Annotated in this window: 44 protein-coding genes, 1 tRNA gene and 11 pseudogenes (1 of these 56 running past the window's edge); 34 read left to right on the forward strand and 22 right to left on the reverse strand. The window is 67.8% G+C overall.

The annotated features are described in order from the left end of the window. Window positions 1-736 carry the 5' portion of a zinc-dependent alcohol dehydrogenase family protein gene (locus tag ACWCXB_RS28140; protein ID WP_450726564.1) on the reverse strand. It extends 239 nt beyond the left edge of the window, so 736 of the gene's 975 nt are visible here — the first part of the coding sequence; the start codon lies at window positions 734-736; its stop codon lies off the left edge, out of view. A 1,612-nt stretch (window positions 737-2,348) separates the two neighbouring features. Between ACWCXB_RS28140 and ACWCXB_RS28145 the strand changes: the two genes are divergently transcribed. Beyond that, the gene (locus ACWCXB_RS28145) at window positions 2,349-4,022 is read left to right on the forward strand and encodes an FAD-dependent oxidoreductase (RefSeq protein WP_450726565.1); all 1,674 of its coding nucleotides are present in this window, start codon (window positions 2,349-2,351) and stop codon (window positions 4,020-4,022) included. A 498-nt stretch (window positions 4,023-4,520) separates the two neighbouring features. On the opposite strand, the gene ACWCXB_RS28150 is transcribed toward ACWCXB_RS28145, so the two are convergent. Further along, complete coding sequence (locus tag ACWCXB_RS28150) at window positions 4,521-4,727, reverse strand: hypothetical protein (RefSeq protein WP_450726566.1); 207 nt, start codon at window positions 4,725-4,727, stop codon at window positions 4,521-4,523. Window positions 4,728-4,961: 234 nt separating this feature from the next. On the opposite strand from ACWCXB_RS28150, the gene ACWCXB_RS28155 reads away from it, so the two are divergent. Further along, complete coding sequence (locus tag ACWCXB_RS28155) at window positions 4,962-6,065, forward strand: polyprenyl synthetase family protein (protein WP_450726567.1); 1,104 nt, start codon at window positions 4,962-4,964, stop codon at window positions 6,063-6,065. 376 nt (window positions 6,066-6,441) lie between these two features. Here the strand turns inward: ACWCXB_RS28155 and ACWCXB_RS28160 are convergent, their stop codons facing one another. From ACWCXB_RS28160 to ACWCXB_RS28170, 3 genes and pseudogenes are all read right to left on the reverse strand, one after another. Next, the gene (locus ACWCXB_RS28160; RefSeq protein ID WP_450726568.1) at window positions 6,442-6,981 is read right to left on the reverse strand and encodes a DUF4240 domain-containing protein; all 540 of its coding nucleotides are present in this window, start codon (window positions 6,979-6,981) and stop codon (window positions 6,442-6,444) included. 5 nt (window positions 6,982-6,986) lie between these two features. Further along, a complete protein-coding gene (locus tag ACWCXB_RS28165) occupies window positions 6,987-7,313 on the reverse strand; it encodes a hypothetical protein (RefSeq protein WP_450726569.1) in 327 nt (108 codons plus the stop codon). Between the two features lie 83 nt (window positions 7,314-7,396). Continuing rightward, window positions 7,397-7,525 (reverse strand): annotated as a pseudogene (locus tag ACWCXB_RS28170) (IS5/IS1182 family transposase); the annotation flags it as partial. 429 nt (window positions 7,526-7,954) lie between these two features. On the opposite strand from ACWCXB_RS28170, the gene ACWCXB_RS28175 reads away from it, so the two are divergent. Beyond that, complete coding sequence (locus ACWCXB_RS28175) at window positions 7,955-8,827, forward strand: hypothetical protein (protein ID WP_450726570.1); 873 nt, start codon at window positions 7,955-7,957, stop codon at window positions 8,825-8,827. Window positions 8,828-9,014: 187 nt separating this feature from the next. Continuing rightward, window positions 9,015-9,774 (forward strand): annotated as a pseudogene (locus tag ACWCXB_RS28180) (transposase). 78 nt (window positions 9,775-9,852) lie between these two features. Here the strand turns inward: ACWCXB_RS28180 and ACWCXB_RS28185 are convergent. After that, complete coding sequence (locus ACWCXB_RS28185) at window positions 9,853-11,052, reverse strand: RNA-guided endonuclease InsQ/TnpB family protein (RefSeq protein ID WP_450726571.1); 1,200 nt, start codon at window positions 11,050-11,052, stop codon at window positions 9,853-9,855. Between the two features lie 392 nt (window positions 11,053-11,444). Here ACWCXB_RS28185 and ACWCXB_RS28190 point away from each other — a divergent pair, with 392 nt between their 5' ends. The 4 genes from ACWCXB_RS28190 (at window position 11,445) to ACWCXB_RS28205 (ending at window position 16,078) form a co-directional block, all read left to right on the forward strand. Further along, entirely contained in the window at window positions 11,445-12,257 is an 813-nt protein-coding gene (locus ACWCXB_RS28190) for a class I SAM-dependent methyltransferase (protein ID WP_450726572.1), read from the forward strand. Window positions 12,258-12,369: 112 nt separating this feature from the next. Beyond that, complete coding sequence (locus tag ACWCXB_RS28195) at window positions 12,370-13,179, forward strand: transposase family protein (protein ID WP_450726573.1); 810 nt, start codon at window positions 12,370-12,372, stop codon at window positions 13,177-13,179. An 819-nt stretch (window positions 13,180-13,998) separates the two neighbouring features. After that, window positions 13,999-14,382 (forward strand): hypothetical protein, encoded by a 384-nt coding sequence (locus tag ACWCXB_RS28200; RefSeq protein WP_450726574.1) that lies wholly within the window; start codon window positions 13,999-14,001, stop codon window positions 14,380-14,382. A 457-nt stretch (window positions 14,383-14,839) separates the two neighbouring features. Beyond that, the gene (locus tag ACWCXB_RS28205) at window positions 14,840-16,078 is read left to right on the forward strand and encodes an IS701 family transposase (protein ID WP_450726575.1); all 1,239 of its coding nucleotides are present in this window, start codon (window positions 14,840-14,842) and stop codon (window positions 16,076-16,078) included. 106 nt (window positions 16,079-16,184) lie between these two features. Here ACWCXB_RS28205 and ACWCXB_RS28210 read toward each other — a convergent pair whose 3' ends face one another. Beyond that, window positions 16,185-16,688, reverse strand: a complete 504-nt coding sequence (locus ACWCXB_RS28210; protein WP_450726576.1) for a GNAT family N-acetyltransferase — start codon at window positions 16,686-16,688, stop codon at window positions 16,185-16,187. Window positions 16,689-17,334: 646 nt separating this feature from the next. On the opposite strand from ACWCXB_RS28210, the gene ACWCXB_RS28215 reads away from it, so the two are divergent. The 8 genes and pseudogenes from ACWCXB_RS28215 to ACWCXB_RS28250 all read left to right on the forward strand — a co-directional run bounded on the left by ACWCXB_RS28215 (window position 17,335) and on the right by ACWCXB_RS28250 (window position 27,032). Continuing rightward, window positions 17,335-17,712, forward strand: coding sequence for a DUF5958 family protein (locus ACWCXB_RS28215; RefSeq protein WP_450726577.1), 378 nt, complete (start codon window positions 17,335-17,337; stop codon window positions 17,710-17,712). A 209-nt stretch (window positions 17,713-17,921) separates the two neighbouring features. Beyond that, window positions 17,922-18,434, forward strand: coding sequence for a barstar family protein (locus ACWCXB_RS28220; protein WP_450726578.1), 513 nt, complete (start codon window positions 17,922-17,924; stop codon window positions 18,432-18,434). Between the two features lie 312 nt (window positions 18,435-18,746). Then, window positions 18,747-19,070 (forward strand): hypothetical protein, encoded by a 324-nt coding sequence (locus ACWCXB_RS28225; RefSeq protein WP_450726579.1) that lies wholly within the window; start codon window positions 18,747-18,749, stop codon window positions 19,068-19,070. Window positions 19,071-19,092: 22 nt separating this feature from the next. After that, a pseudogene (locus tag ACWCXB_RS28230) lies at window positions 19,093-19,708 on the forward strand (transposase). A gap of 131 nt (window positions 19,709-19,839) precedes the next feature. After that, window positions 19,840-21,333 carry a hypothetical protein gene (locus tag ACWCXB_RS28235; protein ID WP_450726580.1) on the forward strand — a complete coding sequence of 498 codons (1,494 nt, stop codon included), beginning with the start codon at window positions 19,840-19,842 and terminating at the stop codon, window positions 21,331-21,333. 210 nt (window positions 21,334-21,543) lie between these two features. Then, a complete protein-coding gene (locus ACWCXB_RS28240) occupies window positions 21,544-22,851 on the forward strand; it encodes an AAA family ATPase (protein WP_450726581.1) in 1,308 nt (435 codons plus the stop codon). Between the two features lie 143 nt (window positions 22,852-22,994). Next, on the forward strand, window positions 22,995-24,200 hold the full coding sequence (locus tag ACWCXB_RS28245; protein WP_450726606.1) for a vWA domain-containing protein: 1,206 nt from the start codon (window positions 22,995-22,997) through the stop codon (window positions 24,198-24,200). A gap of 555 nt (window positions 24,201-24,755) precedes the next feature. Further along, window positions 24,756-27,032, forward strand: a complete 2,277-nt coding sequence (locus ACWCXB_RS28250; RefSeq protein WP_450726582.1) for a FlgD immunoglobulin-like domain containing protein — start codon at window positions 24,756-24,758, stop codon at window positions 27,030-27,032. Window positions 27,033-27,104: 72 nt separating this feature from the next. On the opposite strand, the gene ACWCXB_RS28255 is transcribed toward ACWCXB_RS28250, so the two are convergent. Continuing rightward, window positions 27,105-27,236 carry a hypothetical protein gene (locus ACWCXB_RS28255; protein ID WP_450726583.1) on the reverse strand — a complete coding sequence of 44 codons (132 nt, stop codon included), beginning with the start codon at window positions 27,234-27,236 and terminating at the stop codon, window positions 27,105-27,107. Window positions 27,237-27,409: 173 nt separating this feature from the next. Between ACWCXB_RS28255 and ACWCXB_RS28260 the strand changes: the two genes are divergently transcribed. Continuing rightward, the gene (locus tag ACWCXB_RS28260; RefSeq protein WP_450726584.1) at window positions 27,410-27,556 is read left to right on the forward strand and encodes a hypothetical protein; all 147 of its coding nucleotides are present in this window, start codon (window positions 27,410-27,412) and stop codon (window positions 27,554-27,556) included. Window positions 27,557-27,645: 89 nt separating this feature from the next. On the opposite strand, the gene ACWCXB_RS28265 is transcribed toward ACWCXB_RS28260, so the two are convergent. Then, on the reverse strand, window positions 27,646-27,861 hold the full coding sequence (locus tag ACWCXB_RS28265; protein WP_450726585.1) for a hypothetical protein: 216 nt from the start codon (window positions 27,859-27,861) through the stop codon (window positions 27,646-27,648). Here ACWCXB_RS28265 and ACWCXB_RS28270 point away from each other — a divergent pair. Continuing rightward, window positions 27,812-28,026, forward strand: a pseudogene (locus ACWCXB_RS28270) (helix-turn-helix domain-containing protein); the annotation flags it as partial. The gene ACWCXB_RS28265 and the pseudogene ACWCXB_RS28270 sit on opposite strands and share 50 nt — an antisense overlap. Next, window positions 28,022-28,224 (forward strand): annotated as a pseudogene (locus tag ACWCXB_RS28275) (IS5/IS1182 family transposase); the annotation flags it as partial. The pseudogenes ACWCXB_RS28270 and ACWCXB_RS28275, both read left to right, overlap by 5 nt. On the opposite strand, the gene ACWCXB_RS28280 reads toward ACWCXB_RS28275, so the two are convergent. After that, complete coding sequence (locus ACWCXB_RS28280) at window positions 28,225-28,569, reverse strand: hypothetical protein (protein ID WP_450726586.1); 345 nt, start codon at window positions 28,567-28,569, stop codon at window positions 28,225-28,227. It abuts the pseudogene before it with no gap. Window positions 28,570-28,680: 111 nt separating this feature from the next. After that, the gene (locus ACWCXB_RS28285; RefSeq protein ID WP_450726587.1) at window positions 28,681-29,133 is read right to left on the reverse strand and encodes a VOC family protein; all 453 of its coding nucleotides are present in this window, start codon (window positions 29,131-29,133) and stop codon (window positions 28,681-28,683) included. 21 nt (window positions 29,134-29,154) lie between these two features. On the opposite strand from ACWCXB_RS28285, the gene ACWCXB_RS28290 reads away from it, so the two are divergent. The 3 genes from ACWCXB_RS28290 to ACWCXB_RS28300 all read left to right on the forward strand — a co-directional run bounded on the left by ACWCXB_RS28290 (window position 29,155) and on the right by ACWCXB_RS28300 (window position 31,111). Continuing rightward, window positions 29,155-29,757, forward strand: coding sequence for a CGNR zinc finger domain-containing protein (locus ACWCXB_RS28290; protein WP_450726588.1), 603 nt, complete (start codon window positions 29,155-29,157; stop codon window positions 29,755-29,757). A gap of 5 nt (window positions 29,758-29,762) precedes the next feature. Further along, entirely contained in the window at window positions 29,763-30,158 is a 396-nt protein-coding gene (locus ACWCXB_RS28295; RefSeq protein WP_450726589.1) for an SRPBCC family protein, read from the forward strand. 194 nt (window positions 30,159-30,352) lie between these two features. Next, window positions 30,353-31,111, forward strand: coding sequence for a hypothetical protein (locus tag ACWCXB_RS28300; protein ID WP_450726590.1), 759 nt, complete (start codon window positions 30,353-30,355; stop codon window positions 31,109-31,111). Window positions 31,112-31,449: 338 nt separating this feature from the next. On the opposite strand, the gene ACWCXB_RS28305 is transcribed toward ACWCXB_RS28300, so the two are convergent. Then, window positions 31,450-31,770, reverse strand: coding sequence for a (2Fe-2S)-binding protein (locus ACWCXB_RS28305; RefSeq protein ID WP_450726591.1), 321 nt, complete (start codon window positions 31,768-31,770; stop codon window positions 31,450-31,452). A gap of 519 nt (window positions 31,771-32,289) precedes the next feature. Then, window positions 32,290-33,342, reverse strand: coding sequence for a polysaccharide lyase family 7 protein (locus tag ACWCXB_RS28310; RefSeq protein ID WP_450726592.1), 1,053 nt, complete (start codon window positions 33,340-33,342; stop codon window positions 32,290-32,292). A gap of 6 nt (window positions 33,343-33,348) precedes the next feature. Here ACWCXB_RS28310 and ACWCXB_RS28315 point away from each other — a divergent pair, with 6 nt between their 5' ends. From ACWCXB_RS28315 to ACWCXB_RS28340, 6 genes and pseudogenes are all read left to right on the forward strand, one after another. Continuing rightward, window positions 33,349-33,576, forward strand: a complete 228-nt coding sequence (locus ACWCXB_RS28315; RefSeq protein ID WP_450726593.1) for a hypothetical protein — start codon at window positions 33,349-33,351, stop codon at window positions 33,574-33,576. Between the two features lie 211 nt (window positions 33,577-33,787). Beyond that, window positions 33,788-33,904, forward strand: a pseudogene (locus ACWCXB_RS28320) (transposase family protein); the annotation flags it as partial. 74 nt (window positions 33,905-33,978) lie between these two features. Then, a pseudogene (locus ACWCXB_RS28325) lies at window positions 33,979-34,158 on the forward strand (ISL3 family transposase); the annotation flags it as partial. A 285-nt stretch (window positions 34,159-34,443) separates the two neighbouring features. Further along, window positions 34,444-34,854: a hypothetical protein gene (locus tag ACWCXB_RS28330; protein ID WP_450726594.1), complete on the forward strand. Its 411-nt coding sequence runs from the start codon at window positions 34,444-34,446 to the stop codon at window positions 34,852-34,854. Between the two features lie 90 nt (window positions 34,855-34,944). Continuing rightward, window positions 34,945-35,370 carry a Tn3 family transposase gene (locus tag ACWCXB_RS28335; RefSeq protein ID WP_450726595.1) on the forward strand — a complete coding sequence of 142 codons (426 nt, stop codon included), beginning with the start codon at window positions 34,945-34,947 and terminating at the stop codon, window positions 35,368-35,370. A gap of 128 nt (window positions 35,371-35,498) precedes the next feature. After that, window positions 35,499-36,620: a hypothetical protein gene (locus ACWCXB_RS28340; protein WP_450726596.1), complete on the forward strand. Its 1,122-nt coding sequence runs from the start codon at window positions 35,499-35,501 to the stop codon at window positions 36,618-36,620. Between the two features lie 206 nt (window positions 36,621-36,826). Here the strand turns inward: ACWCXB_RS28340 and ACWCXB_RS28345 are convergent, their stop codons facing one another. Together ACWCXB_RS28345 and ACWCXB_RS28350 are read right to left on the reverse strand one after the other, a co-directional pair. Beyond that, a complete protein-coding gene (locus ACWCXB_RS28345; RefSeq protein WP_450726607.1) occupies window positions 36,827-37,357 on the reverse strand; it encodes a GNAT family N-acetyltransferase in 531 nt (176 codons plus the stop codon). Between the two features lie 472 nt (window positions 37,358-37,829). Further along, window positions 37,830-38,399 (reverse strand): hypothetical protein, encoded by a 570-nt coding sequence (locus ACWCXB_RS28350; protein WP_450726597.1) that lies wholly within the window; start codon window positions 38,397-38,399, stop codon window positions 37,830-37,832. A 303-nt stretch (window positions 38,400-38,702) separates the two neighbouring features. On the opposite strand from ACWCXB_RS28350, the gene ACWCXB_RS28355 reads away from it, so the two are divergent. Together ACWCXB_RS28355 and ACWCXB_RS28360 are read left to right on the forward strand one after the other, a co-directional pair. Continuing rightward, a complete protein-coding gene (locus ACWCXB_RS28355; RefSeq protein WP_450726598.1) occupies window positions 38,703-39,065 on the forward strand; it encodes a hypothetical protein in 363 nt (120 codons plus the stop codon). A 49-nt stretch (window positions 39,066-39,114) separates the two neighbouring features. Then, window positions 39,115-39,189, forward strand: a tRNA-Trp gene (locus ACWCXB_RS28360). A gap of 470 nt (window positions 39,190-39,659) precedes the next feature. Here the strand turns inward: ACWCXB_RS28360 and ACWCXB_RS28365 are convergent. Together ACWCXB_RS28365 and ACWCXB_RS28370 are read right to left on the reverse strand one after the other, a co-directional pair. Further along, window positions 39,660-40,406 (reverse strand): thioredoxin domain-containing protein, encoded by a 747-nt coding sequence (locus tag ACWCXB_RS28365; protein WP_450726599.1) that lies wholly within the window; start codon window positions 40,404-40,406, stop codon window positions 39,660-39,662. A gap of 112 nt (window positions 40,407-40,518) precedes the next feature. Then, window positions 40,519-40,824: a hypothetical protein gene (locus tag ACWCXB_RS28370; protein ID WP_450726600.1), complete on the reverse strand. Its 306-nt coding sequence runs from the start codon at window positions 40,822-40,824 to the stop codon at window positions 40,519-40,521. A 219-nt stretch (window positions 40,825-41,043) separates the two neighbouring features. On the opposite strand from ACWCXB_RS28370, the gene ACWCXB_RS28375 reads away from it, so the two are divergent. Continuing rightward, the gene (locus tag ACWCXB_RS28375) at window positions 41,044-41,658 is read left to right on the forward strand and encodes a DUF3995 domain-containing protein (protein ID WP_450726601.1); all 615 of its coding nucleotides are present in this window, start codon (window positions 41,044-41,046) and stop codon (window positions 41,656-41,658) included. Between the two features lie 43 nt (window positions 41,659-41,701). Next, window positions 41,702-42,124 (forward strand): annotated as a pseudogene (locus ACWCXB_RS28380) (transposase family protein); the annotation flags it as partial. A gap of 909 nt (window positions 42,125-43,033) precedes the next feature. On the opposite strand, the pseudogene ACWCXB_RS28385 reads toward ACWCXB_RS28380, so the two are convergent. From ACWCXB_RS28385 to ACWCXB_RS28395, 3 pseudogenes are all read right to left on the reverse strand, one after another. Continuing rightward, window positions 43,034-43,126: pseudogene (locus ACWCXB_RS28385) on the reverse strand (HNH endonuclease); the annotation flags it as partial. 360 nt (window positions 43,127-43,486) lie between these two features. Then, a pseudogene (locus ACWCXB_RS28390) lies at window positions 43,487-44,173 on the reverse strand (alpha/beta fold hydrolase); the annotation flags it as partial. A gap of 32 nt (window positions 44,174-44,205) precedes the next feature. After that, window positions 44,206-45,426, reverse strand: a pseudogene (locus ACWCXB_RS28395) (RNA-guided endonuclease InsQ/TnpB family protein). A 25-nt stretch (window positions 45,427-45,451) separates the two neighbouring features. Here ACWCXB_RS28395 and tnpA point away from each other — a divergent pair. Next, entirely contained in the window at window positions 45,452-45,883 is a 432-nt protein-coding gene (gene tnpA, locus ACWCXB_RS28400; RefSeq protein ID WP_450726602.1) for an IS200/IS605 family transposase, read from the forward strand. 367 nt (window positions 45,884-46,250) lie between these two features. Here the strand turns inward: tnpA and ACWCXB_RS28405 are convergent, their stop codons facing one another. Further along, complete coding sequence (locus ACWCXB_RS28405; RefSeq protein WP_450726603.1) at window positions 46,251-46,916, reverse strand: DUF4097 family beta strand repeat-containing protein; 666 nt, start codon at window positions 46,914-46,916, stop codon at window positions 46,251-46,253. A gap of 236 nt (window positions 46,917-47,152) precedes the next feature. Here ACWCXB_RS28405 and ACWCXB_RS28410 point away from each other — a divergent pair, with 236 nt between their 5' ends. Then, window positions 47,153-47,908 carry a helix-turn-helix domain-containing protein gene (locus ACWCXB_RS28410; RefSeq protein ID WP_450726604.1) on the forward strand — a complete coding sequence of 252 codons (756 nt, stop codon included), beginning with the start codon at window positions 47,153-47,155 and terminating at the stop codon, window positions 47,906-47,908. Between the two features lie 242 nt (window positions 47,909-48,150). Here the strand turns inward: ACWCXB_RS28410 and ACWCXB_RS28415 are convergent, their stop codons facing one another. Beyond that, complete coding sequence (locus ACWCXB_RS28415) at window positions 48,151-48,891, reverse strand: hypothetical protein (protein WP_450726605.1); 741 nt, start codon at window positions 48,889-48,891, stop codon at window positions 48,151-48,153. Window positions 48,892-49,327: the final 436 nt, after the last annotated feature.

The following is a 49,327-nucleotide window of genomic DNA, read 5'->3' on the forward strand; positions in this document are numbered from 1 at the left end:
TGAAGGGCTCGCCGCTCATGTAGCCGTAGATCACCAGCAGGGCGCCTTCGGTCAGCACGTCCAGCAGGAGCGAGGTGGCCTTTCCGCTGACGCCGTCCAGCGCCAGCAGCACGGGATCGTTGCCGATGGTCGCACGCACGCGCGTGGCCACGTCCGGGGAGTCGAGCAGCACGATGTCGGCGCCAAGGTCCTCGAGTTCGGTGACGAGTTCCTCGCGGCGGACGATGTTGATCGTGCGAAGCCCGCGCTCCTTGGCGAAGGCGATGACGGACCGGCCGACCCCGCTGTTCGCCGCGTTCTGCACCACCCAAGAGCCGGCCGGAAGGTCACGCGACTCCACCAGCAGACCTGCGGTGGTGGGGTTGATGCTGAGCATCGCCGCCTGGTCGAGGCCGATGGATTTGTTCACGGCGGTCAGCTTCGCGGCCTCCGCCAGGACCTGTTCGGACCAGGCGAAGGTGCCGAAGGGAAGCAGGACCCTGTCGCCGGGGCGGATGTGGGTGACGTCCGGTCCGACGGCCAGGACCGTGCCGGCTCCCTCGTTGCCGATGACGCTGGGCAGTTCTGGCCGGAGCGGATAGGTGCCCTGCGCCAGGAGCAGGTCGTGGTGGTCGAGCGGGGCGTACTCGACCTGAATCAGTGCATGCCCGGCGGCAGGAGCCGGCGGCTCGGGAACGTCCACGACCTTCAGGCTCTGCGCCGGCTCCCCGAACTGCGTGAGGTGAATGGCGAGCATGGAACTCGTCTCCGAGTAGTGAGTGCGGATCAAGAACGGGGTGAGCAGGCGAGGGCTTCGAGGGTCTTGGGGCCCCGACTGTTGCCCATGAGCACCTCATGACCGTGGCGGATGGCCTGGTCGATTGCGCGGGCTGCCCGGCATCGGCGTGAGCAACCGACCCGGCGGTGCGTTCGGTCTGCTGAGAACCGTAGGAGCACCGTGCGGCTCCGCTCGTCAAGTGACCCACGGCCACTTGACGACGCCCTCGGCGTCTGCGGAGGTCTTCGCATTCAAATGTTGAGTTTAGGGGATTCTGTACCTATTTGTCAATAACTCTGCCCGGGGCGGCGCACCGCCGGGAGTGCGCACCTGCCGTGCACCCCGCTCGAAGGCCCTGTTCCCGTATAGCCACGGCCCGGCGGTGAATAGCTCTCTGGGCAGCGGCTGATGCCGGGGCCGTCCCCCGAGCAGGTACGCGTGCGGGGGAACAGCATCTGCTCGTGCGCGGGGCTCAGATGCCTGGGAGGCTTGGCTCAAACAGCGGATCCCCGTGTGCGTTCGCCCGTGTGCGCATGGCGGGGGCGGCACGGCAATCCCCGAAAGACGCTCGAGTGCGACGCAACCGCGTGGATACACGAGCGATCCCCCAGCGGCGAACGGTCTGCCGCAGCCCGCCTGGGCCAGGCTCGACAAAGGTAAATGCGCTTTGCCGCTGTCAACGACAAACGCGGAGCAGGTACTGCCGCCCACGAGTTGAAGAGCAGGGAGATGCCTGATCACCAACCCGTCACGTTCCTCGCCCACGGCGCCTTCGCGCAGTCCGCGAGCTGGTACCGGGTGGTCGACAGCTCGTGGGCGCCTCCTACGGGGCGATCGGACTTGCGAACCCGCTTTGCAGTCTGCGGACCGACCCCTGCTACCTGGCTGGTGTCACCGCGGCTGCGGGGGGAGCGGCCGCGCTGGTCGGCCATTCTTACGGCAGCATGGTGATCACTGAGGCCGCGGTTGGCAACGAGGCAGTCAAGGAACTCGTCTGCATCATCCCAGCCTTCGCGCCGTCCACAGGTAAGAGCGCCATGGCGCCGTCCATCCGATTTCCCGGCAGCACGCTCGCAGACACCCTGATCGCGTTCCCGATCACCTCGCGCGGGAACGAGTTCCGCATTGACCCTGCGAAGTACCGGGCACAACAGGAATCCCAAGGTTGTCGGCGTCACCGGTATGCCCAGTGCCCGGAAAACCGCCTCGGAGACGCCGTGGTGATCCCTCAACCGGTCCGGTCAAGGAATGAACCTGACACTGACGGGGCGGGGCCGGGTACGCGGCCGGGGTGTCCACCCACCTCGGCGTCCCACGTGGCCCTGCACCGCGAGTCGGCAAGGAGCCCCAGAAGTCCGGTCACCATCGACGCCGAGTCCTCCCCCTTCGACTTGTCCAGGATGACGTTCAGGCCGTCCTGGGCGAAGGCGCCCCTCATGAATCCACGTACTGAGCCACGAAACCGCAGAAGGTTGGTGGAACCCGGGGCGACTACTTCGGGTGTCGGGGCAAGAGTCGCAGACATTGCCTTGGGCAGGCCTGCAGGGCGCTTCCGGCGGATATCGACGGTCAACCGGAGGAAGAAGCAGAAATGACCAACCCGCACGCCGACCACGGAGATCGAGAAAGAAAGGCGTATGCGATCCTCGACGACAGGCAATTGAATCGCATTTCCGAATTTGGTGTGACCGAGGGTATATCCGCAGGTCAGATGATCTACCGCCTCGGAGATGAGGCGTACGACCTGGTCGTGATCGAGTCCGGAGCCATAGAAATTGTGCGGGAGGCATCGTCGAGTTCTCCGGAAGAAGTGATCGCAACTTTCGGCCCCGGCGGATTCCTGGGCGAACTCGGAATACTCACCGGGCAGTCCGTCAATCTGTCCGCGCGCGCCGTGGAGAACGGCCGCATCCACCGACTGTCTCCCGAGAAGTTCCGCTCTCTTATGGCGGCAGACCCCCAAATATCGGATCTGCTCCTCGCCGCTTTCGAGGCGAGGCGCGACATCCTCATGGGAGCGGCCGCAGAGACCATAGAGATCATCGGAAGCGCCTTCTCGGCCGAGTCGATGTCACTGCGGACCTATGTAGCGCGAATGGAACTTCCGCACCGCTGGCTGGATGTGGACACGCCGGCCGCCGCTTCCCGCCCGGACATCTCCTCCCTGAGCGTCGACGACCTCCCCGCTGTGTTCCTGCCCGGAGCCTGGATCCGGAAGGCCACCCCCGAGCAGCTGGCGCAAAGCCTCGGACTGTCCTACAGGCAGTCCAGGGACGAAGACGTGGATCTGGTGGTCATCGGCGGCGGGCCGGCCGGCCTCGCAGCGACGGTGTACGGATCCTCCGAGGGCCTGAGCACCGTCATGCTGGACGCCGTCGGCCCCGGCGGCCAGGCTGCGGCGAGTTCACGTATCGAAAACTACCTTGGATTCCCGCACGGCGTGAGCGGCGCAGAACTGACAAAGCTTGCCTCGATTCAGGCTCTCAAATTTGGCGCACGCATGTACTTCCCCAGCAGGGTGACAGCCCTCGACATAAGCGGCGAACAGTTGAGAGTTTCCCTGTTCGACGGGACGAAAATTTTCACTCGAGCTGTCATCATCGCAACCGGCGCCCATTACCGATCCCTTCCGATCGCGAGATGGAGCGAGTTCGAGCATGCAGGAATATATTACGCGTGCACGGAGCTGGAAGTCCGTTCCTGCGCGGGCAGAGAAGTAGTCGTCGCCGGAGGGGCAAATTCCGCCGGTCAGGCCGCGCTCTTCCTGTCCAGCAGGGGCTGCACCGTTGATCTCGTAGTCCGCGGGGAGGATATCGGGGCTCGCATGTCATCCTATCTCGTCAATCGGATCGCTTCGGACCCCATGATTTCAGTCCGCACCTCCACCGAGATCACTGCCCTTGAAGGCGCTTCGTCGCTGGAGGCGGTCCGGCTGACCAATTCGGTGACCGGAGAAGAAGCCGTGAAGCCGTGCAGAGGACTGTTCTGCTTCATCGGAGCGGATCCCGCTTCCGGCTGGCTGTACGGCGACTGCTCCGTGGACGAGAACGGATTCATCCACACCGATGCGCACATCCCGCCGGAAGATCTCGGCCAACGCTGGCAAATCCTCGGGCGTGGGCCGCTGCCGTTCGAAACCAGCATCCCCGGGGTCTTCGCAGCAGGCGATGTGCGCCACGGATCGATCAAGCGCGTCGCCGCCGCTGTAGGTGAAGGGGCAAGCGCAGTGTCCTCAGTGCACCAAGTGGTCGGCGTGCGGCTTTAGAAGCCGCATCTCAACCGATCTTGGAACATGCGGGTCGACCAGAGTTCTGGTCGGGCGATCTTCCGGCTGTGCGCGCATGAAAGCAGGGCCTCTCGGTAGCTCGGGGATGCGAATCAAACCGAGCACTACCGGGAGGCCCTGGTGTCGTTGTCGTACGCGCCCGCGCCCGTCCAGTTCAACTCGGCCGCTCGGTCGTGTGATTGCCTCGCGCACGTGTACGGCAACGCGGCCGACCATCCCGGTCGGGTGCGCCGGTATCCGTCGCACATGACGGACGCGGAGTGGGTGGCCATCCGGCCGTTGCTGCCGGTGCCGGCCAAAGGCCGTGAGGCCGAGCCCACGGCGGGGATCGGGACGCCGCGGCGGGACTTTGATGTGGTGGGCCATCGGCTGGTTCGTCATGCTCGTCAGCGCCGTCTGCACGATCGGGACCCTGGTCCGGGTGGAACGGCTACTCCGGTCGCAGGAAGGGAGCACATCCAGCGGCACACCTCGGAGTTAGCCAGTCATGGCACGAAAAGCAAAAGTCTCCGCCGAACGGCGCCGCGCCGCCGTTTCCAAGGGCAACTCATCGGCTTCCGCGTCGCTCTGCGCATTGCACGCGGCTTGGCGGCCGATGCGGCAGGTGATGCGCTCCAACGCCGCCACCGCCTCCAAGGCGGCTACAGGTGAGTCCTCGGCAAGGGCCATCAGTTGCTGCTCCACGCGCTCCCCCAGGTCCTCCACGCCCGTAGGAAGAGGCACCGACCGAGCTTCGACATCGCTGATGTGCCGTGCCCAGGCCTCCCCCGTCCGGCCCCGGCGCGGGCCGTCAACCAGCGGCACTATGCCTCCACCCCTGGGGCGATCGCTGTGGGCCGAACCGGTGATGCGGACCTCCCCTGACAGCGGCTGCCCCTCATCGTGAAGGGACAGATCAGCGAGGCGAAGGCAGGCAGCGTGACTCCACCCACGACTAAAGTCGCGGGCTTCCTGCGTCGGTGGCTATGCCGGCGCCAGCGTGCCGTCCACCGCCCCGGACAGACCGGCGACCAACCACCACCCGGACCCTCGAACGACCCACGCCTCCAAGGCATCCTCGAAGCCGAGTTCGCCCGCCGGTGGCCCGAAGGCTCGTCCGGCCTGGACGCGGTTCACCGCTACGCGCTGCTTCCGCCCGGCAAGCTGCTGCGGCCCTCCCTGGTGGTGTACTCGGCTCTGTCGGTCGGTGGTGAACTGGCGGCCGTGCTGCCCGCTGCTGCCGGCATAGAGGGCGCGCACGTCGGCAGCCTGATGCACGACGACATCATCGACCGCGACGCCCGTCGACGCGGACGCGCGGCTGTGCACGCCGCGTTCGGCCCGGCGCAGGCCATCGTCGCCGGGAACGCCTTGTATTTCTCCTGGTTCGCCTCGCTCGCCGATTGCGTCGACCGTGGAGTGCCCGTCGAGCGGGTCACACACGCCATGCGCGTGCAGGCGGCCGCCGGGGTCGCGGTCTGTCAGGGTGCCTACTCCGAACTGGCCATGCGCGGCGACCTGGACCTCAGTGTCGAGGACTACCTGGCGATGGCGCGGGGCAAGACCGCCGCCCTGCTGGAGGCCGCCTGCCGCGTCGGCGCCATCCTCGGCGGCGGCGACACAACCGCCACGGACCAGCTGGGTGCGTTCGGCGACCACCTTGGCATCTGCTTCCAGATCCGCGACGACCTCCTGCCCTACGACACGGCCACCGCAGACGCGATGGGCAAGCCCGCCGACAGCGACCTGCGCAACCACTGCCCAACCCTGCCCGTCCTGATCGCCCACCAACGCACCGCCGCCGCGGACCGCGCGGTCCTGCGCCGCGCGGTGCTCGACGAAGCCGACCCGCAGACGGCCCTGCGCCGCACGCGAGCCCTCCTGAAGCAGACCGGCGCCCTGGACGCCGCGCACGCGCTGGCCGACCACCACGCCCAGAAGGCCCGCGACGCTCTCACCGGACTACCCGTCACCGCCCACGCCACCGCCCTGGCACGCCTGACACGGCCCCCGACCCGGGCACCCCGGCAAACATCCGCCTGAACACGGGCCACCCGCTTCGCGGCACCGCAGGTTCGCCGCCGCGGCCGTGGCCCACGCGCCGCTCGCACCACAAGGAGAGATCCCGATGCCTGCGCCCGACCTGACCCGAACGGTTCATTACTGCCCTATCGCCCCGACCCCAGCCATCCACCCCGACGCCAAGTACGCCGAGACCGGCGCCCGGTGAGCGGCCGGGATCATCTGCCCCTTGTGCGGCGCGGCCAATCGGTTCGCGCCACCAATGGCAGACGAAATGAAGCCTCACCCGGCACCCCTGGGGGTATAACCACACGAGGTGTTCGCCAAAGACCGCAAAGGACAACTCACGCTCATCCAGTTGCCACTTGATGTGCAACGCCGAGAAACATGGGGTGCTTCAGCTGCGGAGCTCGGGCCAGCCGTCTTCGTTCGAGCACGACTCGTAGCTGTAGCGAGTGAGGCGATCCCACTGTGTCCCGGTCACCTGCTCGAATGCCTCCTCGTGCACGTAGAGCAGCAGCTCGCACTGTCGCGCCGTGAACGGCACGAAGCGTTCCGGATGGCCGAAGACGCTCTCGTATGCCCGACGGCCAGCGGCCACCACAGCAGCGCGCGAGTACAGAAAGCTGTCGTCCGACTGGGGAAACGGCGAGCCGTCCGACAGCTCCATCCCAAAGACGGGCAGAGTGCCGAAGACCTCCTGGTCCAGCCGGTAGAGGGCCTCCGCAAGACGCTCACCAAAGCCGATGATCTGGCCCACCGGCTCCCGCGCGAGGACCTCGGTCAGGCGGGCGCATGCCTCGTCCAAGTCCTGGCACGTCTCACCGCGGGCCTCGCCGCCAAGAACCTCGATCAGCTGCCAGAACCGCTCCCAGGACATCACCGGAAGATCGGAGCCGCTTCCACCGCCCTCGGACGGACTCGACCTACCTGCCACCGCGATCATCCTGCCCCCCCGTCGAACGGCTCGTCGCTCCACCGAAACCAGGCTCTGTCGTCCTGGATGTGCAACAGGAACTCGGCCACCGGCCCCGAAGGCGAGACCAGCGACACGGCCCTTGTGATCTCCTCGTACGCGTCGTCGAACGCCTCCCACTCCTCCGCCTCGGCCAGTGCGAGCGACCGACTGAAGAGCGGCTCAACCACGGAATATGCCGTACCTGGCTCGAATCGGCCGTGCAGCCACGGGAAGTCGGCCTCCTCGATCACGATCTCGCCCACCACCTCGTCCTGGCGGACCAGACTCCAGACCTCACCCACGAACCCCACCCCGACCTGCTCCTCACTTGCGGTTACCCGTTGAACGGCAGCTTCCCAGACACCTCTGACAGTCCACGGGATACGAAATTGGCGAGAGCGACCAGCGCGCGTTGGTGCGGCGGACGCTTGCACCGCCTGTCATCCTCACGGGTGACGATGAGCATCGTTACCCACTCGACCACGGCGTGCGAGAGGTCGAGTGCGGCAGGATAGGGAACCAACAGGGCGCCTGCGTCGGTGGGTTGAGACTTCGAACCCCTCCCTCAACGGCACTGGGGGCCTTGTGTGTTGCTGGCCTCTGCCTCATCGCGCCTCCGTCACCCGATCAGTGGCCTGCTGAAAACGCTCCGTGACAACGGGTCAACATCCGTGAGCCGTGACAGCCTGCTGTGGCCCCGACGTGCCGGCTTGTAAATGGCCCTACCTCCGCACCGCGATTCCACGGTGTTATTTGCGTCGCGTGGGCGAGCGTGCGAAGCGCGTGCCGCGCCTCAGCGTTACCGGCGGCCGGATCCTTGAACGTGAGCATCGCCTCCCCCGTGGCCGCTCATGGGAGACGTACGCACACAAGCCACGTGGAAGCGTCAGCGGTCGCAAGTACAGTTGGAGCACGGCTCTGGAGGAGCTCGCCGCGTTCGCCGGATGGCAGCGTGTTGCATGCCCTGGACGAGTCGGAAGGCCAACTGTGGTCGGGGGCGCATCTGCCGTGCATGCCTTTAGGGGGAGAGTGGCAAATGGCTAGCGTTAGTGGCCGTTTTGAGTATTCTGATGGACTGACTCCTGGTCAGTCAAAAGATGGTGGCCTCCACCATAATCTGTACGATAGCCAAGGGCGCCTCGTCGGCCATGGCAGGTTCATTCCTGACGACGAGAACGAGGAAGATTCACCAACGGAATCACCGTCGCTCTTTTTCGATACGAACGAGTGTGAGTGTGAGTCGGATTCCCGAGCACGGGAGCGCTTGGAACCCGAGGAGATACTCGAGGCCCTGGTTATTCTCATCAAAGCTGCGGAGAGGGCTGCACCACACCTCAAGAGATGGTGGAACGATCAGGCCCTCCCGTTCATGAAGTCGACGCGTAACAGACTTGCCCGGACTCGCAAGGACGACAGCCCAGACGCACCTACCGAGTCGGCCACCTTGATTGAATCTGTACCTTCAGAGCCCTCGCAAGAAGCGATTGCTGAACTCGAAGAAGATCGAGTAAGCATGAGCAACGAAGAAGCATCGGCCCGCTTTGCCGCAGCCCTGGTGGCTAGGCTATTCAGCGATGAGCAGATGAGAATTCTGCGTAATGCTCGGATCGAGAACGACAATGACTCTTTGGAGTTGAGCACAGTTGAAAAGTTCACGCCTCAGCAAATCGGGGACAGTATCAGATTGATACTCGAGACGAATCCTTCGTTGCTCGCCGAAGAGTCCTTGGCTGAACTCGGGAAGATTCTCGCGAGAATTCAAGCCGATGGCGGGGTGCGTTCCATTGAGAAACGAATAGATCAAAGAGACGATGCGTCTGACTAACCTCGATCTTTCTCGACGGGCTGCCGACTGAGTCGGCGGGCCGTTGCGCATTCCGTGACTGAGCCTTTTCAGCGTGGCCACCGATCGGGTGACGAAAGCGGCGTGAGGGCGGGGTCCGCAACAGACAGGGCTCCCGTGCCGTTGAGGGAGGTGTTCGACGTCTCAACCCACCGGCGCAGGAGCTCTGTTGGTCCCGTATCCTGCCGCACTCGACCTCCCGCACGGGCTGGTGGAGTGGGTCACGATGCTCGTTGTCACCCGTGAGGGTGACCGGCGGTGCAAACTCCCGCCGCACCAGCGCGCGCTCGTTGCTCTGGTGTACCTGCGCCGCCATGACACCCTCCCCCGCATCGCGGCCGGCTTCGGCATATCCGTCGGCACCGCGCACGCCTACGTCACCGCCGTCACCGCCGTCACCAGCCTGCTCGCCGACCGGGCCCCGGGCCTGCTCAAGACCCTGCGCGAGAACGACCCCGCTTTCGTCCTCCTCGACGGAACCCTCGCCGAGTGCGACCGCGTCGGCGACAGCCGCGCCGACTACTCGGCCAAGCACCGCCGACACGGCGTGAACGTCCAGGTCCTCACCGATCCGACCGGCGAGTTGCTGTGGATCTCGCCCGCCCTGCCGGGCCGCACCCACGACCTGACCGCAGCCTGCACCCACCGCATCATCCGGATCTGCGAACGCCAGGGCGTCCCCGTCTTCGCCGACCGCGCCTACACCGACGCCAACCCCTGGGTCACCACCGGCCTCAGACGGCCACCCCGCGGAGAGCTCACCCCGACCCAGCGCACCGTCAACCGGGCACTCGCCCAGGCAAAGGGCCCCGGTCGAGCGCGCCATGGCACGGCTGAAGTCCTGGCAGATCTTCCGCAGATCCCGCATCAGCCCCAACCGCATGACCGTCATCGCCAAAGCCGTCCTCACCCTGGAGAGGCAACGCTGAAACGGCTCAGTGAGAGGAGACGAAGCCCTCTGACTGGTCGAGGTGACTCCTCCCCCAGCTAAAGCCGGGGGCTTCTCGCTAAGCCTGGTAGGCGTCGCGACGGACCAGCCCGGCCCGTAGAACGTTCAGGGCGCCCACCGTGTCAGCGTGCGCCTGGTGGCCGCACGAGAGGCAGTGGAACTTCTCCTGAGTGGGCCGGTTCTCCTTGGCGGTGTGCCCGCATTCGGGGCACCGCCGGGAGGTGTTGCGGGGTTCCACGGCCATCACTTCACGTCCGGCACTCTCAGCCTTGGCGTTCAGGATCGCGAGGAACACCCCCCATCCGGCATCAGCGATCGAACGGTTCAACCCTGCTTTGGCGGCGGCCCCGTTGGGCAGGAACGTGCCTGGCTGGTCGGGGTCGGGCTTGGGTGCGGGGGTGGCGCTCATGTTGCGGATCTTGAGGTCTTCGTGCGCGATGAAGTCGTGTTCGCGTACGAGGTCAAGAGCGGTCTTGTGCGCGTGGTCCAGGCGCTGGCGGCGGACCTTGCGGTGCAGGGTGGCAACCTTCTGCACGGCCTTGCGGCGGCGCTTCGAACCGCGCTTGCACCGGGAGAGGGCTTGTTGTGCGGCTTCGAGTTTCGCGGCTGCCTTACGGGCGTGGCGCGGGTTGGCGACGTGCTCACCGTTGGATGTGGTGAGGAACGAGGCTATGCCCATGTCGATGCCGACCACGCTGCCGGTCGGGGGCAGCGGCTCGGGCTCGGCCTGCTCGGCGGTCAGCACCACGTACCACCGCTTGCCCTCACGCTTGGCCGAGACGGTCTTGACCTTGCCGACCACGGCACGATGCTGGTGCACCCGGACGTGCCCGACGCCCTGGAAGCGGACGCGGGTGACGGGGCCGTTGGGGGTGGAGTCCCACCGGCAGCCGTCGCCGTCCTTGGGGAACTCCACCGTGTCGAACCGGCCCACCCCACGAAACCGGGGATGGCCAGGCTTCTCTCCGGCCTTGATCCGGCGGAAGAACGCGGCGAACGCCTTGTCCAGCCGGCGAAGCGTCGCCTGCTGGGACGAGAACGACCACCGGCCCTGCCGCTGCGGGTCGAACGCCCGGATGTCCTTGAGCTGCGCGGACTGCTGCCCGTACCGGACCGTCGTCCTGGAGACATGCCGGTAGGCATCCCGGCGCTCCTGCAACGCCCCGTTGTAGAGGGAGCAGTGATCGCGCAGCATCTCGCCGAGAGCGATCTGCTGGCCAACGGTGGGCCGCAGGAGGAACTTGTACGCACGCATCACCCGACCCACCCCCCTTCGGCCCATGTGTGATCAACCTAGCGGAGGCCACTTAGGTTTTCTCAGCGATGATCACTTTCAGATTCCGTTGAGAACGTGCAGTGCGGGCGAGGCCGCGCCGATGCGGCTGGAGCCGAGCGGGACGGGCGAGGTGGGGCATTGTCAGTGGCACACCGGCAGGTCATCGCTGCTTGAGCTCGGCGGCAGTCGCTCGCCGAGAGCCCGCACGTGCCGCGCAGCGGGCGCGAAGGATCAACCGTGGGTTGGCGGAGCTGTCCCCGCACGTGCATCCGAAGTCGGATTTCGAGAGCCGTTCGAGCTGCTGGTGGCCACCGAATGGTTGGCGAGTCCGGCAGCGTAGTGCGCCCGTCCGCCTCCGTGTATCGTCCGGATTCATGGCTGACCTGGCAGGGCGCTGGCGGGAGTTGAACAAGGCGTACTGGGACGAGCGGGTGCCCATTCATCTGAGCGCGGCCTTCTACGACGTGGAGGGGTTCCGCGCCGGGCCCGATTCGCTGAAGGACTTCGAGACGGCCGAGGTGGGAGATGTCAGGGGCAAGCGCCTGATCCATCTGCAGTGCCACTTCGGCCGGGACACGCTGTCGTGGGCGGCACGAGGAGCACAGGTCACCGGGCTGGACTTCTCTCCACCCGCGATCACAGCGGCATCACAACTCGCGGCCGAACTCGGCATCGACGCACGCTTCCTGACCGCGGACGTCTACGACGCGGTCTCGGCGGTCGAGGGGGAGACCTTCGACATTGTCTACGCCAGCTTCGGGGCGCTGAACTGGCTTCCCGACATCAGCCGCTGGGCGTCGGTGGTCGCTGAACTGCTCGCTCCCGCTGGGTGCCTGTACCTTGCGGAGTTCCATCCCTTCAGCTTCGTCCTCGACGACGAGACCGGAAGCACGGTCACGCACGACTACTTCGAAGAGGGTCCCGAAGCCTCGGGAGGCCCGGGCACCTACGCCGACGAGACGGCCAGGACCGAGCACGACGAGACCGTCGAGTGGCGGCACAGTCTGTCGACCGTTGTCTCGGCGATCGCCGGAGCTGGGCTACGGATCCGGTTCCTCCACGAGCACGACCACACCTTCTACCTCCAACGCCAGTCGCTTGAGCGCCACGACGGCAACATCTACCGGCATCCTGAGGGCGCTCCGCGCATCCCCCTCACCTATTCGATCCGCGCCGAGAAGGCTTGAACCACTCGATCCAGCGCGGATCGGATATGCGGGCCCGTGCTCGGACAGACGTGAAGCCCCTGGTAGGACAGGCCTCTCTCACAAGATTGTCTGCCGAGCCAGAGGCCTCACCTTGGTCACTTATGCTGCCACGCTCGACGTCCCGCGCCACGTCGTTCAGTACCTGTCCCGTCTGCTGGCCGCACACCGACGGCGCATCGGCACCCGGCGCGGCAGCCGCGCGCTCGGCCCGTTCCGCCAGGCCGTGCTGGTCCTGCGCTGGTTCCGCGAGCGCGGCTGCGTACACTGCCTGGCCCGAGACGCCGGCGTCTCCCAGGCCACCGGCTACCGCTACCTCCACGAAGGCATCGACGTCCTCGCCGACCAGGCTCCGGACCTGCACCAGGTCCTGGACCGCTGCCGACGCGAGGGCATGACGCACGTGATACTCGACGGCACGCTGATCGAGTCCGACCGCCTCGCCGGGGTCCGCGACAACGGCAACGACCTGTGGTTCAGCCAGAGACACAAGACCTTCAGCGGCAACGTGCAGTTCCTGTCCGCCCCGGACGGCACCCCACTGTGGGTCTCCCACGTCGAGCCCGGCTCCACCCCCGACATCACCGCCGCACGCATCCACGCACTGCCCGCGCTGTACAAGGCAGCCGCCGACGGCCTGCCCACCCTCGCCGACAAGGGCTACATCGGCGCGGGGATCGGCATCCTCGTCCCGGTCCGGCGCCTGAAAGGCCGGTCCGAGCAGACCCTGCACGCGGACACGCGCACCACCAACAACCTGATCAGAGGCGTCCGCGCCCTCGGCGAACGCGCCGCAGCCGAGCTCAAACAACGGTGGCGAACCCTGCAACACGTCACCCTCAGCCCCAGCCGGATCGGCGACATCGCCCGAGCCGCCCTCGTCCTCAACTGCGTCTGGAAATAATCACCGCTGAGAAAACGTCACTGACAACGAAGAGAACTCCGGCGCTTCGCACCTCCGCGCCATGGATGCGTTTCCCTCCCCGGCTGAGGCCGGGGATACCCACGCAAGATCAAGGATGGAACGGAGAACCGGGGCTCTCGGGTGCCCATCCGTTGGCGCGAGCAGTGCGAATGCTGTCGGCAACGTCGGAGGGCAGGATGGGGTTGGCCTGTGCGTCGAGCCAGTTGCTTGGGTGCGTCTGGTTAGTAGTGATCACCAGCGTGCTGCCGGGAGCCTCGGCGTGCTCGACTGCCTAGGTAAGGGGCGACGAGACCAGTCCCTGGTCGTAGGTGGGCCTTCCGCGAAGTCTCCATCGGTAGGTAGTGCCGTCGACGGTTATGCGCCGCGACCCCTTCTTCACCAGTGCCATGCCCACGTCCTTTCTCAGGGCGACGATATTGAACGGCCACTGGTCATGTCGCGCGGGTTTCCCTGGAGCGAGTTCAGCCTCTGCGCATGGGAATCACGTCCGGGCTTGTTGCGGGAATGGTGGGATGGGCGGTTTCCGGGGTGGCCAGCAGAGCGACAATGGTGACTGGTCTGTTGCAGTGGGGCAGTTGCGGGTTGCGGTCGGTGTCAGCGCGGTGGGCTCGGGCAATGGCCGCCTGGTCGGCTCTGTCTCGACGGTGTCGTTGACGTCGTCGCGCTCGCGTCGTCGGCGGCGGGCTGCTTCAGCTTTGCATCGGGGCGAGCAGTAGGTATGGCGGGTGGCAACCTGGGGGTTGACCTGGCGCCTCCCCGTCCTGCCGTCCCTGATCGGCGCCGTCGACCGGAACCGCAATGCCGCCGCCGCCCGCCTGGAGGCCGCCGGACGGGCCCGCCCCCCGCGAGCTGTTCACCGCTGGCGGCCAGACGCTGCGACGCGCGATCCTCAAGCGGCATTCGCCTCACCTTTGGGCTGAAGAACCCGCCACCGGCCGGCGCTGGAACCTGGCGCGGGAGGAGAGCAACGCCTTCTGGGGCTGGGCCGCGATCGAGATCCCGCGCATGACCGGCATCCGGATCGAGGAGCTGAGCGAGATCTCGCACCACAGCCTGGTCCAATACCGGCTGCCGAGCACCGGCGAGCTCGTTCCGCTGCTGCAGATCACCCCGTCCAAGACCGACGAGGAACGGCTGCTCGGGCCGGCAATAGAAGCTCTCAATGCCGAACATGCGACTTGAAGGCAATCCACCGGTCGGCCTCCACCCTCGCCCGGCTCAGTCCCAGCACCCGGGCGACGGCGGCCTTGAGGTTGTCGTAACGCACTTTGCTCGTGCTTGCACGCTGAGCTGCGATGACACTGACCTGCCGCGGAGTTGCTGCGTCGCCCTGATTCCCCGTGGTTCCCGGCTCGTCTCCCTCTCATCGGGCACGCAGGGGGCACGCCTCGGTTGGGCGGCCATTGGCCAACGTTGCGCGCAGAAGCTGACCTCGGACGGCCCAGAGACGGCCCGGCGCGGTAACGTTCAGCCACTGGCCTAGTACTCCAGCTGTAGATCGTGATCTTGCTGGTCGGGCCGGTGCGAATACGAGTGCGGCCACCGTTGATCATCGTGAGTTGTGTGGACTGACGATGAGACGGTGGCCGCAGGTCACAGCATAGATCCAGGCCGTTGGCGGGATGCGTTCGAGGTGACCATGGGCCGCATCGCGGGCCGCTTCGCCCGGGTCGAACCCCGCCTGCGGGCTGGGCGTTTGATGCTGGGGCTGCCGTCGAACCTGCCCCGCAAGAACTGCTGGACGATCGCGGAGTGGGCGGGGGAGAAGTCCCCGCACGGCATGCAGCATCTGCTGTGCAGGGCGTCCTGGGACGCCGATGCGGTGCGTGACGATGTACGCGAGTACGTCGTGGAGCATCTCCACGACGAGGAGGCGGTCCTGGTCGTGGACGAGACCGGCGACGTGAAGAAGGGCACCCGCACCGTAGGGGTCCAGCGCCAGTACACCGGAACCGCCGGCCGGATCGAGAACTCCCAGGTCGCCGTCTATCTCGTCTACGCCGGGGCACGGGGACACGCGGCCGTGGACCGGGAGCTGTACGTCCCACGCTCATGGACCTCGGACCCGGACCGCTGTCGGGCGGCCGGGCTGGCCGAGGGCACCATCTTCGCGACCAAGCCGGAGCTGGCCCGCACGATGATCGAACGGTTCCTGGACGCCGGGCACCATATCGACTGGGTGGCGGGCGATGAGGTCTACGGCGGCAACCCGATACTGCGGGCGGCCCTGGAAGAACGCGGTCTGGGCTATGTCCTCGCGGTTGCCTGCTCGGCCGAAGTGGCCACCGGTGCGGGAAGGTTCCGCGCCGACGTGCTGGCCAGCAAGCTCCCGAAGCGGGCCTGGCAGAAGCTGTCCGCCGGCCCCGGTGCGAAGGGGCACCGTTACTACGACTGGGCCATCATCGACCTCACCGACCCGACGCCGGGCCACCGTCAGCTACTAATCCGGCGCAACCGCACGACCGGCGAACTCATCCACTACCGCTGCCATTCCACCGGGCCGGCTCCGTTGCGCACCCTGGTCAGGACGGCAGGATCCAGGTGGCGGGTGGAGGAGACCTTCCAGACCGGGAAGGCGCTGGCCGGACTCGAGGAACACCAGGTCCGCCGCTACCCATCCTGGAGCCGCTGGATCACCCTCGCCATGCTCGCTCACGCCTTCCTCGCCGTCGTCCGCGCAGACGAGCACGCACGGCGCACTGGTCCGGACGACCTGGCCCCGCTGACCTGCAACGAGATCCAGCACCTGTTCCTCACCATCGCCGTCCGCCCACTGAACGACCTCGCTCACCGGATCAGCTGGTCCGACTGGCGACGCCGCCATCAGGCACGATCACAGGCCAGCCATTACCGTCGACAAGCCGCAGCCCAGACATGAAGATCACGATCTACACCTGGAGTACCAACCGCTTTCGGCATGCCCGGCGCTCCGCCGGAGCGCACTCGATCATGTGAGCATGCAATTCCAGGGGTGCGACCCCGCGTCATGGCAACGAGCGTGTGAGCCAGACCACTTCACCGTTGTCTTCCGTGGAAACGTGATCCCGCTCGAACCCGAGCTTCTCAAGGACACGGAGCGACGGTGTGTTCCACGCGCCGACGGTCGACCAGAGCCGTTTCCGCCCGGTCGCGATAGCAGCATCGAGCACCGCGCCGGCCGCCTCGGTGGCGTAGCCACGCCCATGCGCGCGCTGGAACAGCTCATACGCGATTTCAGGCTCCTCTACGGTGGCTCGGCCGATGATCAGCCCGCAGTAGCCGATGAAGTCGCCTTCGTCACGGCGCTGGATGGGCAACAGGGCGATCCCCGTAGTCGCCGTCGCGGTGAGCAGCTCCGCGATGGACGTCCGGATGTGCTCAACCGTGGGGGTCCCCTTGCCGCGTTCGGAGAGGAGGGCGCAAAACTCAGCGGCGTCCGACTCGGCCCACGGCCGCAGTATCAGCCGCTCGGTCTCAAGGTGGAACGGCATCGTCTCGTACGTAGTCATGCCCCCACTTTGCCCCACGGATCATCACGAACTACAGCTGGAGTACTAGGGGGTTGTGTTGTTCGGGTTCCAGCGGAGATCCAGGGAAGAAAGAACGCGGCGGGATGGTCTGCCGCCGTGGATGCGCCCCCTGCCAGAACGTGTTCGCAAACTGGCCGTCCCTGCCGAAGCACAGCGTGAGGCGCGGCGACTCATGCAGGCTCATCAGGAACGTGAGGCAGTCAAGGTGATTAGGTCAGCGACGAACTTCCGTCTGCACGACGCAGTGGACGTCGCCGTCGCCTTGCTGGACGGCATCGAAGTCCCACGCCCATAGGCAGCGACGAAGGCCGCTTGCAGTAGGTCGGTGGAGCCTCAATGACCGATTCAAGCCGGCATCGACCTTGAAAACCGTCGTGGCGCGAGTCACCGAGCATTCAAATCCCACACCCACCGCCATGTGAAATGGCCCCTGCCAGGATCGATGGTCAGGGGGCCGTCGGCCTGTCCGGTCGCTGTGAGCGCCCGGTGGTCCCCGTTGTTCCCTGTCCGATCGGGCACGTGAGGGGCACGTAGAACACGCAAAACTGTGATGCTGGCGGGCGGTCGTGGGCGTACCGTCGGCCTGATGGCATGGGGGTGGGCGGCTGTGTTGTACGCACACGAGGTGATCCTGAACGAACTCGCACAAGGGCTCAGGCCGGCGGCTGAGGGTGTCGAGTGGTTCGAGGGCCTCTCGGAGCATGGCCAGCGCAGGGTCCTGCACACGCTGGTGCTGTTCTGCGGTCAGGCCCGCGCGCGCAAGGACGATGTGTCTGAGAGCATCGCGCGCTCAGGCATTCGGCCCACCCACACGCCTGCGGTGATGCTCACGAAGTGGCGCTTCGGGATGGAACACCTTCCGGCTTACGAACTCACGAAGTCATTTCGCCTGCTCGTCGCCCTCTTCGGCATCGCCGACACCCGCAGGCGCGCGCTGTACTGCGCCGACGGATGCGGTCACGAGTGGCACAACTTGTCGGCTCAGTCGCAGGATCCAACCTAGGGCTACTTCTTGCTCTGGGTCTTGCTACGGATCTTCGCGATGTGGGTTTTGGCAGCTCGGGGGGCTTGTCGGGGGCGTTGGATTACTCGTCATTGGTCATTGTTGGCTGTCGTCGGGCAACATCGGACGGCCCGGGGACGGCCCTGGTGCCCAACGCGGCGAGACTCTGGCGCAGACCACGTCACTCCGCGTCTGTAAGGATCGCGAGCATGCTCGCTATCGACGTCAGTGCAGCAGCCGATGAGCGCGGCCTGCATGTAGTGCTCGCTGAGGCATTGCACTTCCCCGGCTTCTACGGCATGCACTGGGCCGCCTTCTGGGATGCGATCACCGGACTGGTCCGGATCCCAGATCATCTGCGCTTCGTTGGCTGGGCCCAACTCAGCGACCGTGTGCCCAGTGGGGCCGCCGTGCTCCGACAGGCGCTGGACCGCTACCGGCAGCAGCGTCGGCCCCAGTCCTCGCCGAGTACAGCTAGCGCGGTGTCAGCCCCTCGATGCGGATTACGGGTGGGAGGGTCGCTGAGGTCTCCTCGGCTGGTCATCCGTGGCTCTTGTGCCGTTGCTGGTCGGCTGCGGTCGCGACGGTTGCTGTACGCCACTGCTGTTAAGATGCGGGCTGATCACCGACTTCGGAGTTCGATCAACGGTCCTCGCGAGTCTCGGATGCATGGGAGGCGAAGTCGTCGCGGGCTCGGGGCTGCTGCTGTCTGCTGTCGTTGAGGTCAGGTGTGGATGTCAGTCCGAGACGATCGACAGCACGTCCGACAGCTCGAGGTCACTTAAGCGTCTCTGAGCAGCGGCGCACCATGACTGCCACTGCCGTTGTAGACAGTGGTCAGACAGCGGGCGACCTTGTCGATATACCCGCGGATCGGTCGACCTGCTGATTGCATTGAGCTCATGTCAACCTCTCCAACATCGAGCGATGAGCAAGCATTCCTCCAGTACCAAGTGGTGGCTACCCGGAGAGCCGGGTTCGACGCAATGATGTGGCAAGCCCCTGGTCTGGGGCTGACCGCTCAGGCGTTCCTCATGACGATCGCGCTTAGTCCAGATACGGGGCAACTGGCGCAGGTCACTTCCGGGTTGCTGTCGATGGTTGTCTCCTTCATGTCCGTGCAGCTCTTGGCGAAGCACCGCCGTCACGAACTGGCTGACAGCATCTGGCTGCAGGAGTTTGAAAGGGCGAGAGGACTCCCTGAGGTCCATGCCCCGGCCGAACAGCGCTGCCGGGCTGCAGAAGTACCGTCCAAGGGCTTGGTCAAGCTCCGTTCCCATCGAGTATGGACCGCAGGGCTGGTCGCCTTCGGGCTCGTCGGCCTTGGTATAGCCGTGGCTGGCATGGTGCGGCCCTAGGCCGTTTCGTTTCGATCATCTGATCGTTGGTCCGGGTGTGCCGTTGGCTGATGCGCAGTGGGCGCGGATCGAGCCGTTGCTTCCGGACCGGACGCCGAAGCGGGGTGTCCGGTGACGGGACCACCGTGAGGTGATCGATGCGATCGCCTGGAAGTTCCAGACATCGCAGTGGGTCCACCTGCCCGAGAAGTACGGCAACTGGAGGGGCGTCTACAACCGGCTGCGCATGTGGGCCGTCGACGGCACCTGGGAGCGGGTGTTCACCGCCCGCCTTCACGCACGTGGTGGCCCGCTTACGCGTTCCCCGCCGCCGTGGAGGGCCCCGCACCAGGCCGGATGTAGTGCTGGCCAACAAGGCCTACTCCTCACGCGCCATCCGCGAGCACCTGCGCAAGCGCGGTATCGGGGCGGTGATCCCCGGTCCGGCGGACCAGTGGGACCACCGGCTACGCCGAGGCAGCCGTGGCGGCAGGCAACCAGCCTTCGACCGCGAGGCCTACAAGCAACGCAACACCTTCGAGCGGTGCATCAACCGCTTGAAGCAGTGGCGCGGCATCGCCACCCGCTACGAGAAAACGGCCACCATCTACCTGGCCGGACTGCACATCGCGGACATCTTCCTCTGGTCCGCCCGGTGATCCAAACGAAACTGCCTAGGCGGTTCTGCCTATGGGAGTGACAGATCGTCATCGGGGTGGGTTACGATGCTGGAGATGAAGAACTTCTCCTCGTACGGATTGGGGGAATCGTTCGCACAAGGTGAGTGCTGATGGCACATCACTTCGCGAACGAGATTCCGGCCCGCCTGTTGATGTGGCAGCGCGTGCGCGAGTACGCCGTGCCACCGTCCATGATCGAGACCGCGACCGCACGGCGTGCGGTCGGCGACTGGGCGGGGGCCTGCGCCGCCGCCCGGATCGACGTTGATCTCGATCTGCGCGCCGTGCGCGACCGCCACGGCACCGATCTCGTCACCTACCTCCGTGCAGATCTGCGTCGGCTGGCGCCGGATCTGCTCCGCTGGCACATGCCCCGGATCGCCCCCGACGGGCGACTCCGGTCCGGCCTCACCATCTCTCTGGCCCGCTACCGGAGTTTCGGCGCCACGCCGCTGCAGCTGGTGGTGCGGACACCGCCGGACTGGGCGGACGCCGGACAGCGGATGTCCCTGACCCTGTGGGAGGGGTCCGGGGACGGCGCCGCCGGGCACCACCCGCACCCGCATCCCGACCGGCGTTTCCGGCTCGACCTGCACCGGCATCTCTGGGACTCCGGGTGGAGCGGCGAACTGGCGCGGCGGTGCGGTGCGGGCGGGGCGTCGTCCATGGCGCCTCCCAACCGATCCCACGCACCCAGCCGGCCAGTCCTGCCGGATCGGGCCGATCGGCCCACCGTCCACGATTCCCCGTGGGCGGAGGCAAGTTGGGCCGCCGAGGCGGAGTTGCTGTTGCGGGCCGAGGGGCGCCCTCGCGGGGCCTTCACCGTGCGGCTCAGTACGCGGAGCCGCGCCGTGCTCGAACTCGTCGCCCCCGACGACAGCCATGCCCCGACGTTTCGGCCGCTGCGGGAGGCGCTGCCGCCGCAGGGGGTCGCGGCGCTTCCGGTGCTACCGGAGGCGGCGGCACGGGTCCTTCCGGATCTGGAGCTGCTGCGGGCCGGGCTGGTCGCGGCCGAGCGGCTGCATCCGCTCGTCGCCGTAGCACTGGCGGCGTCCAGCTCGGCACCGGTGGCCGGCCCCGCCCCCGAGCCCGGCGATCCGCACCGGGTGGAGTGCCGGGGCGAGGTCCACCGGATCGTGCTGCGGGACGGGGTGCTGACAGCGATCGATCACGACCCGGACCAACTGCGCCGGGAGGACCTGCTGGTGGCACTCGGCGGACCCGCGCTGCCCTGCCTGCGGGCCATCGACGCGGTGCACCGCAACCCAAAGGCACTGCCCGCGGTCCGGGAGCGGCTCGGCCACGGTGACGTCGCCGGGGCACTGGCCGTGGTCGAGGGGCTGCTGGGTCCCGGTGCGGTCCTGCGTGACGGGCCGCTCCGCGAGGAACTGGAGTCGGCCGCGGCCCGCCGCATCGACCACGGGCTCTTCCGCTCGGGGCTGGTCGCCGTGCACCCCGCTGCCGGCGCGGCGACGGGCGGGGACGCCTCGGGAGTGGGGCACGCGGACGCGGGCCACCGTCCCCGGCTCGACCGCCGTGCGCCCCACGCCATGCGCAGCAAGCGGAGCAGCCGGGCCCGGCCCCGTACCGGCTTGGCCGGCTGACCCGCCGCCCTTGCTGCGATCCCTTTCTCCTCAGCACATCCCTCACGGCTTTCCTCACGGCTTTCCTCACCGCTTCTCTCACCGCGTCGCTCGCGGCTTCCCCCACCGCTTCCCCTTTCCCTCATCCCTCACCGCGCCTTCCGGGCCGCAAGCACCCACGACATCCGGGACGGGCCGTCCCGTTCCCTCGACCCACCCCAGGTGATGCCCATGACCTCCAGCACCCTCATGCCCGCCGCGATCCCGACCGCCGGCACGCCCGCACCCACACCCGCCGACGCATCCCGGACCGGCGCCCAACTCGGCCTCGCCGACGACCTCCTGGCCCTCCTGCGCACGACCACCACCGAGCCGCGTCCCGACGAGCAGCTCGAAGCGCTCACCCTGGCCGTCGCGGCTGACCTGCCCGTGCTGCTCTGGGGCGAGCCGGGCATCGGCAAGACCGCGGCCCTGACGCAGCTCGCCGACTCCCTCGACCTACCGCTGACCACCGTGATCGCCAGCGTCCACGAGCCGTCCGACTTCTCCGGGCTGCCCATCGTGGGTGACGACCCGGCGGCGCAGGGGGTGCCGATGGCACCGCCGCAATGGGCCGTGGAGCTCGTACGGGCCGGGCGAGGGCTGCTCTTCCTGGACGAGCTCTCCACCGCCACCCCGGCCGTCCAGGCCGCACTGCTCCGGGTCGTCCTGGAGCGACGGGTCGGCACGCTGCAACTCCCGCCGGGGGTAAGGATCGTGGCCGCCGCCAATCCGCGCGCGTCGGCGGCGGACGGGTGGGAGCTGAGCCCGCCGCTGGCCAACCGGTTCGTGCACCTGTACTGGGTGCACGGCCGGGAGGTGGTGGTGCGCGGGCTGGGCGGGGTGTGGCCCCGGGCGGAGCTGCCCCGGCTGGTGGCGGAGCGACTGCCAGAGGCGGTGGCATTCGCCCGGCGGGCCGTCTGCGGCTTCCTGGAAGCCCGGCCGACGCTGATCCACCGGCTGCCGAGCACCGAGACGCGGCGCGGCGGCGCCTGGCCCTCGCCGCGGAGCTGGGAGGCCGCGTTGACCCTGCTGGCCTTCGGCACGGCGGCCTCCGTCTCGCGGGAGGTGCTGGCGCTGCTGGTGCGGGGCGCGGTGGGTGACGGGCCGGGGCTCGAACTCCTCGCCCATCTGGACCGGATGGACCTGCCGGACCCGGAGTCACTGCTGGCCGACCCGGCCTCCGCCGAGCTCCCGGTACGGGGCGATCTGCGGCAGGCGACGCTGGAGGCGGTGGTGGCTGCCGTCGGAGCTCGACCGGAGCGGAGCCGGTGGGACGCGGGCTGGGCCGTACTGGTCCGGGCGCTGGAGACCGGCGCCCCGGACCTGCTGGTCGCCCCGGCGACGACGCTGGCCGCGTTGCGGCGCGACGACTGGGAGGTGCCGGACGCGGTGCAGCGGCTGGTTGAGGTGGTCGGTCTCGCCCGGCGCGCGGACCGGTCGGTGAAGCGGGTCGCGGCGGCGGCCGACGCCGGGCGTGTGACGGGGGCGCGCCGATGACGGGGGCCGCCAAGCGCCCGGGTCCGCGCCCGCTGCCGCGCCCGATGTCCCGGCCCTCGCCGCCGCGCCCGGTGCGGGCGACCCTGCCGAAGCCGCCGGCCGGCTCCGGCGGGGCGGCCGACCGGCCCGGCCTCCCGCTGGACATGGAGAAGTTGCTGGCCGCCCGGCTGCACGCGGTGAAGGTACGTCCGTACCTGGCCTCCGCACTCTTCGCGCTGCACGTGGTGGAGGACCGGTCGGTGCCGACAATGGCGGTGGACGCGCACTGGCGCTGCTACGTCTCCCCCGGCTTCGTGGCGCGCACCCCGGTGGAGGAGCTGGCGGGCGTCTGGGTGCACGAGGTCTCTCATCTGCTCCGGGACCACCACGGGCGAGGCGAGCGGTATGCGCGGGAACACGAGGAGCACGGGCCGGGCGAGCGGCTGCGGCGGAACATCGCCGCCGACTTCGAGATCAACGACGACATCTACGGTGACGGTCTGCCCCGGCCTGCCGGGGCGGTGCTGCCGTCGCTGTTGCGGCTGCCCGACGGACTGCTGATGGAGGAGTACCTGCGGACGGCGTCGATGTCCGGGCTCGCCGCGGACCTGGCCTGGCTGGACTGCGGCAGCGGCGCCGACGGGCAGGACCGGCCCTGGGAGCTGGGGCCCGACGGGGCACACGGGCTGAGCAGGCAGCAGCGGGACGCGGTCCGCTTCCGGGTCGCAGAGGGGATCAAGGGCCGACCGGGCGACGCGCCGGAGGGGTGGCGCCGGTGGGCGGAAGAGGCGTTCCATCCGCCGCAGCCGTGGCGGCAGTTGCTGGGGGCGGCGATCCGCTCGGCCGCGGGTGCGCCGGGGGTGGGCGAGGACCACAGCTACCGACGGCCGTCCCGGCGCTCGGCCGGTGTCCCCGGGGTGCTGCTGCCGAGCCTGCGCCGTACGCCGCCCCGGGTCTGTGTCGTGATCGACACCTCCGGGTCGGTGAGCGACGCCGAGCTGGGCAGCGCGCTGCTGGAGGTGGCGGCGATTTCGCGGGCGGTGGGCGGGCGGCGCGACCTGGTGTCGGTGATCTCGTGCGACGCGGCGGCCGGGGTCGCCGTCCCGCTCTGCCGCGCCGAGAACATGGAGCTGGTCGGCGGCGGGGGAACGGATCTGCGTTCCGGTTTTGCCCGGTCGCTCCGCTCCCGGCCACGCCCGGACGTGATCGTCGCCCTGACGGACGGTCAGACTCCGTGGCCGTCCGCGCAGCCGCCCTGCCGCACCGTCGTCGGTCTCTTCCCCCGTCCCGCCCGCGCCGTGGTCGAGGAGAACCCCGACTACGTCCCGGACACCCCGCCGCCCTGGGCGCGTGTCGTCACCATCAGCTGAGAAAGCACAGTGGCGCGGCATCGCCACCCGTAACCAGCGGCCCGCGACCATCTACCTGGCCGGTCTCCACATCGCAGGCATCTTCCTCTGGTCCGCCCGCTGATCCAAACGAAACCGCCTAAGGCCGACGTCAGCACCGGAGACGAGTTGGAAGGCCTCACCCAGGCAGCCCTGACCGCAGGACGGGGGCGCTTCGGAACCCGATCCCTCACCAACTTGGGAACCGCCAGCCTCGCTGAAGGGAACATCAACGGCCTCCCCCAGCTGCTCCTGGAGCGCCTCGCGCACACCGTCCGCGAACGCTGCCGCTCCAGCCTCCGGGGTGATGTCGTGAGCGACGAACCAGCACATGGCCCCGGCCAGCTCGACGACGGCGGGAACAGCGTCCGGCCGGACATCGCGAGCCACGACGGTGACCGGTGCCCGGAACGCCCGGGGCGGCCAGAGGCCCGACGAGCGCTGCGACACTCCTGTGACACGAGCGCACACCGCGTATCGTTAACCGCGTTCACACCGCAATGCCTAAGTGCCAACGGTTAACAAGAGGGGGGTCAGGTGTCCCATCACCTGCGCACAACCAGCCGCACCCGGCGTACCCGCCGTACCGCCACCGCTGCAGCCATCGCCGCCGTCCTCGCCGCGGGGCCGGCCACCGTACTGCCGGCCTCGGCTCACGCGGCCGAAGCGACCGAGGTCCTCATACCCGCGCCCGATGCCTACGGCGACGGGACCGAGACGGTGCTGGCGACCGGCAGCCAGGGCGTGTTGCACCGCGAGGGCGGCAGCTACCTCTGGACCACGACGTACAACCGCACCACCAAGCCCGTCCCGGCCCTCGACGGCGTACCGCAGGACGCCATCGTGCGCACACACGACGAGGTCAACCGCGTCATCTACACCAAGCCGCGCGAGGACGGCGGCACGGACGTCGTGCGCGTCGGCATCGAGGATCCCCGCTTCACCAGCACCATTAGCGTGCCCGCCGGATACCTCAACCCGCGCGTCGCCAACGGCTGGGTGCTGGCCACCGTCGACCAGGGCGACGGTACGTATCAGCTGCGCGTGGCGCGCGGCGGGGACCCGGCGAACGACCCCGTCGTGCAACTGCCCGCCGGAGCCACCACCGGCGCCGAGCCCGTGCTGCTCGGGGCATACTCCAACCAGCTCGTCATCGGCTACCGCACCGCCGACGGCACCCCGGGCTACGGCATCCTCACCGCATACAACGGCAGGATCGCCCCGCTGCCCGTGACCGGCGAGGCGAGCAGTTTCCGGATCACGCAGAACACCGTCAGCTGGTTCACCCGCAGCGGGGAGCCGGGCTTGCGGGTCATGCCGCTGGGCAGCACAGCCGCCCCGCGTATCGTGCCGCTCGCCACACAGTCCCCCGACAGCGAGGTCACCTCCTTCGTGGTGGGCGACAACGTGCTCTGGTACGAGGGCGACGGCGGCCGGCTGCGCCTCACCCCCTTCGCCGGGGCGGAGACCGAGCGGACGCCGCTGAGCAACGTCGAGCAGGCGTTCCTGCGCTCCGAGGGCTCCGGTTCGCTTGTCGTGCTCGGCAAGGACGCCGACGGCAAGCGCGCCGTGCACCTGTTCAGCGTGGACGGCCTGGGGCTCGTCGCCGATCTGCCCCTGCGGGAGGTGCCGCGGGTCAAGACGGCGGACGGTGCGATCGAGGCGCTGAGCCTGGACCGGGGGCGGCTGCGATACGTCAACTCCCTCGCCGGTACGGAGACGTTGCACGGCAAGGACATCGGCACCGGGCTCGACCCTGCGGACGGCGCGGCGCTCGCCGACTTCCCGGGCCTCGCGGCGGGCCGCTTCGCCGACGGCACCGACGAGGGGCTGGCCCGGCTGGTCGCCGACCCGGACACGGGCGCCGACGTGCTGGTGACCGGTGACGACCCGGAGCACCCGGCGGACAGCTTCCCGCTGCCGGGAACGGACGGCCGGATCCTCGATACGGCACCGGAGTTCGTGCTGTACGAGGCAGGCGGACAGCAGTACGTCGTGGACACCGCCCGCGACCTCATCGTCCGCGAGCAGCCGGCGCAGGCCGCCGTACTGGAGCAGAAGAGGCTGCTCAAGCCGGCGCTGAACAAGCCCGGCACGGTGAAGGTGATCAACCTGCGCACCGGGCAGCTGACCGGGACCATCGACCTCGGCTCCGCCTGTGTCCCCAACGAACTGCAGCGCAGCGGCACCCTGTTGTACTGGAGCTGCGCCTCGCAGGACGCGGCGGGCGTACGCGACCTGGCGACCGGGCACACCTACCCCGCCCCGGCGTCCGGCGTCCTGCTGGGCGACCGCTTCCTGGCCCACCGCGACGCGTCCGGCGACCTGCGCCTCACGGCCCTGGAGACGGACGGCGGTACGGCCGACCTGGGCACCGTCACGAGCCTGAAGCAGCCCGCGGACGGCGACGGGCGCGGCACCACTTGGACCCTCGACGCGGGCGCCGGCAAGCTCGCCTGGGTCGGCGCGGACGACACCGTCCACGTCACCGCGCCGCAGCACGCGGTTTCCCCGCTGCGCGTCGCCCGCACCGCCGCACCCCAAACGCTGGCCGGTGAGTGGGCTGCCGCGTGGTGGCTCTCCAAGCCCGCGGCGTCATGGCAGGTGACACTCACCCACCGCGCGACAGGCGAGGTCGTCCGCACCTGGACGGGCGAGGGCACCCTCAGCGCAGTACGGGTCACCTGGGACGGCACATCCGAGTCGGGCACCCCGGTGGCGACCGGCGGCTACATCTGGCAGCTGACCGCCACCCCGGCGGACGACACGGGCGCGGACGCGACAGCCTCGGGCGTCGTGAAGGTCACCGGCTGATCACGGCGCAGCATGGAAGCCAGCCCCTTCCCCGAGGCCGACTCGGGGAAGGGGCCGGAGCCTTGTACGCCGTCAGTCCTTGCAGTGCGGGGCGATCCGGTCGAGCAGCCGCAGCAACACTGCCCACGCCAGCTCGTACGCGTCGTCGTCCTGGAAGCCCGCCGTCGCCTCGTCGGCGAGCTGCTGGGCGGTGTACTCGCACACCTCGGGGTGCCAGTAAGAGAGGAGCAGCAGCGGCGACTGTCGGCACTGGGCGTGACGCCCGCTGAACGGCCCACCCCGGCCCCGGCGACAAAGCGGCCGGGAAGGCGTCAGCGGCCTTCCACCGGTTCCTGGCGGCGCTCGCCCAGCGGGTCGCCCGCAAAGGCCAGAAGGCGGTGCCGCAGGGTCACCTCGAACCCGTCGTCATCGACGGACAGGAGCACGAGCACAAGCTCGGTGTCCGGTACGCCGACCAGAAGCAGCGCCGCGACAAGCTCACCCCCGAGCAGCGCGCCGCACTCGCGGATCTGGGCGTGGAGTGAGCGTGACATCGCTGCCGGCCGGTCGTTGAACCGGCCGGTCAAGCGAAGCACACAGAGACCCCGGGTCGTCGTCCCGGGGTCTCGTGCTCTCAGCGCTCAAGCGCGGGTAGGCCGGCCAGGCCGGTGTCGAGCACGATGCGGTCGACCAACTCGTTCAGGGTGCTGTCGGCTCCGATGACGGTCTCGATGCCGCCGGGCAGTAGGTCGAGCTCCCGGTACCAGTCCCGCAGCTCCGGCTCACTGTTGCTCGCCCGCCGACGTGAGACGGGGTCCCGGTTCCCGTCACAGATCGGCCTGCCGCCCAAGCGCGCTGCGAAGCTGGTCCGCTTCGACCACGCCGCCCACCGTCTGGCCGCGAGTGAAAGCCCATCTCGAGTCGCGGGTGGAGGTCGGCTACGCCGACCAGTCTGCACCTGCATCGGAACGTCATGGCGTTCACCGGAGTGACCCCGGCGACCGTGGCCGGCTAACCATGGCCGGCGGTTGACGACAGGCCGGCCCCCCGGCTTCTACAAGGAGATGTACAAGCGCAAGCGCCGGAACGAGGTTGAGCGCACGATCAACCGGCTCAAGCACTCCCGGGCCGTGGCACCGCGGTACGACAAGCGCGCCTACGTCTTCCACTGCACCGCCATCGTGGCCTCGATCCCCTCTGGCTCAAGCCGTGATCAGCGCGCTTCCAATGAGTCGGCCCGCTTCGCCAGGTCGGCTGCAAGGTCGTCCCAGTCCGGGCCATGCATCCACAGGTTCTCGGCGGCCTCCCGCATCAGCGCCGGCTCATCCGGCCGCTGCAAGAGCACCAGCCGATAGGCCAGATTCCGGACCCAAACCGGCAGGCGGCCGTCAACCACGTGCGGGCAGAGCTCACGCAACATGGCGAGGATCGAATCCGCGTCAGCGAACGTCAACTCCTCGACGAAGTAGTGCTCCCGATGTTCGAGACAGCACTCCGGCGTGGGTCTGTACTCGTCTCCGTACAGACACCGGGCGTGCTCCGTCAGAGTGCTGTGCATGCCCTGGAGCCTACGACGCCAAGATCCGCCGGACAGGCTCTGCACGCTGGCTGATCACCGGCTGCTCGGCGCGCGGGTCCATCGCGTCTTCGCAGCAGGTTGCGGCCCGGCCTACGCCACGCAGAACTCGTTGCCTTCCGGGTCTTGCATGATCCACCAGTGCCCGGCAGGCCCTTTGTCAACCTCGCGGACGCGGGTTGCCCCCAGGTTTTCCAGCCGGGCCACCAGCGCGTCGAGGCCGCCGGGCTCACTGTGGATGTCGAGGTGCAGGCGGTTCTTTCCGGACTTGCCCTCGGGCACGTCCTGAAAAAGCAGCCGTCGGCCGCGGCCGACGCCGCTGGTCTTGTCGAACGGGTCCTCGGGGTGGCGGATGGCGGCATAGCCGCGGAAGGTCTTGCGGCCGCGATGCTCGATGACCGCCTCCTCGCCGATGTGGCCGGCGGCCAGCAGCTGCTCGATGAGAGCTCCGGGGTCTTCCACCTCGTAGTCCAGGGCGGCGGCCCAGAAGTCCGCGAGAGCGGGCGCGTTCGTGCTGTCGATGACCAGCTTCCAATTCAATGCCATGTAACCAGTTATAATGGTTACATGGACTCCTCCGCAACCAAGGGGCTGACGCTGCACTCCCATACCGGCGTCGCCTACCGATTCGACCCTGGCGCGCTCTGCCTGGAACTGCTGACCACCGGTGGCCCCGGCCCCTACCGCCGGTACGAGGCATTGCACGAGCCCACCGACCTGGCCGCCTGGGCAGACCGGTCGCGGCTGACGCCAACACCCGCGCTGGAAATCTCCGAAGCCGAGGTGGCCGACGCGCGAAGACTGCGCGACGCGCTGTTCCGGGTGGTCATCGCCCACACGCGCGGCGAGCCGCACCCGCCCGGCGACCTGGAGGCCATCAACGAGGCAGCCGCCCGTCCGGCCCTGGCCCCCGCCATCACGCCGACCGGGAAGCGGCAGTGGGCCGGAAACCCCAGCGGCACACACCTGATGGCCACCGTCGCCAGGGACGCCGTCGAGCTGCTGACCGGCCACTTCGCGCACCGCATCCGCACCTGCGCCGCCGAGGACTGCCACCTCGTCTACGTCGACACCTCACGCCCCGGCCGCCGCCGCTGGTGCTCCATGGAGCACTGCGGCAACCGCCACAAGGTAAGGGCGCTGCGCGCCCGCCACTCCGAGGAAGGATGACCGCGATGCCCACAGGACTCACCAAGGACGCCGGCTGGCAGATCGGCGTGTCCCGCACGCTGCCCCACCCCGCGCCCGTCGTCTGGGACTTCATCAGCAGCCCCGAGGGGCTCGCCCTCTGGCTCGGCCCCGGCGCGGTCCTCATCCCCGAAAGCGGCGCCCCCTACCGGACGGCCGCAGGAGTGCCGGGCCAGGTGCGCAGCTACCGCCCGGCAGACCGTATCCGCGTCACCCACGGCACCACCACGATCCAGGTCGCCCTTGCACCCGCCGCCGACGGAGCCCGGACGATGCTCCGCTTCCACCAGGAGCACTTGGCGAGCGCCGAACAGCGCGAACAGCAGAGGGCGTACTGGCAGCGCACCCTGGACGAGGTCGCTGCCGCCCTCGACCAGCAGTAACGACGGCGCTGCGACACCTGACCAGAGGCGGGGGACAGATCTGCGGCGAGTCGGTCCATGAGCGTGCATGCCACCCGCAGTTCGCCTGGGAGGAGGGGCCACCCCAGTAGCGATGGCGGCTGGGACCGGTAGGGTTGTGATCTTCGGTTGGCGCGGAAGCCAACCGGAGTCCCCCTGAGGCTGTGCCGACAACGATGAACCTCAACGACACTCCCACACGGCTCCGACTCGACCGTGCTTTGGACTGCTTGGCCGTCACCTTCCGCGGTATGACCGCCCGCGCCGACGAGAACCAGTGCGACTGCCACTGGGGCAGCGACGAAGAGCTTGCGCAACTGAAGGTCCCGGACGTGGAGCTCGACCCGGATCTTCTGCGTCGCACCTGGGACGCCCCCGACTGGCACGACCACGGCGCGGTGCTGCGCCGTATCCTCCCCCAGTTCGCCAGGGCGCTGGTCAGCGGCCTCGTGAAGCCCATGTTCGGCATGCATGAGGTCGGACGTTCGTTTGCTCGTGGCCACTGGCAGCAGTGGCCCGAGCGCTACAGCGCAGCGGTGTGGGAGTTCCTGCATGCCTGGTGGGCTCACAGCCTCACCGAACCGGACCCCGTGGTTCCCGTGCATGAGGTCCTCGCGCTGTGCGCCGAGGCTTCCGCCACGCTCAGCCCGTGGCTCACAGCCTGGGAGGCACTCGATCACCCCGTGTCCGACCGGCACATGGCCGAAGCGGCTGCCGAGTGGGAGTACTACCTGCTGGGAGACCAACTGCCATGGAACGCGTGGGACAACGCAGATGCCCTGCGCACCGAGCTCGCGGCCTGGCTGGTCCGCCACGCCCCTGCGCGGCTGCGAGCCCAGGACGTCCCCGAGGAACTGCTTCACCGGATACGACTGATAGGACTCACCGGTCCCGCTCGCTGGGAGGACCCGCACTGGCCCAACCACCGCTACTGAACCGGCATCACGCGCGTCACCTACCCGAGTACCCAGAGCACCCCGAACCGGCCGCGCACAAGAACGGCGAGAGGAAGCTCCGTTCCTCATAGGGGCCCGGGGCCCTCAGCAGCGTCGCTCGCGCACGCCGTTCGGCCGGGAACCTGAAGGCGGCTGCACCCCGACGTGGTCTGCGCGGTAGGTAGGGCGCGCGCCGCCTGACACCAAGCGCACCGGTGGACGGAAGGGGCCAAGGCCCCCGGCTGACACAGCACAGCGGCGCCATCGTGTTTCAGGTGCACGATGACGCCGCTGTGTGGGGGAAGCACCTGAGCGATCTGGAACGACGGGGGAACCGCTCAGGCACTGCGGGGGGTGGCGGTGGTGGCTTGCGGCTCGACCAGCTGGTGGTCGCGCTGGTCGAGATTGACGAAGATCATGCCGTACCTGATGGCACAGCGGACGGGTTGAGGAGCCCCGCGGGGCCTGCGCAGGCAGCGGTACGCACGGATCTCCTCGTCGCCTTCGCGGGCGACGACGATCGGCTCACCGAAGAGCGTGACCATCAACGAGTCGCCACGGTGGGGAATGGCCGTGGCAAGATCGATGAAGTGCCACCCGGATCGGTACGCGGTCGCCATCTCGCGCCGGAAGACGCGATCGTCCGGCGGGGTGGTCATGCGTCAGTACCCACCAGATCGGTGCCCCACGAGGGCTCCTCGCTGCCCCCCGGGTCAGCGAGAGCAGCCGATGTGGCAACGGCTGTGGCGCCGCGTGCACGAACCATCCGGATCATGACTGTTCTACACCTCTTTGGTCGATACCTCCTCCCCCGCAGTTACGACCATGTCTCATTCAGAGCGCTCCCACCAGCGGCGACAGGCCCCAGGTTCCTGTAGGTGCAGGACCCTGAGGGCGTGCAATTGATGCCACATCAGGGCGATGACAGACATCAGCGTGGTCCGGACTGACTTTTCACGGCCGGCGGGGAAGTGCGGACGGCTGCCTGATCGGCTCGGATCCGGCCGTACGGGCACTGCAAGGCCTGCTGGAGCCGCCGCCCCACCACACGCGGACGCGCCGCACGGCGAGGGCGCCGGAGAACCGTCCGCCGTCCGCTGTGTTGCTGTGCAGTGGTGCAGTGGTGCAGTCGGCGCCCGGGGTAGGTCGTACTCCGCCGGGCGCCGGGGTCCGGGAGGTCAGGAGTGGCTGACCTGCAGGTCGTAGACGTGCACCTCGCCGAAGTTGTCGCTGGTGCAGGGCGCGGACTTCAGACAGTTGGCCTGCGTGTAGGCGCCGGCCTTGAAGTAGTTGCCGGGCTTGGTGTGCTCGATGACGGTCTCGAGCTCGCCGTTGTAATACGCCTTCACCTGGCCGGCCTCGACCACGAACTTCGCCTCGAAGACGGTGCCGAGCTCATAGGAGTCGGTCACCAGGTGGTAGTGCGGGTCGTCGCCCTTGGTGACGTAGAGGTTCGAGCCCTCGAGGCGGAACACGGTCACGTCGTCGTCGGCGTCATGGATCTGTGCGGAGACCACGTGCGGCTTGTCGTTGGGGAGCTTGGTGATCGCCTCGCGCACGGTCAGGGTATGGATGCCCTCGGTCGGCGACCAGCCGGCCTTCGCCGTGCCATCACCGGTCATCTCGCGCAGCTCGGAGCGCGGGTAGCTGGATCCCGAGGTGGTCACGCTATTGACAGCGGCCCGGAACTGCACACCCGAGCAGTCGTCGAGCGTCGTGAACCACGGGGCGTCGGAGAAGCCGGCGAGCTCGGGCTGCAGCACCTCGCGGGGCTTCCCGGGCGCGCCCGAGGGGAGGGTGATCTTCCAGTCGCTCAGGTCCAGCACCTGGGCGGGGCCTGGGCAGCTGCGCGGCACGCCGCAGGGCGCGCCCGGATCGAGCCTGGCGCCGTAACGGCCGGCGGCGTCGGCCCCGGTGTTGTTCGCCAGGGCGTTGCCGCAGATCTGCCCCTGCGGGATGGCCTCGAGGGCAATGCCTCCGCCGGCGTTGTTGGCCAGCACGTTGCCGTAGACGTTGTTGCGCGTGCCGTCGTCGGGCGTGTCGCCACCGAGGCGGACCCCGGCCCCGAGGTTGTCCCGGCTGACGTTGTAGCGGAAGGTGTTGCCGCTGCCGCGCGCATCGAAGCCGGCCGACTTGGGGTCCTGCTGGTGACTGCAGACGTTGTGCTCGACGACGTTGGCTGTGGAGTTCTCCTTGATGTCCACGCATTCGTTGCCGCGCGACGTGATCACGTTGTGGTGGATGCGGTTGTCACGGATGATGTCTGGGCGGGCATCCGGGGCACCGTTGGCGCCCTGCTGTTCGGGGGCGGTGCCGAGGTAGATGGCCTCGCCGACCTTGCCGCCGTCGGCGAACTGGAAGTCCCAGACCCCGCATGTGTCGATGATGTTGCCGCTGATATCCGCATTTTGGCTTTATCGAGCAGTAGTGGTTCTGGCTCGCTTTCCGTGAAACGCACACGTTGAGTGACGGCTGACGTCCGCGGCATCGTCCGGGAAGTTGCCTGAAAATGATCAGTGCCGATCTTGGGGTGGCCGACAGTTCGGCGTCGTGGAAGAGACATTGCTCCGGCTGGAGGGGCTGTTGTTCCCGTCGGTCGCGGACGTGACGGTGCTGTCAGTGGACGTGAACGACGAGGCGATACTGGTCGAGGCCCGCAGTACGGCGGCCGACGCGGTGTGTCCGAGTTGCGGGTGCTCTTCAAGCCGAATACACAGCTCCTACCTGCGGTTTCCCGCCGATGTACCTTGCGTGGGACGACATGTGGTTCTGTGCCTGCGAGTCCGCAGGTTCTTCTGTCTGGACGCTGTATGCGGACGGCGGACGTTCGTCGAGCAGATACCGGGGCTGACCAGGAGATACAGCCGGTGTGTCCCGAGCTTGACGCCCTCACTGGCCACGTCCGGTCCTTCGCCCGGATGCTCAGCGAGCGCCAGGGCGAACGACTCCCTGAGTGGCTCGACGCCGTCCGCCAGGACGACCTCCCCAGCCTCCACACCCTCGCCGCGGGCATCGACCGCGACCGCGACGCCGTGATCGCCGGTCTGATGGCGAATCCCTGCCGGCCGCGCTTACACGTCTCCTCGAGCCCAACCCGTCCATCAGGGCGGCGGCCGCCAGGGACGCGCTCGAGGCAGTGACCCACCAGAACACGATCTACGAGGTCACCGTGCCCGTAGCTCTTTACGTGGCGGCCATCCTGAACCATCCGAACCACCGCAGCAGGCGAACACGCCCACGAGGCCGACCTCCAACTGCGCCACCCCACCCGCGAGACGCTACTGGACTGGCTCGGCTACACCGCCTACGACGCCGACGACGAGCGCGTCGCCATGGGCGAACGCCATTTCGGTGAAGGCTTTCTCGACGCATGCCCTGACATGCGGGCTTTCCGGGACCTGCGCCCGGTGATCTACTCCGCCGTTCAGCCGTTCCTCACCGACGACAATGCGAAGGTGCGCGACGCGGCCCTCGTCGCCGCCATCCCCCTCGCAGAGCACCACGCCCTCACCGAGCACCGGCCTGAGCTGGCTGACCACGCCCACCGCCTGCTCAGCACCAGCACAGACCGATACAAACGCGACCGCGCACTGGACGCGCTGAACGCCTGGGGCCACGACACCAGCACCCTGGAAAACGCGAACGACGTTGCCGCCCGTGAATTTCACGCCCGCATGGCGGATCACGATCTGTGGTGGGCGAGCAACGGGACAGGCGACTGCGCCGAAGACCCGCCGTTCTGACACAGAGACGCGCAGCTCTCTACCCATTTAGCCGTCACTCAACGTATGCGCTTCACGGAAAGCGAGCCAGAACCGCAGTAGTGACGTCACTTGTCGACGGGTTTGGGAGGCAACCCGATCCACGGTCGGGTGGTGTTGTTGAGTTTGGGAGGCACCGGGTCTCAGGGATCGAGCACGGCGGCGACGACCTCGATCTCGACGAGCTTTCGCGAACTCGGCCGCGCCGTCCGCACCATCACCCTCCTGCGATACCTGTCCAACCCGGACCTGCGCGAGCAGATCACCCAGGTCACCAACCGCAACGAGGCCTTCCACGGCTTCGCCGACTGGCTCGTGTTCGGTGGCAAGCTCATCGGCCACAACGACCCTGACTACCAAGAGAAGATCATCAAATCCAACCCCTACCTCACCCACGTCATCCGCCGACTCGGCAACTGGGTCCTCAATCTCAGCCCGCCGGCCGCCACTCCGACCACGCACCTGGACCTCGAATCCCGCGTTCTGTTCGCTCCATGACGCGCTTGTAGCTCCTTCGACGCGGACGAGTTCTCCGGTGTAGATGGTGCGCAGTCAGCCGCTATTAGGATCAGGGCATGTCGAGTCGGAAGCAGGCCGCGCCGCCAAGGCCACTCACAGTCGGCGACGTGGTGGCCGCTCATTCGCGGGATCTTGGGGAATGGACGGTCGCGCAGATAGTCCGACTCGACGCCGATTCACAGACGGCGGCCGTGCTCGAATTGGACTGGTCCGGCCCCGAGCCGTCGTCCGTGGCCGACCTCGGCGACGTCGCCCCGCTCAGGCTCACCCACCAGTCATGGAACGGGGCGCTGTCCTTCTGTAACCAGGAATGGGTCCTGCCCCGCAGCCACAAGGTCGTCGGAGCGATGCCCCTGCTCCATGACAAACCGGCGAACTGCTGGACCTCCGGATGGCGCCTGGGCGATCAGCTCGCCCGGCAGCGGCGGTGGGACAGCGGCGTCCATGAGGACTCGGTCGCAGCCTGGAAAGCGGAGTACACCGGAGAGACGGTCAATGAATTCCTCAGCCAGCCGACAGGACCACGATCAGAGGTCACGCAGCTGACGATCAGGGACGTCGACTCCCTCGACTGCGCTCAGCTCGTCCAGCGTTTCCCCGGGGTGACCTGGCTCCATCTGCACGGACGCCTTGGCCTTCTCTCCGCCGCGGGCGAGCTGAACCGGCTGGCCTCTCTCCAGGGGATCCGCATCGTCGACCTGTTCGGGATGACCAAAGAAGACCGTCTTCGACCGCAGTGCGTGCCAGAGCTGGAATCAGTGGACCTCTACAGCATCCCTGCCGAATACGCCTCGGCCATGCGCAGCACCTGGCGACCCGAGATCCCAGCAGGCACCTACGTGTCTATCCTCCGGGCCCGCAAACCCGAATGGGTCGGGCAGAACCGGAACAACCCGTTGCGCGACTGGGACGGCCGCGAACAGATCAGCAGCACCACCTACAAGAGGGCTGTCACCCAGTACAAGACGACACGGAAGGCGATCCTTCAGGTGTTCGCTGAAGAACCCGCAGACGTCCGATCGACACGCATGGAGGAGATCGGGCATGCCTACGGTGAGGCGTTCAACCAGCTTGACCGCCGATCGGGCTTCATCGAGACCGTCGAGCGCGAAGAGCTCTTCGCCGCCCTCGACCACATCGTGAACGAGGCCGAAGCACTCCACGGCCCCGGCTTCGAAGACGCCCGCGATAGTCTCATCTCCGGAGTGGAGTCCGTCCGAGACTGGTAGCGAGGCACTCAACGTCCTGCCAACGCCCCGTCGGTTCCCCCTCCCTTTTCTTCGCCGCCCTACGGCAGTGCCGTCATCTCTGCTCGACATTCACGACCCGAGTGATCACCAACTGACTCCGAATCCCGTCACCAAACGCTGTTCCTAGCGATCAACGAAGCCAGGCTGCGCGGGATCCGGCTGATCCGCCCTTCTCCCGCGAATACTCAGAGCCCGTCGGCAGGTGACCGCCTCGCCCTCAGCTCCCACCGGATCTCGCCGTCCTGCCGGTCACTGGTGGGAACCAGGCCCACAGCAGCGGCAACGGCGGCGGACGCCTGATGATCCGGATGGATGTGGGCGCAGATCACCTGCACGCCTTGCCCTTGCAACCAGGCAATGAGTCCTCGTGCCGCCTCGGTGGCAATCCCGCGCCCTTGCCACGGGGTCCCGACAACCCAGGCGACCTCGGCCGCACAGCCGCGCTCAGTGGCAGTGATCGTCGCCTGCACCGTTCCGGTCAGGCATTCCTCCTCGCGGAGACGGATCACCCAGTTCCACCACGTCTCCGAAGGATCGGTCGAGCCGGCCACCAGGCGTTCATACCGCGACCGCAGAGCCTGCACAGAGTGCGGGGCACCGCCGATGAAGACATGCAGAGCCGGATCAGAGAGCACCTCGGCCATCTCGTCCGCGTGCTCGACAGCGAGCGGCACCAGGCCCAGTCTGCCGGTCTCGATAGCCTCGATCTCCATCATGTTCACGCCGTCTCCTGTCCGACCGCCCCCTGCTGCGAAGTGCCTGTCCGACCCTACGGTGCTGTCAGAACCCGAAGATTCAGGGACTGCGCCGATCGCCGCCGTCACCGACAGGGTGGGTTGGTACCTGCCGTCGCAGTGCCGTGTCGGCAGCCGACTGTGGCCGGCCTCAACCCCTGGCGGGTGCGCGCACGGAGTACGCGCACCCGCCGGAGTACCCCTGGGGATCAGCCGGTCCATCGTCACCAGAGGCGTGTCCTGCGCTCAGTCGGGATCACGGGCGATCCACCGGCCGACCGCGGCCCATGTCGGCTCGGCCCGCTCCGCGAGTACGGCGCCCGTCAGATCAGACCGTCGAGGTGCTCGATGGCATGGCGGGTGATGTAGCGGTCGGGGTCGGTGGGGGTCTGGGCCGCGGCTGCGGCGACCAGCCTGGCGCGGCCCGCCGGGGCGTGTCGCGGCCGCTGTGCGGTCAGCGCCCCTGTCCGCCTGCCGGGCGGCGCGGTCGCCGGGCCGTGGAACGGGGCCGACGACGCTGAGCATCACCAGCTGCCGGGGCGCCCGGCGAGGAGAACCCACCCGGCACGGCCGAGCGAGGGGCCGGGACCTGCGCGGGATCCTCCTCAGGTGCGGCAGGCCGGGGCCGGACGGCACGCGCGACGATCGCGGCGTGGGTGATGAGGGGAGCGCACGCCGCGCACACTTCCTCAACGCTCCACACCCGGCCCACCGTCGGGTCATGACGCAGGATCATCACCACCGCGCCGGCGCAGTGCACCTTCATGTCCGGGTGCGCAGCGCACTGCTGGGCACGGCAATGGCAGGCGGCGTTGGGCCGGACGGTGGCCACCTTGGCATGCGCGGCAGCGTGCTGGGCGGCGAAGGCACGCATCGCGGCGAGGTCCTTGGAACGGGCCGGCATACGGCACGCCGCGGTGCTGCAGGTGACGGTGGCGGTGCGGTCGCTGTGTCCCGTCAGGCGGATGATCCAGGACCGTCCCGGGATGCGCTCGGTGGAGGATTCGCTGTACGCAGTCGTCACAGGCCGTCCGTTCGTGATCGGTGAAGTGTTCGGTCCACTATGTGCTACCCCGCGGGCGCCTGGACAGCGCGTATTGGGGGCCGTGTGGTGCAGGTTCCAGGCGATGAGTCAGCCGGATGCGGAGGTGTCCCATCGGACGGCGCGGCCCGCGCGGGAAACCATGCACGTACCGCAGCGCTGGACTGCTCGATGGCCAGGACATGAGCGACCAGACACTGCGCACAGCCCGTACATCGACGCTGTCGTCACAGCACTCGGCGACTCGCCGGCACCGACGTGACAGTAGAACACGACGGACTGCGGATGGACGCACTCATCCCCCTCGCCGACGAGGAACACGACAACGAGGAACTGCGGACGGTACGCACCGTGCTGCGCTGGACTCAGGACGGCGGGTGGACGTACAGCTACGACGCGCATGAGGCCGTCGACGACTACGCCGAGAAGCTGCTCACCGCGCTCGTCCCGCATCCGGCCGAAGTGGCTGACGCGGCCCGCCATGCCTCCCAGGTACTCGCCGACCGATTGCCGCTCCAGACAGCCGAAACGCCCGCCCACGACGGTCCGCTCCCGGCCGACCTCGCCGAGGCCGTCGAGTTCGAAGACCTTCCTGCGTCGCTGGCGGCACAGCTCGCCGCGTACGCACCGGCTGCTCGGCCGGAGTGAAACTCCGTGGCAGCTCCCGCCCCTTTCATGCCAAGGTCAGTGGCACCGAAGGGGCGTAGCTCAGCCCGGCCAGAGCAGCGGACTCCAAACCCGTACGCCGCAGGTTCGAATCCTGCCGCCCCTGCACAGCCCCCGCTGGGGTCGCTCACTCCAGTCCGAACTGGTTGACGATGCCCGCGCTCAGCTCCGCCGCCGCGCTGCGCACCACGGCCGCATCCGCATTTCGCGGGTATCTCCGAGGTGGCCGGCAGCAGGCGCGGTGGCCGCCGGGCGTAGTCGGGAATCTCCACGAATCCGGCCCTGTCCATGACTACGGGGACGAAGGGGAAGTTGTAGTCGAGGGGTGCGGCGATGAGGGCCGTCACTGCGCTCGCGGTACGCAGCGGGCCGGGCGGCATCGATCCGCGACGTGGCCACCATGTCGAAGGTGATGGGGCTGGGCGGGGACACCCAGATGCATATGCAGTCGAGTCCAAGAGCGAGACATCGCCTCAGCTCAGGGACAGCTGGCGGGCGAGTCTGCCGAGAGTGCACCCGGGCCCGCCCCCTTGCATTGGGGAAGGCCCGGCCCGGGCGTGTTGAGACGCCTTGCTGTCAAAGGCCGATCTGCCACTGCCTTGGGTCGTGCTCGATCTCGACCAGAAGGCGGGTGAACTCCTGCTTGTCGAAGAGAACCCAGTAGATCGCTTCGGGTACTTGTCTGCCGTTGATGACGGCCGTGGGTGTTCCCGGGCCGAGGGCGTCAGGCCCGTCGGCTTTCTCGTACGTCTCCTCGGACCGGGTGACGAAGGCGCGGTACTTCATCGTCTTGACGGCGGAGTCGAAGGCCGGGCTTCGCAGGCCGTCGACCTTGCCCGCCAGCTCGAGGAGGTAGTCGGTGGTGTATCCGTCGGCCTCGGCTTGCGGCTGATGCTGGAAGAGCACGTCGTGGTACTCGGCGAACTTCCCGGCGTCCAGCGCCGCGCGCAGGGCGTTGACCGCCCGCTTGGACCCGTCGCCGCCCATGCGGTCATCGCGGAAGGACGCGAAGGTGTACTCGGTCTTCACCCCGCGCAGCTGGGTCAGTTCACGAAGCACCGAGGCGCCGCCGTACACCTCGAACTCTTCGACCACAGGGCAGCGCGGATCCTCGTAGAGGTGCACGGTCATCGGCGCCTTCGGGTCTCCCACGATGATCGTGGTGCCGTTCTCGCTCAGCTTTTCGGGCAGCTCCCCCAGGCCCTCGTAGGCGGCGGCGCCGGGCACCCCGACCTGACCTCGCTGACCGCAGCCGACCATGGACAACACCAGTACCCCGCCCACCACAGCCACGGCCAGCCATCTTTCACGCTTCGCGTGCATGGAATTTTCCCCTCCCCTTGATCGCGAGGACTGTAGAGGCTTGCACCCGGCACTCGCACATGCATTTGACGGCTGCGGTGAAGTGGAGTTGCCGGGTGACGTCGCCCGGCAGTCACGTGAAGGCAAGACCTGCTGGGCCCACTTCGGATTCCAGGCACCCGGGCAGCCGGGGAGGAACCAGCGGCATGCGGGACGGGCTCCTTCTGGTCGCTATCTCGGGGTGAGCGGCCGGCTGCCGGGAGGCACTGTCCGGCTGGGGCTGCTGGCGCAGCGGCGAGGTCGGCGGCAGGAGGGCTTCGCGCGTGGCGGCGGTGCGCTCACGCATCTGCTCCAAGCGGCGTTCGACGCAGGCGCGGGTGTACAGGTCGATGGCGTCGGTGAGGTGGTCCCACTCGTCGCCGCGGCCAGGACGTCGCATGCTCGGTCAGCACAACGGCTTCCGGCAACCTGTCCACCACGATTAAGCCCCTGGACACCAGCCGACTAAGGGCTGTCCTGTAACTGATCTTTGAAGGGGACTTCGAGTCCTTGTTGCCCGTCAGCCGCCGGCGCGACCAAAGGTGGCTCCCCCGCGTAGGGGAGCCTGATCGTTCGCGCGGACGACGCCCTGTCGTCGAGGTTCGGCAACGGTGGAGTCGTGACGATCAAGCATTCTTTGGACGATGTAGTGCGTTCGGCCCCGAGCTGGGCGCTCCGCCTCCGTCCGGGCAGGTGGCCCGGGTTCGCTGTTGCGGCATGGGGGTTTCTGTTCGCGGTACCCAGTTTCGTCTGGGCGTTGGGTGGCACCTTCGGTGCGCAGTCGACGGTGGCTCCTTCGCTGATGAAGCTTGCTGATGACCGGGTGACGTGGTTCCTGGCCGTCTTGTGGGTGACCGGTTTTCTGAAGCTCTTCGGGGCGTTGGTCGGTATCGGCCTGACGCGCCGTCGCGGCAAGTGGACGGGTCGACTCATGGTGTTCTGTGGCGGTGGCGCGACGGTGCTGCTCGTCTGGCACGGATGTCTATTCGTTGTCCACGGAGTGCTGGTTGAGGCTGGGGCGCGCGTTGTCGCGCCCGATCTGGTCGGGTTGACCCGCTGGTACCTCTATCTGTGGGGGCCGTGGTTCATTGCCGGTGGCCTGGCCTTTGCCGCGGCCGCCACGCATTATGTCCGCCGACATGATGGCCGGCGTGAGGTGCGGCTTTACGGCTCTGTGGGGGCGCTGGGCGCGTTGTTCCTGTCTTTGGCCTCGGTAGTCACCGGGATTGGTTGACGGCTGTCACGCAGCTGCCGGTTACGGGTGGAATGATCACGTCATGGCTGGTGTGATCACGGCGTCTGAACCGTCATGGATAGCCCCGTTCACCGGGCTGAGCCCGCGCGCCTTCGGGAAGCTGGTGACGGTTCTACGGCGCGAGGGTGCGGACGCGGTCCGCAAGCGCCGGCCGTGGAGCCTTCCGCTGGAGGACCGGACCCTGCTGGTCGCGGCGTACTGGCGCACGAACCTGACGATGCGGCAGCTCGCCCCTCTGTTCGGGGTGTCCACGTCGGCGGCGGACCGGATCATCGACCACCTCGGGCCGATGCTCGCGCTCCAGCCCCGTAAGCGGTTCGCCAAGGACACCGTGCATATCGTGGACGGCACCCTGGTGCCCACCCGGGATCACGCCATCGCCGCGCGGTCGAAGAACTATCGGTACTCCGCCAACCACCAGGTCGTCATCGACGCCGACACCCGGTGCTGGTGGGGCGTACCACGGCGTGCAGGTGCGGGGCGGTGGTTGCGGAGTGCCAGCGGTACGTACGCCAGTTGGCCATGACCGGTTCGGTGCCGTGAAGGACACGAAGCCGTTCTGTGCGAAGTGGAAGGTGATGGTGTGGTCCTGGTGGATGGCCTGGGACACGGTGCCGATCACCGTGCGGCCGAGGCGGGCGTCGAAGAGACCCACTAGCTGTCCCGTGTGGATGGTGGCCAGGTCGTTGCAGTAAGTGCCGCTGAGGCCACCTGAGGCGGGGATGCTGGCGTACTGGCCGTTTTCGCCTTGGCGCCCGAAGCACCGATCGTGGTGGTCATCGCGCGGGGCGGGGGTGGATGGGCCGGAGGCAGGCATAGAAACGGCCCTTTCGATGGGTGGGAAGTCACAGCCGGGAGGTGGCGGTCCGACGAGAAGCACCGTTTCGGGGCGGGGGGGTTAGCCGTGCAACCCCCGGCACGGGGCCGGCGGCGGATTCGGGCGGCTTAGCGGCAGGCACGCTCGTCCGGCGCCGGGGGCGGCTGGGTGGGAAGCGGGGCGGGGAGGCAGCACGCGCGCCTTGAGGTGTGCGCCGGCGGATGCGTGCGCGGCTCCCGCACCCAGCCGGGGTGTCGGGAGCTGCGCGTGTATGTGCCTGTGTTTCGCATAGGCGGAACTGGCCGGGCCGGGCCTGGCTGGGGATGGTGGGACATGAGGCGGGCGCGCCCGCCTGGTCGGCGGGTCGGGCCGGAGAGTGTGACGTGTGGCGGCTGTGCGTTCAGCGCGGCCCGGTCTGTGTGGGCGGGGTGTCCCGAATTTCACCAGGCACGTTTGCCACGTCCAGTCTCCACCGGTGGGGGGCGGGGCCATGAGGGCGGGAGGTGCCCCAGGGGCAGCAAGCGCCCGACGGCCCGGAGCCGTCCACTCCGTGACGTACCGGCACGTCGCGTCGATCGCTGGCGGCAGCCACTCCGCCGGATCCTGGTCCGCCTTTGACCGGTTGGAAGCGCGCGAGTTCACAGATTCCTGGAGCCAGGTCTCACGGAACCCGTACGTCAGCTCTCTGCCTGAGGAGCTGGCGTACGGGTTCCGGCCTGCATCGTTCAGTTCTGACTGCCGCACACGCCTGGTATGGGGTGCCCCCGTCTCGCGTCCCGGTGGCCGGTACGTAAGCGATCAGGTGCGCCGGCGGTGAAGTCGAGCATGCCTACGATGCCGGCGGTGGAGACCTTGTCGACGATGCTGGTCACACGCGTCCGTCCCGCGCGAAGGACTGCGGCCCCTGCGCGACCCGGACGCGGTCGAGCTGGACGATGATGACGATGGTGGCGAAGACGTGTAGTTGTCGTCAGTCCGCTGGTCGTGTCTTCAGCGCCCCCCGCGGTCGATGGCGGCGACCTCGCGTACGGCCTCGGCGATGGCCGGGAAGTCCTTCTTGAGGATCGCACCGTGGTTGCTGGCGACCTTCGCGCCGATCTGGATGTTCGGGTTGTGGGCGGTCACCGCATCGAGGCTGGTACGTTTCCGTTCCTGCTCATCACCGCGGCTTCCGAAGGACGTCCCCGAAGCGACCACATACCGCACCGGGACGGTGATGTTGTCCAGCACGGGGCCCAGCTCGCGCTCGCGGGAGAGCCTGCCGAGCTCGATGTTGCTGTTCGCCTGCTGTTCGGCGGCCATCCGCGGGGCCAGGCCCGTCGGGCGCAGCAGCGGCAGGAACCAGCCCAACCGCCGAAACAGCTTCCGGATCCGCTGCTCCATGGCCTCGTCGAGCCAGTCGTACGGGAACGCGCCGTCGACCAGGACCGCCCCCAAGGCACGCTCCGGATTCCGGCTGGCCCAGTGCGCCCCGACGAACGCCCCGTAGGACCAGCCCACCACCAGCGCCCGGTCCACACCCCTGGCCGCGAGAACGGCATCGACGTCCCGGACGGCTGCCTCGAAGGAATAGTCCGCCGAACGCTTCGATTTGCCGCGGGCCCGCTCGTCGTAGGTGATGTGCCGCCACCCCGTCCCCAGTTCAGCGATGACCCGCCGCCAGTACCCCTGAGTGGCGAACTGGCCATTGAGTTGACATCCTCGCCCACCTAAAGGAGGGCGATTCCCGCCTGCCGCGCTGTTGCCGGGCGCTGCTTCGGGTGGGTTCCTGCTTCATCGCGCTGTGCGGGAACGAGTCCCCGGCTTACCTGCGCTCGACAGGCTGACACCGCCAGTCCGGCGGCCTTGGCGACGTTGACTGCCGCGTTGATGTCCCGGTCCAGGACGGCCCCGCACGCCCTGCATTCCCACACGCGGACGTGCAGGGGCTTGGGGCCGTCCTTGACGCCGCACGCGGAGCAGACCTGAGAGGTCGGCTCGAAGCGTCCGATGCGGTGGAAGCTGCGGCCGTACTTCGCGGCCTTGTACTCCAGCATCGCGGTGAACGCGGACCATCCGGCGTCGTGCAGGGACTTGGCCAGGCGCGTGCGGGCGAGCCCTTTCACCGTCAGGTCCTCCACTGCCACCGCTTGGTTTTCGCGGATGATCTGGGTGGAGAGCTGGTGGTGGAATTCGCGCCGTGCGTCGGCGACCTGCGTGTGTGCGCGGGCGACCTTGATGCGGGCCTTGGTCCTGTTGTTGCTGCCCTTGGCCTTGCGGCTGAGGTTCTGCTGTGCGCGCTTGAGCTTCTTCTCGGCCCTGCGCAGGAAGCGCGGCGCGTCGATCTTCGTGCCGTCCGAGAGGACGGCGAAGTGCCCCAACCCGAGGTCGATACCGGCGACCGGTTCCCTCTCGGACAGTGTGACGGGCTCGGTCTCGACCACGAAGGAGGCGAAGTACCGTCCGGCCGCGTCCTTGATCACGGTCACCGTGGACGGGACGGAGGGCAGAGTGCGGGACCACTTCACCCGCACTTCCCCGACCTTCGGCAGTCGCAGCTTCTCACCGGTCGTGATCTTCCACCCGGCATTGGCGGTGAACCGTACGGCCTGCCGGTTGTCCTTGCGGGACTTGAACAGGGGACCCATCTTGGGTCGCTTGCCCTTGAGGCCGTCGAAGAAGTTTCAGTATGCGGTGTCCAGGTCCCGAAGGGACTGCTGGAGGACCACCGAGGACACCTCGCCGAGCCATGCCCGCTCGGGTGTCTTCTTCGAGGCCGTGAGCTGCTTGGACAGCTCGGCCGAGGGGACGAACGGCAGCCCCGCAGAGCGGGCGTCCTCACGGACGCGGAGCGCGTCATTGAAGACCACCCGCGCACACCCGAACGCCCTTGCCAGCGCGGCACGCTGAGGACCGTTCGGGTACAGGCGGAAGCTGTACCGAAGCTGCATAGCGCGATCGTACTAAATTTGGCTTATGCCACCCCGATGGAACCCGAATCCCGATGTGCGCACCGGCCGTCACGTCGTCTACAACCTTCATGCCCACTTGGTCTTTGTCACAAAGTATCGGCGCAGGGCCATGACCGACGCCATGCTGACCAGGTGCGAGGAGATCATGCGGGAGGTGTGCGCGGACTTCGAGGCCGAGCTGAAGCAGTTCAACGGCGAAGAGGATCACGTGCATCTACTCGTGCACTACCCACCGAAGGTGCAGCTGTCCAAGCTGGTCAACAGCCTCAAAGGCGTCTCCGCCCGGCTGCTCCGCAAGGAGTACGAAACGCACGTACGTAAGTACCTGTGGGGCGGACACTTCTGGTCCGGCTCGTATTTCGCCGGATCATGCGGTGGGGCGCCGCTGACCGTTGTACGCCAGTACATCGAGAACCAGCAGCGCCCCGTGAGCTGAGGGCAACACTGCGGACCCGTGCGCCAGTGCGGGTCAGAGCAGTCTTGAGATGCGCTTCACCCCCGCCCTAAGGGGCGGAGCACTGCGCAAGATCATAGGTAGACCACAGGGATCCCGGGACCGCCGGTGTCGGTGACGGCCAGGGCCGTATCGTCAACCGGCACCATGCCGGTCCACTTCGCAATGGTCGAGGAAGTGCTGTTCTTCGTCATGTGTTCCCCCTGGTCGCGTGAGAGCGTCTTGTACGACTTCTCCAGGCCCTGCTCGTGGATCGCAGGCCCCTCGGGACGGACGGCCGCGTCCTCAGCGACGACCGACAGGATCTCGATCGCGGTGGGCCCGGCCGGATGGTCCTGGTTCTGCTCCTTCAGAGGCTGCGGGCGGTGATGTCGCCGTGGGAGGTGGTGGCGCGGATGTCGAGTTCGGCGGTGCCGTCGTTCTTGAGGGCGTTGCTGACGCGGCCGTAGTCGGTGCCGGCGTCCAGGGCGGCGGAGACGCCGGCGGCGGCGGTGACCGAAATGTCGCCGGACTGGGTGCGGAGCACGACCGTGCCGCGCACGGCCTCGGTGATCCGGATGTCGCCCCTTGCGGTGCTGATCTCCGCGGGGCCGCCCAGCCGGCCGACCTCGACGTCGCCGTCGGTCGCGGTGAGGCGGACGCTCGCGGCCTCGTCGATCTTGATCTGGCGGTACGCGCCTTCGAAGGCGACGTCGCCGAGCCGTCCGACGCCGCGGAGCTCGGCGCCGGCCGCCTTCGCCTCGATGCGGGAGCCGGCGGGCAGCTGGACGGTGACCTCGAGGGATCCGGAGGGGCCGAAGAGCTGGTTGTTGGGGGTCGAGGCCGTGATCCGCAGGACGCCGTCGGCGTAGGCGACGGTGGTCTGCTCAGCGGTCTTGGTGTCGCGGCTCTTGGAGGGGTTGGCGGGCAGGACCTCGACGGTGGTGTCGGCGCGGTCTGCGGCGATGAACTGGATGCGTCCCGCGGGGATGTCGAGGACGGCGGAGATCGGGGCGGGGGTGTCGAACTTCTGCATCGTGCTCTCCCGTGCTCGTTCGTTGTTTCTGACACCGGAAACGCTACGTTGCTTTCCAGACTCCGACAACACGCTTGTTGCATAGAATCGGCATCTATGGAGCTAGAGACCGAGAAACCGTTGCAACGGTCTCGAAGATAACGCAACGACACTGGCCTGATCATTGCAATGGATGAGAAGTGAAGGCTATAGTGGGGGATCAGGGACCGCCACGAAGGATCACCAAGGAGATCGCGATGCCGGGAGGCAGACTCACCCAGCAGGAACGCCGGCAGATCGCACTGGGGCTGGCCGACAACCTCGCCTACGCGGAGATCGCCCGACGCCTCGACCGTCCGACCTCGACCATCACCCGCGAGGTCATGCGCAACGGCGGCCCCACCGCCTATCGCGCCGACCTGGCCCACCGCGCCACCGAACGCCGCGCCCACCGACGCAGGCCCGCCTCCTCCCTAGGGCCGGAGTCAGTCCCCCAGCCGCACGGACGCGACGCCGAGGCCGTGGCCGAGTACGAGGAGACGCTCACCACCGTCCTCATGGCTTCGGGCCTGACCAAGATGACGGCCCGGGTGCTGACCTGCCTGTTCACCACCGACGCGGGCAGCCTCACCGCGTCCCAACTCGCCCAGCGCCTCCAGGTCAGCCCGGCGTCCATCTCCAAAGCGATCGCCTTCCTGGAGAGCCAGAGCCTCGTCCGCCGAGAACGCGACGAACGCCGCCGCGACCGCTACGTCGTCGACGACGAACTCTTCTACCAGGCAACGATCGCCAGCGCCCGATCCAACGACCAGCTCGTCGAAACCGCACGCCAAGGCGTCGCCATCCTCGGCCCCCACACCCCGGCCGCCACCCGCCTCGAGAACATCGCCCGCTTCCTCGACTTCATCAGCGAAAGCATCACCCGCGCCGCCGAACAGGCCCGCGAAGTCCTCCACACCAAACCCGAAACAACCTCAAACGCCACCGCCCAACCAAGTCCAGACCACGGATAGACAGCCGTCTCGCCCGACCGTGCACGGGCCGTCACAAACGAGCCCTGCCTGCGAGGACGGCCTCATCACCGCCGGAGTTCTCACGTCCTGGAGCTTGGCTGCAGGCTCCGAGGACGTGTGCTGGAACCTGGCCAGAGTCCCACCCGCGTATCCCGCGATGGCTTCGCCCTGATCACGACTACTCACGAGCGGTTGACGCGTGTCTCAGCAGTCGCGAGAACAGCCGTGGTGCTAGCTACGTGCTACGGCTCATCCCTGGGCGTATCGACGGACCATCCTGACCGGGGCTCGCTGCTCTGGCCGAAGAAGTAGCCGAGAATGATCAGAAAGCTGTTGCTTACAAGGGCGGAGACTTCCACCTTCGCGAACATGGCCACGACCAACGTGACGGCCAGTCCCACCAGCAGCAACGCACCGATCATCGGCGCCATCGACTCGCGCGCCAGCTGAGCGGACCGAAGCTTCCAGCGGCGCTCGGAGAGCTGGATTTTCAGCAGCTGAAGTTCTCGCTCGCGTTGAAACTGCAGCTCGCTCTGCTCGTCAGCTGCGTCGCGGGCCAGATGTTCCGATTCCGAGGCTGACCTCTCCAAAGCGTCGAGACGCTCCCCGAGTTCCCTCTTGGTGTCTTCATCGGGTATGCGGTCAATGAGCTCGCGCAGCCCTCCGATCTTCTCCTGGCTTCGCAGGTCACTGATTCGTTCCAGGATGAGCCGTTTGCGCTGGAGGAGCAGTGGAAGGACGCCCATCGAGGCCGACATGGTGGAATCGGCCAGCATGCCCACGACTTTGCCGGCCCGGGCCGCAAGTTCGACCTTGGGGAATTGATCAGGGTTGGCGATCGCGTCATTGACGCGCGTCAGTGCCTCCTGTAGTCCCGGAAGGTCCAGGCTTTGGATCTGCTGCTCAGTCAGACCTATGACCGACAAAACAGGGTCGTAGAAGTCTTCGAGCCTGAAGCCCCCCGCTGCTGATCCCCTTGCCATCCCACTCCCCCGTCCAGCGGCCTGGATGTTCCTCTGTACGCCGTGCGTTGCGTCATGTCAGCACTCTCACCGGCCATGCAAAGTGGCACAGCTGCACGGCACCTGCTAACGGCCCCAACTAGAGGTCAGGCAACAACACTCGTTGCCGCGATGGCCGACGACAGGCTGCCAGCAGGATGGCACGAGGCCCGGCGCACCGGCCGGGCCTTGAGAAAAGCTGGACCCGGCAGTCCCGCGAAGCAGCCAGTTCATGCAACGCCCAGGGTCGCACCGCGAGATACCTTGGCATCCCGCTGACCGCCCGACTCCGTGGGGCACCGGAGCGCGAGGGACGACGCACCTAGCTTGATCTTTAACGTCCGGCGTCGAATGGTGCGTCGAACTTGATCACTCGGTTCGGTATCCGGCGTACACGGAAGCGGCCTTCGTCTGAACA

It is taken from the genome of Streptomyces sp. NPDC001514, from assembly GCF_053597075.1.

Coding starts and splice junctions, on each gene's coding strand:
- ACWCXB_RS28145 (WP_450726565.1), top strand. CDS start 2,349: ATGACCAACCCGCACGCCGACCACGGAGATCGAGAAAGAAAGGCGTAT.
- ACWCXB_RS28190 (WP_450726572.1), top strand. CDS start 11,445: ATGGCTGACCTGGCAGGGCGCTGGCGGGAGTTGAACAAGGCGTACTGG.
- ACWCXB_RS28200 (WP_450726574.1), top strand. CDS start 13,999: ATGCCGCCGCCGCCCGCCTGGAGGCCGCCGGACGGGCCCGCCCCCCGC.
- ACWCXB_RS28205 (WP_450726575.1), top strand. CDS start 14,840: ATGGGCCGCATCGCGGGCCGCTTCGCCCGGGTCGAACCCCGCCTGCGG.
- ACWCXB_RS28210 (WP_450726576.1), bottom strand. CDS start 16,688: ATGACTACGTACGAGACGATGCCGTTCCACCTTGAGACCGAGCGGCTG.
- ACWCXB_RS28220 (WP_450726578.1), top strand. CDS start 17,922: ATGCTCGCTATCGACGTCAGTGCAGCAGCCGATGAGCGCGGCCTGCAT.
- ACWCXB_RS28225 (WP_450726579.1), top strand. CDS start 18,747: ATGACGATCGCGCTTAGTCCAGATACGGGGCAACTGGCGCAGGTCACT.
- ACWCXB_RS28235 (WP_450726580.1), top strand. CDS start 19,840: ATGGCACATCACTTCGCGAACGAGATTCCGGCCCGCCTGTTGATGTGG.
- ACWCXB_RS28240 (WP_450726581.1), top strand. CDS start 21,544: ATGACCTCCAGCACCCTCATGCCCGCCGCGATCCCGACCGCCGGCACG.
- ACWCXB_RS28245 (WP_450726606.1), top strand. CDS start 22,995: ATGGAGAAGTTGCTGGCCGCCCGGCTGCACGCGGTGAAGGTACGTCCG.
- ACWCXB_RS28280 (WP_450726586.1), bottom strand. CDS start 28,569: ATGCACAGCACTCTGACGGAGCACGCCCGGTGTCTGTACGGAGACGAG.
- ACWCXB_RS28285 (WP_450726587.1), bottom strand. CDS start 29,133: ATGGCATTGAATTGGAAGCTGGTCATCGACAGCACGAACGCGCCCGCT.
- ACWCXB_RS28290 (WP_450726588.1), top strand. CDS start 29,155: ATGGACTCCTCCGCAACCAAGGGGCTGACGCTGCACTCCCATACCGGC.
- ACWCXB_RS28295 (WP_450726589.1), top strand. CDS start 29,763: ATGCCCACAGGACTCACCAAGGACGCCGGCTGGCAGATCGGCGTGTCC.
- ACWCXB_RS28300 (WP_450726590.1), top strand. CDS start 30,353: ATGAACCTCAACGACACTCCCACACGGCTCCGACTCGACCGTGCTTTG.
- ACWCXB_RS28305 (WP_450726591.1), bottom strand. CDS start 31,770: ATGACCACCCCGCCGGACGATCGCGTCTTCCGGCGCGAGATGGCGACC.
- ACWCXB_RS28330 (WP_450726594.1), top strand. CDS start 34,444: ATGGGCGAACGCCATTTCGGTGAAGGCTTTCTCGACGCATGCCCTGAC.
- ACWCXB_RS28345 (WP_450726607.1), bottom strand. CDS start 37,357: ATGATGGAGATCGAGGCTATCGAGACCGGCAGACTGGGCCTGGTGCCG.
- ACWCXB_RS28355 (WP_450726598.1), top strand. CDS start 38,703: ATGGACGCACTCATCCCCCTCGCCGACGAGGAACACGACAACGAGGAA.
- ACWCXB_RS28365 (WP_450726599.1), bottom strand. CDS start 40,406: ATGCACGCGAAGCGTGAAAGATGGCTGGCCGTGGCTGTGGTGGGCGGG.
- ACWCXB_RS28370 (WP_450726600.1), bottom strand. CDS start 40,824: ATGCGACGTCCTGGCCGCGGCGACGAGTGGGACCACCTCACCGACGCC.
- tnpA (WP_450726602.1), top strand. CDS start 45,452: ATGCCACCCCGATGGAACCCGAATCCCGATGTGCGCACCGGCCGTCAC.
- ACWCXB_RS28405 (WP_450726603.1), bottom strand. CDS start 46,916: ATGCAGAAGTTCGACACCCCCGCCCCGATCTCCGCCGTCCTCGACATC.
- ACWCXB_RS28410 (WP_450726604.1), top strand. CDS start 47,153: ATGCCGGGAGGCAGACTCACCCAGCAGGAACGCCGGCAGATCGCACTG.
- ACWCXB_RS28415 (WP_450726605.1), bottom strand. CDS start 48,891: ATGGCAAGGGGATCAGCAGCGGGGGGCTTCAGGCTCGAAGACTTCTAC.